The organism is Bacillus bingmayongensis (genome assembly GCF_000299035.1).
GTDB lineage: Bacteria > Bacillota > Bacilli > Bacillales > Bacillaceae_G > Bacillus_A > Bacillus_A bingmayongensis.
This window is the reverse complement of record NZ_JH921518.1, coordinates 399,782-455,999: the sequence shown is the minus strand read 5'-3', so window position 1 is coordinate 455,999 and position 56,218 is coordinate 399,782. Positions and strand designations below refer to the sequence as shown.

General features: G+C 33.8%; 63 protein-coding genes, 6 pseudogenes and 2 riboswitches. Of the genes and pseudogenes, 41 read left to right on the top strand and 28 right to left on the bottom strand.

Features of this window, described 5'->3' with window-relative positions; all coding sequences use genetic code 11:
• Positions 1–74 precede the first annotated feature (74 nt).
• Positions 75–238: riboswitch (M-box (ykoK) riboswitch) on the top strand.
• 382 nt (positions 239–620) lie between these two features.
• The 3 genes from Y7E_RS0116855 to Y7E_RS30980 all read left to right on the top strand — a co-directional run bounded on the left by Y7E_RS0116855 (position 621) and on the right by Y7E_RS30980 (position 2,739).
• Complete coding sequence (locus tag Y7E_RS0116855) at positions 621–1,352, top strand: P-type ATPase actuator domain-containing protein (RefSeq protein WP_017152445.1); 732 nt, start codon at positions 621–623, stop codon at positions 1,350–1,352.
• Positions 1,353–1,486: 134 nt separating this feature from the next.
• Positions 1,487–2,353, top strand: coding sequence for a 5'-3' exonuclease (locus Y7E_RS0116850; protein ID WP_017152444.1), 867 nt, complete (start codon positions 1,487–1,489; stop codon positions 2,351–2,353).
• A 245-nt stretch (positions 2,354–2,598) separates the two neighbouring features.
• Positions 2,599–2,739 carry an FbpB family small basic protein gene (locus Y7E_RS30980; protein WP_017152443.1) on the top strand — a complete coding sequence of 47 codons (141 nt, stop codon included), beginning with the start codon at positions 2,599–2,601 and terminating at the stop codon, positions 2,737–2,739.
• A 451-nt stretch (positions 2,740–3,190) separates the two neighbouring features.
• Here the strand turns inward: Y7E_RS30980 and Y7E_RS0116835 are convergent, their stop codons facing one another.
• Positions 3,191–3,559: a winged helix-turn-helix transcriptional regulator gene (locus Y7E_RS0116835; RefSeq protein WP_017152441.1), complete on the bottom strand. Its 369-nt coding sequence runs from the start codon at positions 3,557–3,559 to the stop codon at positions 3,191–3,193.
• Positions 3,560–3,729: 170 nt separating this feature from the next.
• On the opposite strand from Y7E_RS0116835, the gene Y7E_RS0116830 reads away from it, so the two are divergent.
• From Y7E_RS0116830 to Y7E_RS0116820, 3 genes are all read left to right on the top strand, one after another.
• Positions 3,730–4,359, top strand: coding sequence for a hypothetical protein (locus tag Y7E_RS0116830; RefSeq protein ID WP_017152440.1), 630 nt, complete (start codon positions 3,730–3,732; stop codon positions 4,357–4,359).
• 337 nt (positions 4,360–4,696) lie between these two features.
• Positions 4,697–6,676, top strand: a complete 1,980-nt coding sequence (locus Y7E_RS0116825; RefSeq protein WP_017152439.1) for an acetoacetate--CoA ligase — start codon at positions 4,697–4,699, stop codon at positions 6,674–6,676.
• Positions 6,677–6,908: 232 nt separating this feature from the next.
• Positions 6,909–7,763 carry a GNAT family N-acetyltransferase gene (locus Y7E_RS0116820; RefSeq protein WP_026049247.1) on the top strand — a complete coding sequence of 285 codons (855 nt, stop codon included), beginning with the start codon at positions 6,909–6,911 and terminating at the stop codon, positions 7,761–7,763.
• A gap of 56 nt (positions 7,764–7,819) precedes the next feature.
• Here the strand turns inward: Y7E_RS0116820 and Y7E_RS0116815 are convergent, their stop codons facing one another.
• Entirely contained in the window at positions 7,820–8,380 is a 561-nt protein-coding gene (locus Y7E_RS0116815; RefSeq protein ID WP_017152437.1) for a cysteine hydrolase family protein, read from the bottom strand.
• Between the two features lie 456 nt (positions 8,381–8,836).
• Here Y7E_RS0116815 and Y7E_RS33275 point away from each other — a divergent pair, with 456 nt between their 5' ends.
• Positions 8,837–8,998: a hypothetical protein gene (locus Y7E_RS33275; protein WP_017152436.1), complete on the top strand. Its 162-nt coding sequence runs from the start codon at positions 8,837–8,839 to the stop codon at positions 8,996–8,998.
• A 187-nt stretch (positions 8,999–9,185) separates the two neighbouring features.
• Entirely contained in the window at positions 9,186–9,446 is a 261-nt protein-coding gene (locus tag Y7E_RS0116805) for a DUF6123 family protein (RefSeq protein ID WP_017152435.1), read from the top strand.
• 2 nt (positions 9,447–9,448) lie between these two features.
• Here the strand turns inward: Y7E_RS0116805 and Y7E_RS0116800 are convergent, their stop codons facing one another.
• The 3 genes from Y7E_RS0116800 to Y7E_RS0116790 form a co-directional block, all read right to left on the bottom strand.
• Complete coding sequence (locus tag Y7E_RS0116800; RefSeq protein ID WP_017152434.1) at positions 9,449–10,354, bottom strand: DMT family transporter; 906 nt, start codon at positions 10,352–10,354, stop codon at positions 9,449–9,451.
• A 1-nt stretch (position 10,355) separates the two neighbouring features.
• Positions 10,356–10,754, bottom strand: a complete 399-nt coding sequence (locus Y7E_RS0116795) for a reverse transcriptase-like protein (RefSeq protein ID WP_017152433.1) — start codon at positions 10,752–10,754, stop codon at positions 10,356–10,358.
• Positions 10,755–10,848: 94 nt separating this feature from the next.
• Positions 10,849–11,721 carry an aldose 1-epimerase family protein gene (locus tag Y7E_RS0116790; RefSeq protein WP_017152432.1) on the bottom strand — a complete coding sequence of 291 codons (873 nt, stop codon included), beginning with the start codon at positions 11,719–11,721 and terminating at the stop codon, positions 10,849–10,851.
• A gap of 131 nt (positions 11,722–11,852) precedes the next feature.
• A riboswitch (PreQ1 riboswitch) is annotated at positions 11,853–11,897 on the top strand.
• Between the two features lie 6 nt (positions 11,898–11,903).
• Here Y7E_RS0116790 and Y7E_RS0116785 point away from each other — a divergent pair.
• The 3 genes from Y7E_RS0116785 to Y7E_RS30975 all read left to right on the top strand — a co-directional run bounded on the left by Y7E_RS0116785 (position 11,904) and on the right by Y7E_RS30975 (position 13,391).
• Complete coding sequence (locus Y7E_RS0116785) at positions 11,904–12,389, top strand: QueT transporter family protein (protein WP_017152431.1); 486 nt, start codon at positions 11,904–11,906, stop codon at positions 12,387–12,389.
• A gap of 153 nt (positions 12,390–12,542) precedes the next feature.
• Entirely contained in the window at positions 12,543–13,202 is a 660-nt protein-coding gene (locus Y7E_RS0116780; protein WP_017152430.1) for a ribonuclease H family protein, read from the top strand.
• A gap of 12 nt (positions 13,203–13,214) precedes the next feature.
• Complete coding sequence (locus Y7E_RS30975; RefSeq protein ID WP_017152429.1) at positions 13,215–13,391, top strand: zinc-finger domain-containing protein; 177 nt, start codon at positions 13,215–13,217, stop codon at positions 13,389–13,391.
• Between the two features lie 30 nt (positions 13,392–13,421).
• Here the strand turns inward: Y7E_RS30975 and Y7E_RS0116770 are convergent, their stop codons facing one another.
• Both Y7E_RS0116770 and cspB read right to left on the bottom strand, forming a co-directional pair.
• Positions 13,422–13,670 (bottom strand): DUF2564 family protein, encoded by a 249-nt coding sequence (locus Y7E_RS0116770; RefSeq protein ID WP_003206638.1) that lies wholly within the window; start codon positions 13,668–13,670, stop codon positions 13,422–13,424.
• Between the two features lie 120 nt (positions 13,671–13,790).
• Positions 13,791–13,988 (bottom strand): cold shock-like protein CspB, encoded by a 198-nt coding sequence (cspB, locus tag Y7E_RS0116765; protein WP_003196492.1) that lies wholly within the window; start codon positions 13,986–13,988, stop codon positions 13,791–13,793.
• A 269-nt stretch (positions 13,989–14,257) separates the two neighbouring features.
• Here cspB and Y7E_RS30030 point away from each other — a divergent pair.
• From Y7E_RS30030 to Y7E_RS0116725, 7 genes and pseudogenes are all read left to right on the top strand, one after another.
• Positions 14,258–14,985, top strand: a pseudogene (locus Y7E_RS30030) (YqcI/YcgG family protein).
• Between the two features lie 72 nt (positions 14,986–15,057).
• Positions 15,058–15,759 (top strand): annotated as a pseudogene (locus Y7E_RS30025) (LysE family transporter).
• A 19-nt stretch (positions 15,760–15,778) separates the two neighbouring features.
• Positions 15,779–16,072 (top strand): hypothetical protein, encoded by a 294-nt coding sequence (locus Y7E_RS0116750; RefSeq protein ID WP_017152428.1) that lies wholly within the window; start codon positions 15,779–15,781, stop codon positions 16,070–16,072.
• A gap of 83 nt (positions 16,073–16,155) precedes the next feature.
• Entirely contained in the window at positions 16,156–16,785 is a 630-nt protein-coding gene (locus tag Y7E_RS0116745) for a sterol desaturase family protein (protein WP_017152427.1), read from the top strand.
• A 195-nt stretch (positions 16,786–16,980) separates the two neighbouring features.
• A complete protein-coding gene (locus tag Y7E_RS0116735; RefSeq protein WP_017152425.1) occupies positions 16,981–17,322 on the top strand; it encodes a DUF485 domain-containing protein in 342 nt (113 codons plus the stop codon).
• A gap of 2 nt (positions 17,323–17,324) precedes the next feature.
• On the top strand, positions 17,325–18,875 hold the full coding sequence (locus tag Y7E_RS0116730; protein WP_017152424.1) for a solute symporter family protein: 1,551 nt from the start codon (positions 17,325–17,327) through the stop codon (positions 18,873–18,875).
• Positions 18,876–19,062: 187 nt separating this feature from the next.
• On the top strand, positions 19,063–20,418 hold the full coding sequence (locus Y7E_RS0116725; protein WP_081584650.1) for an aspartate aminotransferase family protein: 1,356 nt from the start codon (positions 19,063–19,065) through the stop codon (positions 20,416–20,418).
• A 57-nt stretch (positions 20,419–20,475) separates the two neighbouring features.
• Here Y7E_RS0116725 and Y7E_RS0116720 read toward each other — a convergent pair whose 3' ends face one another.
• Both Y7E_RS0116720 and Y7E_RS0116715 read right to left on the bottom strand, forming a co-directional pair.
• On the bottom strand, positions 20,476–20,964 hold the full coding sequence (locus Y7E_RS0116720; RefSeq protein ID WP_017152422.1) for a DinB family protein: 489 nt from the start codon (positions 20,962–20,964) through the stop codon (positions 20,476–20,478).
• A gap of 156 nt (positions 20,965–21,120) precedes the next feature.
• Positions 21,121–22,278: a cation:proton antiporter gene (locus Y7E_RS0116715; protein WP_017152421.1), complete on the bottom strand. Its 1,158-nt coding sequence runs from the start codon at positions 22,276–22,278 to the stop codon at positions 21,121–21,123.
• A gap of 379 nt (positions 22,279–22,657) precedes the next feature.
• Between Y7E_RS0116715 and Y7E_RS0116710 the strand changes: the two genes are divergently transcribed.
• The 3 genes from Y7E_RS0116710 to Y7E_RS0116700 all read left to right on the top strand — a co-directional run bounded on the left by Y7E_RS0116710 (position 22,658) and on the right by Y7E_RS0116700 (position 26,795).
• Positions 22,658–24,331: a ribonuclease J gene (locus Y7E_RS0116710; protein WP_017152420.1), complete on the top strand. Its 1,674-nt coding sequence runs from the start codon at positions 22,658–22,660 to the stop codon at positions 24,329–24,331.
• 177 nt (positions 24,332–24,508) lie between these two features.
• Entirely contained in the window at positions 24,509–25,342 is an 834-nt protein-coding gene (locus tag Y7E_RS0116705; protein WP_017152419.1) for a MerR family transcriptional regulator, read from the top strand.
• Positions 25,343–25,439: 97 nt separating this feature from the next.
• Positions 25,440–26,795, top strand: a complete 1,356-nt coding sequence (locus Y7E_RS0116700; RefSeq protein WP_017152418.1) for an MATE family efflux transporter — start codon at positions 25,440–25,442, stop codon at positions 26,793–26,795.
• Between the two features lie 19 nt (positions 26,796–26,814).
• Here the strand turns inward: Y7E_RS0116700 and Y7E_RS0116695 are convergent, their stop codons facing one another.
• On the bottom strand, positions 26,815–27,492 hold the full coding sequence (locus tag Y7E_RS0116695) for a DUF421 domain-containing protein (protein WP_017152417.1): 678 nt from the start codon (positions 27,490–27,492) through the stop codon (positions 26,815–26,817).
• A 180-nt stretch (positions 27,493–27,672) separates the two neighbouring features.
• On the opposite strand from Y7E_RS0116695, the gene Y7E_RS0116690 reads away from it, so the two are divergent.
• From Y7E_RS0116690 to nfsA, 3 genes are all read left to right on the top strand, one after another.
• Positions 27,673–28,254, top strand: a complete 582-nt coding sequence (locus Y7E_RS0116690) for a YdcF family protein (RefSeq protein WP_017152416.1) — start codon at positions 27,673–27,675, stop codon at positions 28,252–28,254.
• 112 nt (positions 28,255–28,366) lie between these two features.
• The gene (locus Y7E_RS0116685; RefSeq protein WP_017152415.1) at positions 28,367–28,684 is read left to right on the top strand and encodes a magnetosome magnetite crystal formation protein family; all 318 of its coding nucleotides are present in this window, start codon (positions 28,367–28,369) and stop codon (positions 28,682–28,684) included.
• A gap of 197 nt (positions 28,685–28,881) precedes the next feature.
• Entirely contained in the window at positions 28,882–29,616 is a 735-nt protein-coding gene (nfsA, locus tag Y7E_RS0116675) for an oxygen-insensitive NADPH nitroreductase (RefSeq protein ID WP_017152414.1), read from the top strand.
• Between the two features lie 87 nt (positions 29,617–29,703).
• Here nfsA and Y7E_RS0116670 read toward each other — a convergent pair whose 3' ends face one another.
• On the bottom strand, positions 29,704–30,156 hold the full coding sequence (locus tag Y7E_RS0116670; protein WP_017152413.1) for a VOC family protein: 453 nt from the start codon (positions 30,154–30,156) through the stop codon (positions 29,704–29,706).
• 136 nt (positions 30,157–30,292) lie between these two features.
• Complete coding sequence (locus Y7E_RS0116665; protein ID WP_017152412.1) at positions 30,293–30,901, bottom strand: HD domain-containing protein; 609 nt, start codon at positions 30,899–30,901, stop codon at positions 30,293–30,295.
• 181 nt (positions 30,902–31,082) lie between these two features.
• On the opposite strand from Y7E_RS0116665, the gene Y7E_RS0116660 reads away from it, so the two are divergent.
• The 8 genes and pseudogenes from Y7E_RS0116660 to Y7E_RS0116625 all read left to right on the top strand — a co-directional run bounded on the left by Y7E_RS0116660 (position 31,083) and on the right by Y7E_RS0116625 (position 36,174).
• Complete coding sequence (locus Y7E_RS0116660; RefSeq protein ID WP_017152411.1) at positions 31,083–31,988, top strand: DNA-binding domain-containing protein; 906 nt, start codon at positions 31,083–31,085, stop codon at positions 31,986–31,988.
• Between the two features lie 270 nt (positions 31,989–32,258).
• A complete protein-coding gene (locus Y7E_RS0116655; RefSeq protein WP_017152410.1) occupies positions 32,259–32,969 on the top strand; it encodes an alanyl-tRNA editing protein in 711 nt (236 codons plus the stop codon).
• A 41-nt stretch (positions 32,970–33,010) separates the two neighbouring features.
• On the top strand, positions 33,011–33,841 hold the full coding sequence (locus Y7E_RS0116650; protein WP_017152409.1) for a TrmB family transcriptional regulator: 831 nt from the start codon (positions 33,011–33,013) through the stop codon (positions 33,839–33,841).
• Positions 33,841–34,566: an AzlC family ABC transporter permease gene (locus Y7E_RS0116645; protein ID WP_017152408.1), complete on the top strand. Its 726-nt coding sequence runs from the start codon at positions 33,841–33,843 to the stop codon at positions 34,564–34,566. Before Y7E_RS0116650 ends, Y7E_RS0116645 begins: the two co-directional genes overlap by 1 nt.
• Complete coding sequence (locus tag Y7E_RS0116640) at positions 34,557–34,868, top strand: AzlD domain-containing protein (protein ID WP_017152407.1); 312 nt, start codon at positions 34,557–34,559, stop codon at positions 34,866–34,868. Before Y7E_RS0116645 ends, Y7E_RS0116640 begins: the two co-directional genes overlap by 10 nt.
• A 62-nt stretch (positions 34,869–34,930) precedes the next feature.
• Positions 34,931–35,104, top strand: a complete 174-nt coding sequence (locus Y7E_RS30970) for a DUF3951 domain-containing protein (protein ID WP_017152406.1) — start codon at positions 34,931–34,933, stop codon at positions 35,102–35,104.
• 88 nt (positions 35,105–35,192) lie between these two features.
• Positions 35,193–35,780, top strand: a pseudogene (locus Y7E_RS30020) (TetR/AcrR family transcriptional regulator).
• Positions 35,770–36,174, top strand: a complete 405-nt coding sequence (locus tag Y7E_RS0116625; RefSeq protein WP_017152404.1) for a DUF5367 family protein — start codon at positions 35,770–35,772, stop codon at positions 36,172–36,174. Before Y7E_RS30020 ends, Y7E_RS0116625 begins: the two are co-directional and overlap by 11 nt.
• An 80-nt stretch (positions 36,175–36,254) precedes the next feature.
• On the opposite strand, the gene Y7E_RS0116620 is transcribed toward Y7E_RS0116625, so the two are convergent.
• The 7 genes and pseudogenes from Y7E_RS0116620 to Y7E_RS30015 all read right to left on the bottom strand — a co-directional run bounded on the left by Y7E_RS0116620 (position 36,255) and on the right by Y7E_RS30015 (position 41,203).
• The gene (locus tag Y7E_RS0116620) at positions 36,255–36,614 is read right to left on the bottom strand and encodes a hypothetical protein (RefSeq protein ID WP_017152403.1); all 360 of its coding nucleotides are present in this window, start codon (positions 36,612–36,614) and stop codon (positions 36,255–36,257) included.
• Positions 36,615–36,626: 12 nt separating this feature from the next.
• A complete protein-coding gene (locus Y7E_RS0116615; RefSeq protein ID WP_017152402.1) occupies positions 36,627–37,232 on the bottom strand; it encodes a dienelactone hydrolase family protein in 606 nt (201 codons plus the stop codon).
• A 3-nt stretch (positions 37,233–37,235) separates the two neighbouring features.
• On the bottom strand, positions 37,236–37,571 hold the full coding sequence (locus Y7E_RS0116610; protein ID WP_017152401.1) for an antibiotic biosynthesis monooxygenase family protein: 336 nt from the start codon (positions 37,569–37,571) through the stop codon (positions 37,236–37,238).
• A 242-nt stretch (positions 37,572–37,813) separates the two neighbouring features.
• The gene (locus tag Y7E_RS0116605; protein WP_017152400.1) at positions 37,814–37,993 is read right to left on the bottom strand and encodes an H-type small acid-soluble spore protein; all 180 of its coding nucleotides are present in this window, start codon (positions 37,991–37,993) and stop codon (positions 37,814–37,816) included.
• A 68-nt stretch (positions 37,994–38,061) separates the two neighbouring features.
• The gene (locus tag Y7E_RS0116600) at positions 38,062–39,276 is read right to left on the bottom strand and encodes a helix-turn-helix domain-containing protein (protein ID WP_017152399.1); all 1,215 of its coding nucleotides are present in this window, start codon (positions 39,274–39,276) and stop codon (positions 38,062–38,064) included.
• Positions 39,277–39,431: 155 nt separating this feature from the next.
• Positions 39,432–40,595: an RNA-guided endonuclease InsQ/TnpB family protein gene (locus Y7E_RS0116595; RefSeq protein ID WP_026049246.1), complete on the bottom strand. Its 1,164-nt coding sequence runs from the start codon at positions 40,593–40,595 to the stop codon at positions 39,432–39,434.
• Positions 40,558–41,203: pseudogene (locus Y7E_RS30015) on the bottom strand (IS607 family transposase). Before Y7E_RS30015 ends, Y7E_RS0116595 begins: the two are co-directional and overlap by 38 nt.
• A 186-nt stretch (positions 41,204–41,389) precedes the next feature.
• Here Y7E_RS30015 and Y7E_RS0116580 point away from each other — a divergent pair.
• The 8 genes and pseudogenes from Y7E_RS0116580 to Y7E_RS0116550 all read left to right on the top strand — a co-directional run bounded on the left by Y7E_RS0116580 (position 41,390) and on the right by Y7E_RS0116550 (position 46,497).
• Positions 41,390–42,658 (top strand): MFS transporter, encoded by a 1,269-nt coding sequence (locus tag Y7E_RS0116580; protein WP_017152395.1) that lies wholly within the window; start codon positions 41,390–41,392, stop codon positions 42,656–42,658.
• 215 nt (positions 42,659–42,873) lie between these two features.
• Positions 42,874–43,401 carry a DUF4398 domain-containing protein gene (locus Y7E_RS0116575; protein WP_017152394.1) on the top strand — a complete coding sequence of 176 codons (528 nt, stop codon included), beginning with the start codon at positions 42,874–42,876 and terminating at the stop codon, positions 43,399–43,401.
• A 62-nt stretch (positions 43,402–43,463) separates the two neighbouring features.
• Positions 43,464–43,901: pseudogene (locus tag Y7E_RS30005) on the top strand (SDR family oxidoreductase); the annotation flags it as partial.
• Between the two features lie 178 nt (positions 43,902–44,079).
• Positions 44,080–44,241 (top strand): hypothetical protein, encoded by a 162-nt coding sequence (locus Y7E_RS0116565; RefSeq protein WP_017152392.1) that lies wholly within the window; start codon positions 44,080–44,082, stop codon positions 44,239–44,241.
• 171 nt (positions 44,242–44,412) lie between these two features.
• Positions 44,413–45,048: a cupin domain-containing protein gene (locus tag Y7E_RS0116560; protein WP_017152391.1), complete on the top strand. Its 636-nt coding sequence runs from the start codon at positions 44,413–44,415 to the stop codon at positions 45,046–45,048.
• A 127-nt stretch (positions 45,049–45,175) separates the two neighbouring features.
• A pseudogene (locus tag Y7E_RS34485) lies at positions 45,176–45,304 on the top strand (serine hydrolase); the annotation flags it as partial.
• Positions 45,305–45,447: 143 nt separating this feature from the next.
• A complete protein-coding gene (locus tag Y7E_RS0116555) occupies positions 45,448–46,020 on the top strand; it encodes a histidine phosphatase family protein (protein WP_017152390.1) in 573 nt (190 codons plus the stop codon).
• Positions 46,021–46,107: 87 nt separating this feature from the next.
• Positions 46,108–46,497, top strand: coding sequence for a hypothetical protein (locus Y7E_RS0116550; protein WP_017152389.1), 390 nt, complete (start codon positions 46,108–46,110; stop codon positions 46,495–46,497).
• 44 nt (positions 46,498–46,541) lie between these two features.
• On the opposite strand, the gene Y7E_RS0116545 is transcribed toward Y7E_RS0116550, so the two are convergent.
• The 3 genes from Y7E_RS0116545 to Y7E_RS0116535 are packed head-to-tail and all read right to left on the bottom strand — an operon-like array spanning position 46,542 to position 48,213.
• On the bottom strand, positions 46,542–47,477 hold the full coding sequence (locus Y7E_RS0116545) for an alpha/beta hydrolase (RefSeq protein ID WP_017152388.1): 936 nt from the start codon (positions 47,475–47,477) through the stop codon (positions 46,542–46,544).
• A 12-nt stretch (positions 47,478–47,489) separates the two neighbouring features.
• The gene (locus Y7E_RS0116540; RefSeq protein ID WP_017152387.1) at positions 47,490–47,819 is read right to left on the bottom strand and encodes a DUF3147 family protein; all 330 of its coding nucleotides are present in this window, start codon (positions 47,817–47,819) and stop codon (positions 47,490–47,492) included.
• Positions 47,803–48,213, bottom strand: a complete 411-nt coding sequence (locus Y7E_RS0116535; protein ID WP_017152386.1) for a MarR family winged helix-turn-helix transcriptional regulator — start codon at positions 48,211–48,213, stop codon at positions 47,803–47,805. The genes Y7E_RS0116540 and Y7E_RS0116535 overlap by 17 nt, the downstream gene beginning before the upstream one ends.
• 159 nt (positions 48,214–48,372) lie before the next feature.
• Here Y7E_RS0116535 and Y7E_RS0116530 point away from each other — a divergent pair, with 159 nt between their 5' ends.
• Positions 48,373–49,167 (top strand): PP2C family serine/threonine-protein phosphatase, encoded by a 795-nt coding sequence (locus tag Y7E_RS0116530; protein WP_017152385.1) that lies wholly within the window; start codon positions 48,373–48,375, stop codon positions 49,165–49,167.
• A gap of 512 nt (positions 49,168–49,679) precedes the next feature.
• Here Y7E_RS0116530 and Y7E_RS0116525 read toward each other — a convergent pair.
• The 6 genes from Y7E_RS0116525 to Y7E_RS0116500 all read right to left on the bottom strand — a co-directional run bounded on the left by Y7E_RS0116525 (position 49,680) and on the right by Y7E_RS0116500 (position 55,980).
• Positions 49,680–50,645: an NAD-dependent epimerase/dehydratase family protein gene (locus Y7E_RS0116525; RefSeq protein ID WP_017152384.1), complete on the bottom strand. Its 966-nt coding sequence runs from the start codon at positions 50,643–50,645 to the stop codon at positions 49,680–49,682.
• Positions 50,646–50,745: 100 nt separating this feature from the next.
• Entirely contained in the window at positions 50,746–51,252 is a 507-nt protein-coding gene (locus tag Y7E_RS0116520) for a TetR/AcrR family transcriptional regulator (protein WP_017152383.1), read from the bottom strand.
• 297 nt (positions 51,253–51,549) lie between these two features.
• Positions 51,550–52,209 (bottom strand): HAD family hydrolase, encoded by a 660-nt coding sequence (locus Y7E_RS0116515; RefSeq protein WP_026049244.1) that lies wholly within the window; start codon positions 52,207–52,209, stop codon positions 51,550–51,552.
• A gap of 151 nt (positions 52,210–52,360) precedes the next feature.
• On the bottom strand, positions 52,361–52,741 hold the full coding sequence (locus tag Y7E_RS0116510; RefSeq protein ID WP_017152381.1) for a DUF6262 family protein: 381 nt from the start codon (positions 52,739–52,741) through the stop codon (positions 52,361–52,363).
• The gene (locus Y7E_RS0116505; protein ID WP_017152380.1) at positions 52,734–54,845 is read right to left on the bottom strand and encodes a tyrosine-type recombinase/integrase; all 2,112 of its coding nucleotides are present in this window, start codon (positions 54,843–54,845) and stop codon (positions 52,734–52,736) included. Before Y7E_RS0116505 ends, Y7E_RS0116510 begins: the two co-directional genes overlap by 8 nt.
• A 13-nt stretch (positions 54,846–54,858) precedes the next feature.
• Entirely contained in the window at positions 54,859–55,980 is a 1,122-nt protein-coding gene (locus Y7E_RS0116500) for a tyrosine-type recombinase/integrase (protein ID WP_017152379.1), read from the bottom strand.
• Between the last annotated feature and the right edge of the window lie 238 nt (positions 55,981–56,218).

Below are 56,218 nucleotides of genomic sequence, written 5' to 3'. Positions count from 1 at the left end.
ATAAGGAAACAGTTTGAATTCAAACTGTTGACATCTATTTTAAATAGGAGTAACATTTTCTATATAATAAAAAAATAAGTCTCTGTTAGGTGAGGCTCCTGTATAGAGAAATGCTACTGCCCAAAAATGTCGAGAGACGCCAATGGGTCAACAGGAATGATCGAATTAAGGTTTTTCTTAACGTAGCTGGTAACGTACCTATGCTATACAGTGCTAAAACTCGGTGAGGGAGAGGTTCGCAGATTTCTATGTTTATTAGGAATCGCTTATTTATGTATGTAAAGACCTTTACTCGCTTACGAGTAGAGGTCTTTTTAGTAACAAGCTATGAGAATTATCATAGTTATAAGTATTAACTAAAAAAACGAAAGAGGAGGTGAGGAGCATGTCAAATTCTGACTCGGTTCCGTTACCCATATACTTCAAAACAAAAATATATGATGTAGGCAGGAAACGACTTGTTCCTCCCCCTATATTTATCATAAGGTAACGTTCAGCTTTATCGTTGTAAGTTGAATGTGGAACACTTTAACAGGCTGTAGAAATGCATGAATTGTTAAAGTGAGATAAATTGAGAAACAAAGCGTTTCTTCCTATGTTGTAGAGGAGGAGACGATAATATGTTATATGTAAATAAACTTGTGGGTAACACTTCTTATAAACAAAGTAAAAAAGTAATGAAAGAACAATCTCTATTAAAACAAAATAGAGACTTGTTAATTGAAATTGCAACAAGAGATGTTAAGTCTGTATTTGCTTATTTTAAAACAACAAGAGATGGTCTATCTATGAAAGAAGCACAGAAACGCATTCATGTGTACGGGAAAAATGAATTATCTTCTAAACGAGCAATTTTTTCTGATGTAATGATGAAATTGGGTGAAATGATTCCTGGATTTGCAAAGCAACGTGTCCATAATGAAAATCAGTGTGAGATTGTAACAGTTACTGTTTCTAGAGTAGAAGGATGTACAACTGTAGGGATGAGTAGTGATTCGAAAATAATGAAATTACCAGTCGAAGAGCTAGTTCCAGGAGATATGGTTTTTCTTTCAGCAGGTGATACAGTTCCGGCTGATTTACGTATTATTTATGCAGAAGATTTGTTAGTAAATGAATCGATGCTAACAGGGAAAGAAGCGAACGTAGAAAAATTTGAAAGCTGTTATCATCTTGAACGCAAACGTTTTATTCCATTAAAACGCATGAAAGACTACAATCCACTTCAACTTGAAAATGTATGTTTTAAAGGCACACATATTGTAAATGGAACTGCGAAGGCTGTGGTCGTTTCAACAGGTAAAAATACGTATTCTGGATTGCTCCATACATGCTGTAGCCAAACATCTTAAATCGTTAATGATGCTAAATATATAAAAACATTGTATAATAGATAGAGTTGAACAGAAACGTAGAATGGTAATCTATTCATATAACCTTACGTGATGACGTGAGGTTATTATTTTTTGTTAGTAGGAGAGGAATTATGAAAAAAGTATTGTTAGTTGATGGTATGGCACTATTATTTCGTGCTTTTTACGCAACAAGTGTTTACGGCCAATTTATGAAACGACAAGATGGTACCCCAACAAACGGGATTCATGGTTATATGAAACATTTATTAACAGCAGCGCAAGCGATTGAACCGACGCATATTGTAACGTGCTGGGATATGGGAAGTACAACTTTCAGAACGGAATCGTTCTCGAACTATAAAGCAAACCGTGCAGCACCACCAGAAGAGTTGATTCCACAATTTGATCTTGTGCAAGAGATGACTTCACAGTTATCTATTCCTGTAATTGGACTGAAAGGCTATGAGGCTGATGACTGCATTGGTACGTTAGCGAAAGAATATTGTAATGAAGCGGAAGTATATATCTTAACAGGTGATACAGATTTACTACAACTTGTTGATACAAACGTTACTGTGATGCTTCTTCGTAAGGGAATTGGAAACTATGAGTATTATACGCCAGAGAAGATTATGGAAGAAAAAGGCGTAGAGCCTTGGCAAATCGTTCATGCAAAAGCATTTATGGGTGATACGAGTGATAACTATCCAGGTGTAAAAGGAATTGGGGAAAAGACGGCATATAAACTAATTCAAGAACACGGAACAGTAGCGGCAGTGCTAGAAAATATAGCGGCATTAACAAAAGCGCAGCGCACAAAAATTGAAAGTGATTTAGAGAACTTAAATATATCATTACAATTAGCACAAATTCATTGTGAAGTTCCGATTTCATGTTCGCTAGAAGAAGGTCTGCATACAATTGATGAAGAGAAAGTACGATTTGTTTGCGGTCAAATGAACTGGGGAAGACCTGAAATATTTATAAATATGCTATAAAAACAAAAAGAGATTACTTCATATTACAGATAACGTCTGATCAAATATATTTTGATTTGACGTTATTTTTTTTATGTAATTTCTTTTGAGTGATAAAGTTATCAGAAAAAATACTTAGTTTTCATTTAGAATTCAAATAGATTTCACACGAATCTTTTATTATAAGACTACACAGATAATTACTTATCTTTCATATAAATAATCCTTTGATAAGTTATTTGTAATAATGAAGGAGGAAAAGAAACATGCGAAAAAAAATAAGAAAATCCTTTAAACAATTATTGATAGAGAATAAACAATTGTTATTGAACGATAAAGAGAACATAAGGGAAATAGAAGAAAAAATTGAAAAAAGACATGTCTCGTATCGTGTATCCGGTAATTGAATAAGATAACATTTCAAATAAAACCCCTTCATTTATAATCTGAAGGGGTTTTATTTGAGAATGGTTTTAAAACAGGCTTGTAATTATAGAAAGAAGGAGAAAATTTGGGTGAATTAATAGGAGAGATGGCAGTACAGTTCATTCTTTGCGTGCCAACAAAAAAAGAAAAGAATAATGAACAAAAAGTTCAAGTTACTAAGACAACAGAAATGATTTCAAGAGAGCTACGGTTCCGTTGTTATGTTTCAATCAGGGGTAAGAGAGTTTGTTTTAGGTTATGATATCGAAAAAATGTTGAAAAATGATTTAGACATTATGATATTTCAGAGAGAGCTGAATAAAATATTAATGCAATAATATGTTATGGTAGGAAAACTGAAATAAATAATAGGAATGAGCAGGAGATGACGTGGTTGATACGCATCTCCTTATGTTTTGTAAAGGTATTTAATTATGATTCTTGTTGTAATTGCTGAATCCTCTTTTCTCCCCAGTCGTACATCATTTGTAAGATAGGCTGTAAGCTTTCACCGAGCTCCGTTAAAGAATACTCTACTTTAGGTGGGATTTCCGGATAAATTTTTCTTGTGATTACACCATCATCTTCTAATTCACGTAATTGTTTGGTTAATACTTTATGTGTGATTTTCGGGAATAAATGTTGAATGGCACTAAAGCGCATTGGACCATTTATACCTAATCGATATAAAATCACAATTTTCCATTTTCCGCTAATGATAGATAAAGTTAATTCTTTCGCACAATTAAATTCTTTACTTTGTATTTTATGTAATACTTCATGACGTAAATCTTGCTCCATACTCTTCACCTTCCCTTTAGTATCTTAGAGGATACTTTCTATCAAAAAAGTGCATTCTTCTCGCGGAATCATACTACATTTATAATAAAAACTGTAGGACGGAAGTAATCGCTTGATTCTATATTAACACAATTGGATTAAGGGATAGTTATATAGAGGAGGGGTTATATATGCAAGAAATAGGGAAGATGACAAAAGGTTTTATTAGTAACTACCTTGCAGAGGGACCAATAATAATAAATAGTCGTTATACATTTAGTTTACCACTGTATACGATAGGAATATTATTCATGGAATTACTTGAAAAGGGCTATTTACAGTTAAATCAAAATGATGAAATAGAAATAAGAGATAATCAAGATACAAATCATGTACACGTGAATCAACTTATGTTATGTATACAAAATTATAAAAGACGTACATGTAAAGAATGGATATGCTATTTTGGTGAAAAGAGTAAAGTAACAGATGAAATATTTATGAGTGTAGTAAAAGAGATGGAACAAGAAGGTACCGTTCGATACCGACCTAAAAAGATCTTCTCATTTATTGTTACACAAGTAAAAGTCGAATATGTAGAGGGTGCTAACACGTTTGTAGATTATATCCAAAAAGACCTGCTACTGAAAAAGAAAAATAAATTTGAGATGATTGTATTATTGTGGAAATATTACTACGGGGCTTATATGAATGAACAGGAAATATCATCTTTGCAAAAAAAACAAAACATTTATCGGTTTGTACAACAAATTCAGGAGGGCGTTCTTGAAGGAGCGCAAAGAAATATTGTGTTTGTATAGATGAAATCTTTTTGTTTTTGAGGAAATCAGGTACGTTGGTTGTAAAGTGAGAGATGTAGAAAAAGTCCATTTATATGTAATATATAAGTATAGTGAAGAGCTTGGAAGGATGAAAGTAAACGGTATATTTCAATTTCAGATTTCTTTAGACATAAGCTTATTAATCTGGGAGTAAAAAGGTTCTTTTTTATAGGAGAACCTTTTTCTATTTCTGTGTTAGCGGGAATTTTTATGAAATAATTAGCTTCAGCTTTTTGAAAAAAGGTTTTTCAAGAGCGCATGCTGTATATAGTTATTATTTACTTCATAAAAAATTGAAAGTTTAGGAGGAATAATAATGAAAACGATTACTGATAGTGTGCTGCTATGGGAACCATCACAGCAACAGATAGAAAAATCAGGTGTCAGTCTCTTTATGAAGTGGCTTAAACAAGAAAAGGATTTATCTTTTGAAAATCAAAAGGAATTATGGAAATGGTCTGTTGAAGAACTTGAATCATTCTGGGAAAGTATTTGGAATTATTGCCAAATCAGCTCTACTACACCTTATAATCAAGTTTTGGAATCAAGAAAGATGCCTGGGGCAAAATGGTTTACAGGTTCTACTTTAAATTATGCCGAACATATTTTTCGAGGTAGTAGGGGAAATAAACCAGCATTAATCTTTCAATCAGAAACCACTCCGAGAACAGAAATAAGCTGGAAAGAACTTCAGGAAAAGACAGCAATGGTTGCGAATTCCTTAAAAGAATTTGGAGTTAAATCGGGGGATCGTGTTGTGGCTTATATGCCTAATATTCCTGAAACTGTAATTGCTTTTTTAGCGTGCGCTAGTATTGGAGCCATTTGGTCCAGCTGTTCTCCCGATTTCGGAACAGATACTGTTATTGATCGATTTAAGCAAATCGAACCGACAATTTTATTTGCGGTTGACGGATATGCCTATAATGGTAAAATTCAGAATAGAATAACAAATGTTTCGGAGCTTCAATCAAGCCTGCCTACTTTAAAAAAGACAATTTTAATCCCGTATGTCAACAGTAGTGATTCTAAGTTGAATAATCATACAATGTATTGGAATGACATCTTAAAGGGGGATTGTGAGCTTGTCTTCGAGAAGGTACCATTTGATCATCCTCTTTGGATTTTATTTTCTTCCGGAACAACAGGATTACCAAAACCAATCGTACAAAGTCAAGGTGGAATACTATTAGAACAGCTTAAGACATTATTAGTTGAACAGGGTGTGAATCAAGATGACGTGTTTTTTTGGTTTACAACGACAGGCTGGATGATGTGGAACCTTTTAGTGGGCGGTCTTTTGACTGGAGGCACGATTGTTTTATATGACGGTAGCCCATCTTATCCAAGTATACATATATTATGGGACCTTGCAGAAGAAGTCGGTGTTACGTTCTTTGGTACAAGTGCCGGTTTCTTAAGTGCATGTATGAAATTTGGGGCTAAGCTAAAAGAAAGACACAGTTTTTCGAAGTTAAGATCTATTTGTTCAACTGGTTCACCTCTACCTGTAGAAGGATTCTTATGGGTATATGAGAATGTGAAAAAAGATGTATGGCTTGTTTCAACTAGTGGAGGGACTGATGTATGTACTGCATTTGTTGGTGGCTCTCCTATATTACCTGTTTACGCAGGAGAAATACAAGCTCGTTCTTTAGGAGCACACGTACAATCATTTGATGATGAGGGGAATTCAGTTATTAATGAAGTTGGAGAATTGGTTATAACGGCACCGATGCCATCTATGCCCGTTTATTTCTGGGGGGATCACAATAATAAACGTTATCTTGAAAGTTATTTTGAGATGTATCCAGGAATTTGGCGACATGGTGATTGGATTGAATTTGATGATAAAGGCAGCTGTATCATTTTCGGGCGGTCAGACTCCACCATCAATCGGCTGGGGGTACGTCTAGGGACGAGTGAAATCTATCGTGTGGTTGATTCTCTAAACGACATTATAGAGAGTTTAGTAGTGGATTTAGAGCTCCTTGGAAGTAAATCATTTATGCCGCTTTTTGTTGTGTTAAAACCTGGGGTAAATATGAGTGGTGGTCTAAAAGAAACGATAAAATCTGAAATAAAACAAAAGGTTTCACCTCGGTTTGTTCCTGATGAAGTTTATGTAGTAGAGCAAATTCCGAAAACATTGAGCGGAAAGAAATTAGAAGTTCCAATTCGCAAAATTCTATTAGGATTTCCAGTAGATAAGGTAGTCAATCAAGGTTCCATGGCCAACCCCGAATCATTAAGCTTTTTCATGGATTTAGCACAAATTATCAACAAGCAAGAATAATAGAGTTCTTCCCTATTTATTGAGTGAGCGATACTACTTTGGTGTTCCATGTAGATGAGCCATGGTAGGCAACAGAAGGTAACTAGGACCGAAGAAATAACGTTATCAGAGTATTGTAGGAGATGCAGAATTGATTAATTCCTATCTTCGTGAAAAATAAGCAATTTTCTAACTCGAATTTTAAAGGGAATTGTATTGAGACATTCATTTATGAAATATAGAAGGAGGATAGATAGTGATTGCAATAGAGAGAGTTGAGGAAAAAGATATACCGCATCTTATAAGTCTATCTGAATCAGTTGGATGGGATTATAGTTTAGAAGAAATCAAAACAATTTTTCAATCAGGAATTGTATGTGGTGGAAAGAATATGCAAGGTAAATTTATTGCCAGTGCAGCTATCATCCTATATGGAGAGAAATTAGCATCTATTGGCATGGTTATTGTACATCCTCAGTATAAAGGGAAAGGGATTGGAAGAAAAATTACAGAGGCTTGTATAAGAAGTGTTTCAGAAAAGACATCGATTATGCTTATTGCTACAGAAGAAGGAAGACCTTTATATGAGAGATTAGGTTTTCAAGTGGTTAGTCATGTTTCAAAGTATATATGTAATCAATATGTAACTCCTAGAGGTTACGATAGAAATGACCAACACATTTTTATGGATTATGATGAGGAAGATAGTAATAGAATTGTGAAGTTAGATGAAGCAGCTTTCGGTGTAAATAGACGTAATTTTATACAGAGAAGAATCGAACAGTGTGAACAATGTGTAGTTGTAAAAGACAAAGAAAATTATATTGTGGGTTATGGAATGAGCGTGCAAACTCCAGAAAATAGAATTATAGGACCAATCGTTGCACTAACCGATAATATTGCAAGTGGCATTGTTTATCATTTGATAAAAGATTATAATGGAAAACTTAGAATTGATGTACCAGAAGGAAAAGAAATTTTTATGGAAGTACTCGAAAAAGTTGGCTTTCAAAAGGTGAATCAACCACCAATTATGATGAAAAACAGCAATCAACTTTTGAAACGAAATGGTGAATTGTATGGAATAGCAGCACAGACTTTCGGATAAAGTAAAAAGATTCCTTTTTGAGAAAGGAATCTTTTTACTTTATAAATGACATTGTATCATTCACGATATTGGTCGTGAATAGGGTGAAACAGATCTTCCTCGACATCTCTAACAATAGAAAAATGATCGACATTATAATGACCATGTAATGTTTTATTATGATGCTCAATAATTTGCTGCGCTGATAGAATGGTAGAATCGGTCGTTGAATGTCCATTTTGTATTAAAGTAACATCAAATCCCTCTATGGTTGCTGTTCTAACGGCAGTATCAACACAGTGCTCCGTTTTACAACCTCCTATAACAAGATGGTTAATTTCTTTTTCTTTTAAAATAGCATGTAAAGAAGTGTTATAAAATGAATTGGTTGCCTCTTTATCTATGATTAGAGCCACATGAGGTACTTTAATTTCTTCGTGTATTTGAAATCCTTTCCCTTCGCCAGAAGCAACATCAGTATCCCTTACAAAAATAATGAGAGCATTTGATTGAATTGCTTTTTGAATTGCTATATTTATTGTTGTTAACAATTGATCTTTATGAAATACTGCAGCTTCTTGTTCGTTTCCGTCAATAAGTTCTTGTTGAGCATCAATAATTAATAGTGCTTGTTTCATTAAATATCCCCTTTTTAATTAAAATGTATGACTCTCTTTTAATTCCGTTATTTGTGGGTAAACATCTCCTCAGTACAATATTTCCAACAGAGTAAGGAAGATAGATGAGGTATGAAGAAAGGCGCTGGTGATTCAAGTTACACTGTATCTATTTCTGGATGTTGTAAGTAAATCCTTTTTATATAAGGAATTTTATTGACGGATACAGTGGTGATAAATTTGGTAACATAAAGACGATTCAAATTAGTTTCATATGCTTTGTTCTATCTATGCTATTTTTATCCCGCTATTCGTGGGCAGTAAGACCCCCACCTCAAGATTCAGAGAGAAACGAGGATGATAGGTGAGGGACAACTGCCCGTAAAAGCCCGATTCGTTCAACTAACCATCAGTGGGGGATGAAGAAAACCCCCACTGATGGAAGTTTCACTTTATCTATTGTGACGATTTTTTCTAATGGGAATGATATGGAGAATTGCTGCATGGACGTTTAATGCACGAATCAATAGTTATTTTATTTCCTTATCAACCAAAGCGCCTGTTGTTATTTTATCTTTAAGCGCTTCAGTGTTATATATAGGTATTGCTACAGGGGCTATTGTTGGTGGATTTATTTAAAAAAACAGTTCAATTATCTATTTAGGGTATACAGGAGCTATATTTAAATTTTTTGCGATAGTAATGTTGTTTTTATCTTTTAGGAAATCAAGAGATTTAAGGGAGATTGTCAAACAAAATTCATTCTCATAAAGACTAAAAACATGTATGATAGGAAGTGGAGAATTTTTTTGTAGGTGAAAACAGCATGCAAACAGTACAAGATTATCTTTCATTCTTACACACAAAAGGATTTAAATTATCAGAGGATGCACAAGGGTTTATTATGTTTGGTCAAGGATATACAGGTGCATCTGATGGGCTTGTGAATGCAGCGATTGAAGCAACAATTAAACATCAATTACAGTTTGATGGTAGTTATTTTATCGCATTATTAGAGCGATTGAAGGAAGAGAAAATTACAGATAAAAAAAGCGCAAAGGCTTTTATGCGGACGTTACAAGCGTAACATCACGCAGCCTGCGCTTCTTTTTTTGTTTTTGAAGGAAGCTCAACGAAGATCATGCCTAAGAAAATACAAAGGCAACCAAGCACTGCGAAAATGGAAAGCTTTTCATTTGCGATAAGAACACCTGTTAATGCAGCAAAGACAGGTTCCATTGCAAAAATAATAGCAACTCTTGTTGGAGATGTATGCTTTTGCGCAGCTGTTTGAATAAAAAAAGCGATTGATGTCGCGAAAACAGATGTTGCGAGTAGAGCAAATAAAAAAGCAGAATTCGTCCATAAAGAGATTGAAAATAATTTCCCCCAATCCTCAAATAAAAAAGCACAAATGGAAGAGAAGATTCCAACAGACAATACTTGAGATGTGCTTAATAGTAAAGGTGATATCTTTTTGGAAAAGACCCCGTTAATGAGAATATGTGCTGCAAAAGCAATTGCACAGCCGAGAACAAGTATATCTCCAATATTTAATTGAAAAGAATCACCAGCGGTTAGTAAATATAAGCCTGCTGTTGCAGCGGTAATGCCCAGTATGATAAAAGGTGTAGCTCTTTGTTTTAAGAAGATAAATGAAAGAATTGGAACCATAACAATGCTGAGTCCAGTTAAAAATCCAGCTTTAGAAGAAGTGGTATAGAGTAATCCAAATGTTTGCAATAAATAACCGATAAATAAGAAAAATCCGACAATTACCCCGGCGATGCTACTATGCTGAACTTCTTGTTTTGAAGTTTTTTTCGAGAACATAAATTGGACAAATAATAAAATGATTCCAGCAAATAAAAAGCGAACCCCATTAAAAGTAAATGGTCCAACAAATGACATTGCATTTTGAACGACAACAAACGTTGATCCCCAAATAAAGGAGACAAATAATAAAGCAAGAGGAGCAATCCATCCTTTTTTCACGCTAAGACCTCCATTCATTTTGTAAAATGGCTTTTCTTGCTAATTCATCGGCAACTTTGTTTTGACTACTTGGAATCCACTTTATAAAGAAAAGATCAAATCTTTTGATGTACGCTAGTGCTTCTTGTAAAAGTGGTGCATATGTTTTGTTTTTTGCATATTCTTTTTCTACAGCACGTTCAACAAGCTGTGAATCTGTACGAAAAGATACAATGTTATAATTATGTTCTATGCAATATTTTAATGCGGCGAGTAATGCATGATATTCAGCTTCATGGTTGGACATGATTCCAAGTGGTAGTGATAATTGCACAGGTGGCTGCACACCTTTAATAAAAACCCCAGCACCAGAAGGACCTGGATTTCCTTTTGATGCACCATCAATATATACTTCAATCAAAATTGAATACCTCCATTATTATATAGCGTTAGCTGATAGGAATCACCCGCCGAAAAACTTCTAGAGGCGGGTGATTGAATATGAAAAATCCACTTTATCCAATTGTAATGCTGTAGCGACATGTAAATGTTTCATTTGCTTGTAATGATTGTACGCCTTTTTTCTCTTTGAAATCTTTAGCTGGTTCTACTTCATCAGCAATTCCATACCAAGGTTCGATACATAAGAAAGGAGCGTCATTTCCTGGTGTCCATACACCAACGAATGGGAAACCTTCAAATGCTACTTTTACAAACTTATTATGCTTATGAGAGCGAATAGAAATTTCATTTGTATTCATATTTTCAAAAATAAGGGCATCATTTTTGAATAAATCGTATGTAAGTGGTAATTCTGCCTTATTTTTAACAATTAGTTGTTTTTCTTTTGAAAGAAATGGTCCTACTAGAACGCTTGTTTTTAGATGTTCAGGCCCATTAAATGATAAATGGTAGTCTGTAAATGATTCACCTTCTACTAAAGGGCAATTGAAGCCTGGATGTGCTCCGATAGAAAAGAACATTTCTTTAGAAGTAGGGTTGTTAACTTCATAAGTAACATGTATATTTTGCTCGTCTAGTTCATAAGAAACATACAACTCAAATTCATACGGATATTTTTGTAAAGTTTCTTGATTACTAGTGACTGCATAAGTAATTTTTGTCTCACTTTGCTCTTTTACCGAAAATATAAGGTCGCGAGCAAAGCCGTGTTGTGTTAATGAATACGGTTTACCATCTACATAATATGTATTGTCCACTAATCTACCGACAATTGGGAATAAAATGGGTGCACGGCGTCCCCAATATTTAGGGTCTCCTTGCCACATATATTCTGTGTTGTCTTCTTTTAAACGAACGCTTTGTAACTCTGCACCTTTTTCAGAGATGGAAACGATCACTTTTTCATTTTGAATTGTTGCTGTCATGAAGCGAAACCTCCTAAATCTTTCATATTTTTTATTATACGTTGTCTATGAGAAAAAGGGTAGTGAATGGTAGGGATCTATTGACGAATGATTAGCTATTGCGTACAATATAAAATTGTTGTTTAAAAACGAATCACGTGGTTCGAAACCATCCCACGTAAAAAAACTAAGGAGATTTTGTCATGAATATAAAAACATTAGTTGGTAATGGTATTTTAGCAGCATTATATATTGCTGTTTCAGCACTTATTCAGCCGTTTGGCTTTACGAATGTACAGTTTCGTATTTCGGAGATGTTTAATCATCTCGTTGTATTTAATAAGAAATCCATTTATGGAATTGTATTAGGAGTATTTTTAACAAATCTCTTTTTCTCACCTATGATTGCGTATGATTTAGTATTTGGAGTGGGGCAATCCATTCTTGCGCTTCTCGCTACGATTATTTCCATGCGTTTTATTAAGAGTGTTTGGGCTCGTATGATTTTTAATACAGTTATCTTTACAGTTACAATGTTTATGATAGCGATTGAACTTCACCTTGCATTTGATCTGCCATTTTTATTTACATGGCTTACATGTGCAGTTGGGGAATTTGTCGTGATGGCAATTGGTATGCCGGTTATGTATGGGATTAATAAACGAGTGCAATTTAAGAAGTTTATGTAAAGTGTATAGAGAGAGTTGCTTACAATCTGTAGCAGCTCTTTTTTGTTTTCATAATTTGTGGCTAGTTCATTTCAATTCGAATATAATACTGTGACTCTTGGTAAAATATAAGTAAAATAAAAAGTATGAAGTCTCATATAAGGGGAAAAGAGTATGAAATACAAAATAAACTGGGTATATAAAACAAAACATGGTCTTCAAACAGAACTAACAACAGGTTATATGAACATAGAAGAATCACTTCGATTTGCAGAAGATTTTGAGAAAACTGGAAGAGTAAAGGAACTATTATTTTATGATGAAATGGGAGCGGAATGGACGCTAAAAGAAATGAAAAAGCTCAGTAAGCAAGTAGAAGAAGAACCGCAAGACATTCGTATTTACTTTGATGGAGGCTATGATCTGGAAACGAAAGAAGCGGGTGTTGGTATATGTGTTTACTATAAAAAAGGAAACGCTGATTATCGAGTACGTCGAAATGCTTATATAGATGGCATTTATGATAATAATGAAGCGGAATATGCAGCGTTATTATATGGAATGAATGTCTTAGAGGAATTAGGAATCAAATATGAACCGGTTACACTACATGGTGATTCTCAAGTTGTACTTCAGCAACTGGCTGGAGAATGGCCGTGCTACGATGAACATTTAAATCATTACTTAGATCAGATTGAACAAAAAGCAAAGCAAATGAAATTGAAGCTTGTTTGTGAGCCGGTAGCAAGGAAACAAAATAAAGAAGCACATCAATTGGCCACACAAGCATTGGAAGGGACAGTAATCGACAGCCATAAAGAAATAACGGAATAGAGAGGTGCAGTGGTGAATAAAAAGCAGCTCATTACAGAGGTAAATGATCTATTAGAAACATACTGTGAAGGATGTTTTTTGCAGGAACACTATAGAAAAACACATAGTAAATACCATGCTCACTCTTTTTGTATTCGGCAATGTACTGTGGGAGAGAAATTAAAAGAATATGGAGATCAATTATCGTAAAAAAACATCCAGAGGTAACTCTGGATGTTTTTAATGTTTAGCTTCTTTCAATTGGTGTTCGCATAGACTTAATTTTTTTTCTTCATTCATTAAAAAAGGCTCATCTAAATCTGTTGCAACAGATTTCATTGTTTCAAGCTGAGAACGTGCAGATTCAACTGCAGTTGTCGCATGCTGTAATGATTCTGGATCCATTGTAATTGTTGCAGAACCTACCATCTTTTGAGCTGTTTCTACGCGGAATTTTACTTCTTCAAAGTCATTTACATGTGAACCCATTGTCGATTCCTCCTTTGTATTCTGTCACATTTCACATAGTTTTTACTCTGCAAAAAGGAAATATACAAAGGAATAACAAAGGAGGTCACCAAGTAAGGTAACCTCCTGTTATATGTTGGATTAAAGTTTTACTACGTTAGCAGCTTGAGGCCCACGGTTTCCTTCAACGATATCGAAAGATACTTCTTGACCTTCTTCTAAAGCTTTGTAGCCTTCGCCTTGAATAGCTGTGAAATGTACGAATACATCGTCAGCGCCTTCAATTTCGATAAATCCAAACCCTTTTTCGTTGTTAAACCATTTTACTTTTCCTTGCATGTTACAATTCCTCCTAAAAAACGATTACTTTTTCATTTAGTGAAGTTCATTTGAAACAATTGCAAATTCATAAAACTGAAAATGCTATATTCTCGAATATTCTGCTAAATGATATTTTAAATATACACGAAATGGTAGATTTTAGTCAAGTAAGCGGTTTTATCTTTTTGTATTTTTAAATAATTTTTTACGCAAGTTTTTTTAATAGTATAGGACAAGCTCGCTTTTTAATATGTTTAAGTGAATGCTGTACATAATGAGGTGAGAGAATGAATCAGTCTTATTTATTAGATAATGAAGGAATGAAAATGAGAAAAGATATACCAATATGGGTTTCGCAAGAATTTGAAAATTTTTCTAATGTTGTATTGGATCCAACTTTTCCTTGCTATTTTGGTTTAACGGCTTTAAAGAAGAATGAACTTTGCTACTCATTCTTATCTCATGATGATTGGAGTCATCTACCACAGACAATGCTTTCTTTTTTACAGTTGATGAACGAGCGACCTGTTGTAAGAAGAGGTTTTTTCTTTTTGTTGAGCCAGAACGTGCAGAATGCTTACTTGAACATTACCGAGCGTATTTTTGGAGAATTCTACAATACTTACATGAAGAAGATGATCAATTATGGCCAAAACAGATTCCAGAAAATCCAGATCATCATTTATGGGAATTTTCATTTGGTGGGGAGCTGATGTTTGCATTCGGGAATGCTCCTGCCTATAAACAAAGAAAAACGAGACATTTAGGGAACTCGCTCATTATAGGATTTCAGCCACGAATCCTATTTGACGGACTAGAAGGAGAGCGGCCGAAAGGATCATACTCAAGACAGATGGTTAGAGATCGAGTGGAAAAGTGGGATCAGTTGCCGAAACATCCAAACATTAGTCACTATGGAGATCCAAATCACCGTGAATGGAAACAATATTTTATTGGAGATGACATTGAACCAATTGAAGGAAAGTGTCCATTTCATCATAAAGTAAAGAAATGAAGGCCGTCATAAAGGAGCAGCTTTTTTGTATATTTTGGATAAAAAAGGACATTTTATATATGTATATTTTTTATAAAAGCTAGTCTGTTTTTAAAAATATTCTCATTAGCTAATAGTAAAACGATATAGAAAGGAAAGAGCGATGTTTGGAGCAATTATACAGCAATTTATACTAGGAATTTCATTAGCGGCACCAGTAGGACCAATTAATATTGAAATGTTAAAAAGAGGGATTGAACGTGGGTTTTGGCATGCTTGGCTTGTTGGAATAGGGGGGATGAGTGCAGACATTTTATTTATGCTTCTTATTTACTTTGGATTGTCTTCTGTATTTATGTATATATATGCACAAGCATTTATGTATTGCATAGGTTTTTTCTTATTGTTTTATTTAGGGTTTCAAAGTGTAAAACAAGGAATTTTACATTCAAATATGGAATATAAACAAGAAGAGATAGGTGGACTTCGTCAATCCTTTATGGCAGGATTTTTAATTGCGGTATCTAATCCATTAAACCTTGTCTTTTGGTTTGGTGTATATGGGAGTACGCTTAGTTCACTGCTTACGAAAGTAACAAAACAAGAGGCTTTTTTATATAGTCTTTGCATCATTGGTGGTATTATTTTGTGGAATTTAAATATTGCCTTTTCTGTTCATTTTGGACGACATTGCTTAAGCCAAAGGCACTCGGTTATATTACAGCGGGAGCTGGTTTCATTTTAGTTGGGTATTCAATTCATTTTGCGTATAAAGCTTTACAGTTGTTCATATAAGATTGAAGGGGAGATTTTTATGTATCGAACCACAGTTAATGAAAAAGAAATTATTGTTACATTAGCACCAAAAATTCGAAAAGAAGTAACGGATAGGAATCCTTTATATGAGGCCGTTCTTCAAACTGCTGAAAGGTTACTTCAGACAAAGCAACCGACATTTGCTGTAAATCATGAAATACTGGGTCTTATTATTGGAGAGGTACAAAGAGGCGAAGTAACTGTCTTTGCAGTGGAACACATTATACCGAAACAAAATATATTTGGTTCGCAGAATTTTTTCTCTACGCTGGAACAGCGAGCAAATTTGTGATTAAAAGAGAATAACATAGATAGAACAGAAACGGTCGTAACGCTATGTTACGACTGTTTTTTCTAAGAAAGGGGATAGGATGAATGAAACGGGTGATGAAGGAGTTCTTTTTTCAACATGATATTGTGATTATGTTTGGCGTATTTATACTGTTTATCATTATTTTGAAAATGAAATTATTTACAGGGGTAGCAATTTTATCATGTCTTGCGGGCATCGTTTTTTATACGATCAATGAGTATGTAACACATCGATTTTTATTTCATATGAAGCCTCCTAAAAATCCATTGTTACTGAAAATGTTAAAGAGATTACATTATGATCATCATGTATATCCAGATGATTTAAAACTATTGTTTTTACCAGTTTGGTATAGCATGCCAGGTTTTGCGATTTATTTGTTCATTCTGTATGGAGTGACAAATCATGTAACGATTACACTTTCATTTGGAATGGGAATGATTGTTATGCTACTTGTTTATGAGTGGAAACATTATATCGCACATAGACCGATACGGCCATTGACTCGTTTTGGTAGATGGTTAAAAAAACAACATATTTTGCATCATTATAAAAATGAAAATTATTGGTTTGGTGTGTCGAATCCAGTGTATGATTTTTTATTTGGCACATACAAAAACGGAAAAGATGTTGAATTAAGTAGGTCGGCGCGTAATTTAGAAAAAGAGAAAGAAAAGGAGGCAATGCGATGAGTGCTGCCTTTTATTTTAAAAAAATATATTAAAAAAACGAGGAAATATGACGAAAAATGTCTATCGAAAAATCTTTGCAGAGGAACAAAGATTGTCTAAAATAAACTTAAGTTTCTGAATATTTATAAAATTAAGTTTTTTGAAGATGCGAGGGGGGAATTTGATTTAAAGAATGAGGGAGAGGGGACTGGGGAAATGAAACGAGATGATAGTTCAGCACGTAAGTTGCGAAGTGAGATAAATTATACAGAAGTCGTTCAATCAGAAGAATTTCAATTATTGCTAGAGAAGAAGCGGAAGTTTATTGTTCCGATGAGTATTTTCTTTTTTAGTTTTTTTATTGCTTTGCCACTTTTGACATCTTATTCAAAGGTATTAAATACGCCGGCATTTGGTGATGTAACATGGGCATGGATTTTTGCTTTTGCACAATTTGTTATGACGTGGGCATTATGTATGATGTATAGCAAAAAAGCGGAATCGTTCGACAAGGCTTCACAAAAAATTCTTCAAGATATACAAAAAGGGAGGGGATAAACTTGAACACAACAGCGTTTGCACTGTTTTTAATTATCGTTCTTGGTACGCTCGTTATTACATATTTTGCATCGAAAAAAACGAAAAATGCGAGTGAGTTTTATACGGCAGGAGGAGGTTTAACTGGGTGGCAAAATGGTCTGGCCATTGCAGGAGATTATATGTCAGCTGCTTCTTTTTTGGGGATTGCAGGAGCAATTGCATTAACTGGATTTGATGGTTTCTTTTATAGCATAGGCTTTCTTGTTGCTTATTTAGTTGTATTGTATCTCGTTGCCGAACCGCTTAGAAACTTAGGGAAATACACATTAGCTGATATGATTGCAGCTCGTTTTGATGCGAAAAAGGTGCGCGGAGTTGCAGCATTAAATACGATGACAATTTCAATTTTCTATATGATCGCACAACTTGTAGGAGCAGGAGCACTTATTAAATTATTATTAGGAATTGAATATACGACATCTGTTTTAATTGTTGGAACGTTAATGACGGTGTATGTGATTTTTGGAGGTATGACAGCCACAAGTTGGGTACAAATTGTAAAGGCTGTCTTGTTAATGGCAGGGACATTTATTATTTCGGTAATTGTATTTGCAAAATTTAATTTTAGCGTGACTGAAATGTTTGCACAGATGAAAACTGCAACACCTCTAAAAGAAGCGTTTTTAAATCCAGGTGTAAAATATAAGGATGGATTAGATACAATTTCTTTAAACTTAGGTCTTGTTCTAGGGACAGCCGGTTTACCTCATATTCTTGTTCGCTTTTTCACTGTTCGTGATGCGAAAACAGCACGTCAGTCTGTAGTCTATGCAACGTGGCTAATTGGAGCCTTTTATATTATGACGATTTTCCTAGGTTTTGGTGCAGCTGCCTTTGTAGGGAATGCTGCAATTATTCAGGCAAACCCAGCTGGCAATATGGCAGCACCTTTATTAGCAAAAGAACTCGGTGGAGATTTCTTATTTGCATTCGTTTCTGCAATTGCATTTGCTACGATTTTAGCTGTTGTAGCAGGTCTTGTTTTAACCGCCGCTTCAGCATTTGCACATGACTTTTATAATGAAATCATTCGCCGAGGGAAATCAACAGAAAAAGAGCAAGTATCGATGGCTCGTTATGCTTCAATTGGTGTAGCAGTATTATCGATTATTTTAGCGCTATTTGCTCAAACATTAAATGTTGCATTTCTAGTATCGTTAGCATTTGCAGTCGCTGCAAGTGCGAACTTACCAGTTATTTTATTTACAATTTATTGGAAACGCTTTAATACAACAGGAGCAATTTGCGGAATGGTTGTTGGTTTAGTTTCAGCTATCGTATTAGTGGCACTTAGCCCGAATGTTTGGAGTCCTGAAGCAGGGAAAGCAATTTTTGTTGGAGAAGCGTTATTCCCTTACACAACACCTGGGATTATTTCTATTCCACTTGGATTTTTAGCAGCATATTTAGGAACAATTTTCTCAAGTAAGAAAGAGGATGCAGCGAAATTTGATGAAATTCTTGTTAAATCTAACACAGGTCATGGGGTTAGTGACGTGTCTGCACATTAAGAAGAAAAAGAGCTTTCCAGTTGATTGGAGAGCTCTTTTATTTTGTAATTTTGCTTAAAAATATTACTCTACAGTTGGTAGGATTTGTTTCGTTCATGTGGAATGAAAATAAATAGGGAAAAGTTTAACCTCATCATGGCACCAGTACAGCTTGGAGAAATATAAGTTGTTTTGGAAGGTGGAGTGTATGATGAAAACGAAACAAACAGATGCATTATTAGCAAAGGATGAAAAGTATGTGTGGCATGGAATGCGTCCCTTTAGTCCAAATAGTACGATGGTTGGGGCAAAAGCAGAAGGGTGCTGGGTGGAAGATATAGAAGGTAAACGGTACTTAGATGGGATGAGTGGGCTTTGGTGTGTGAATAGTGGATACGGAAGAAAAGAGCTTGCTGAAGCAGCGTATGAGCAATTGCAAAAATTATCATATTTTCCAATGTCGCAATCACATGAACCTGCAATTCAGCTTGCTGAAAAGTTAAATGAATGGCTTGAAGGAGAATATGTCATTTTCTTCTCTAATAGTGGGTCAGAAGCAAATGAAACAGCATTTAAAATTGCCCGTCAATATTATGCATATAGGGGTGAACCATACCGTTATAAGTTTATATCACGTTATCGTGGTTATCATGGAAATACAATGGCAGCGATAGCAGCGACAGGACAGGCGCAGCGGAGGCATCAATATGAGCCATTTGCTTCAGGCTTCTTACATGTGACGCCGCCAGATTGTTACCGAATGCCAGAGATTGCGTCACAAAATATTTATGATGTAGAGTGTGTGAAAGAAATTGATCGTGTTATGAAGTGGGAATTAAGTGAAACGATAGCTGGATTTATTATGGAGCCAATTATTACAGGCGGAGGTATTTTGATGCCACCGCAAGATTATATGAAAGCCGTTCATAAGACGTGTCAAAAACATGGCGCATTACTAATTAGTGATGAAGTAATTTGTGGTTTTGGGCGCACGGGAAAAGCGTTTGGTTTTATGAATTACGATGTGAAACCTGATATTATTACAATGGCGAAAGGGATTACAAGTGCATACTTACCATTATCGGCAACAGCAGTGAAAAAAGAAATTTATGAAGCGTTCAAGGGGACAGGAGAATATGAATTTTTCCGTCATATTAACACGTTTGGTGGCAATCCAGCAGCTTGTGCGTTAGCGCTAAAAAACTTAGAAATTATGGAAAATGAAAATTTAATTGAGCGTTCTGCACAAATGGGATCTCTTTTATTAGAACAGTTAAAAGAAGAGATTGGAGATCATCCACTTGTTGGAGATATTAGAGGGAAAGGATTGCTTGTAGGCATTGAAATGGTAAGGGATAAAGTAACAAAGGACCCAATTGATAATACTAAAATTACAAATGTAGTGAACGCTTGTAAAGAAAAGGGACTAATCATTGGACGTAATGGAATGACAACAGCGGGCTATAACAATGTTTTAACGTTAGCACCGCCTCTTATTATTTCAAGTGAAGAAATTGCTTTTGTTGTCGGGACATTGAAGACAGCGATGGAACGTATTTCATAAAAGAATAAAAAAGCGAGCCGAAGAGGATAGAGGCTCGCTTTTTTGTGTATGGCTTTGTTAATGAACACCGTGTTCGCTACTCCAATTTCCTTGTTGTTTACGAATAGAGATAATTTGTCCAATATGATAAGCGTTATGAATTGTAAAGTTTAGTAGAACAGAGGTCCATGTTTCTTCAGCTTCAGCTGATTGCGAAAGATCGAGTTTTGTTTCATCACAAGTATGTAAAGCAGTTTCCCACTTATCCATAATCGTATCGATTTGGGAGACTGTAGAATTCCAATCTAAATTTCTTGAATTTTGAAATGTATCATCATTCGTTTCGATATGCTCTTGAACAGAGGAGCCGTAAAATCGCTTTAGAATACGATCGTTCCAGAAAATCAAATGATTAACGATTTCCCAAATAGAATTTGCCTTATCTGTATCTTTCCAAGCAGCTTGTTCTTCTGTAAGACCATCAAGTGCACTCTGTAGTGAGACAAACCAATTGTTTTCCTTATGACTCGCAAGAAGTTGCTCTAAAAAAATATCTTTACGATTCATGAAACACCTCCAAAAGAATTTATAATGATACATATATGTTTCATTCGCTTTTTTAGAGGCATATTCCTATTTTCTTTATAAATAAAAAACGAGATGATTGTCTTTTGAAGAGAATCATCTCGTTTTTTATTATGAAACTAGTACTCTACATAGTTACTATGCACTTTGTTTTAATTGCTTATCTTTTACACCGAAAGAATATTTTAACATTGGCGGTGTAATCATTGTTGTTAAAATCACGACGATTACGATTGCTGTAAAGTAATCTTGTGCTAGTAGTCCAGAAATAAGCCCCTGTCCTGCAATGATAAGAGCAACTTCACCACGTGAAACCATTCCAGACCCAATGATTGTAGATGATTGGAAATCAAATCCTGTTATACGTGCTCCGAATCCGCAACCAATTAGCTTTGTTAACACAGCAATGATTGTTAATGCTAAGATAAACCATACTTTATCTCCGATACCTGCAAACGTAATGTTCATACCGATACTTACAAAGAAGATTGGAACGAACATTGCATAAGCAATTGGTTCTACTTTCTTTTCTACTTCATGTTTATAATCTGTTTGAGAAATCGCAATACCTGCTGCGAATGCACCGATAATTCCAGCGATTCCTAGTATTTCACCAAAGTATGCGAAAGCGAAACAAATGATAAGAGCTGCACTAATGATAGATTCTGATACACGTAGTGGTGATAACCAGCGCATAATCATTGGAACGCCTTTCCAACCAATTAAGATAATAGCTGCGAAGAAGACAACTTTTTTCAAGATGATTATAGTTAAGCTTACATCAGCTGATCCTAGGAAACTCATAGCAAAGGCTAGTAAAATAACAACTAGAATATCATCAAATACAGCAGCGCCTAGCATCGTTGTACTCTCACGCGTCTTCATTTTTCCTAAATCACGCAGTGTTTGTACAGAAATACTAACACTTGTTGCACATAGAAGTAATCCTAAAAAGACCGCATTTGCTTGTTCCATTCCCATTACAAGACCTGCAACGTAACCACCTACAAATGGAAGAACGATACCACCAACAGCAACTGCTAACGAAGAATTACGATTTTCATTTAGTTCTTTTAAGTCTGTTTCTAAGCCGGCCATAAACATAAGGAGAATAACCCCAACTTCACTTAACCGTGTAAGTAAATCTGAATTGTTCACCAAACCTAAGACGGCAGGACCAATTACAATACCGACGATTAATTTTCCGAGTACAGAAGGTTGACCTAGTCTAACGCTAATGTCACCAGCAATTTTTGTACTTAATAAAATTAACGCAATTTGAAAGAAAAATTCCATCTCATCTCTCCTTTTCATGTTTGTGTTTATCATACGATTTCTCGGAATTTGCTTAATGCAATACTATGTAAAACACATTAAACAAGAGGTCTTTATACAGGTTCTTTTGAACTTGTAATTTGAACCTGTAATAAATATATAATAAATTTTTAAAAAAATCAATGTTAAATTGGCAGACTTTCATGGAGTAAAGCAGTGAAATCTTGATGGTAGAAGTTTTGCTTTATTTAATATTCAATTTTTTAAGCCCCTTTGTTTTACATGTCCTTTAGCTTAATGAGTATGGATGTTCTTTTCATGACAGATAATAATATGTAGGTGACACCTAGATAGGTGGATTTATCATACTAGAATGGTTTAAAAAAGGAGGATATTGGTTTTGGGCACAAAAGAAAATACACTATCCATTTTTGCTTTAGGCGGAGTAAATGAAATAGGAAAAAATATGTATGCAATACAATACGCAAACAATATTGTGATAGTTGATTGTGGTTCTAAGTTTCCGGATGAAAGTTTGTTAGGAATCGATTTAATTATTCCTGACATTACATACTTGCAAGAAAATAAGGATAAAATTCGAGGACTAGTTGTTACCCATGGACACGAAGATCATATTGGAGGTATACCGTATTTATTAAAACAATTAAACATGCCAATTTATGCAACCAAATTAACGCTCGGTTTAATTGGAATTAAATTAAAAGAACACAATCTTCAAGATCAAACGCAATTGTTTGTGATTGACTCTGAATCGGTTATTGAATTTGAATCAATGCGTCTTACTTTTTTTAAAACAAATCATAGCATTCCTGATTGTCTTGGTATTGCTTTTCATACATCGGAAGGAATTGTAGTGCATACGGGTGATTTCAAATTTGATTTGACACCTGTAAATAATCAATATCCGGATATTCATAAAATGGCCAAAATTGGGGGTGAAGGTGTTTTAGCGCTACTTTCTGAAAGTACGAATGCAGAACGTGCCGGATTTAGTCCATCAGAACGATCTGTAGGTGAGCGTATTGAAGAGGCATTTATCAAAGCTCGTAGAAAAGTTGTTATATCTACCTTTGCTTCTAACGTTAATCGTGTACAACAAGTCGTAGATGCATGTTTAAAAACGAATAGGAAGCTTGCTTTACTTGGAAGAAGCATGGTAAATGTAGTGTCTGTTGCCCTGGAACAAGGTTATTTAGATATTCCTGAAGGAACGTTAATTGAAGCTGATGAAATTAATCGAATGGATCCAGAAAGTGTAGCTATTCTCTGTACTGGAAGTCAAGGTGAGCCTATGGCTGCTTTAGCTCGTTTAGCCAGTGGAAACTACAGACAGGTAGATATCCTGCCTGACGATACTGTCATTATAGCGGCAACTCCTATACCTGGAAATGAACGAAATGTTTCACGAATTATAGATAATTTATTTCTATTAGGAGCAAAAGTTATTTATGGAACGGGAAGTTCAACAGGAATGCATGTTTCTGGTCATGCTTATCAAGAAGAATTAAAATTAATGCTTACTTTAATGAAACCTAAATATTTCATTCCTATTCATGGCGAATTTAGAATGTTACATCATCATAGTCTATTAGCAGAGTCCGTTGGTGTTAAGAAAGAGAACATTTATATTATTAGTAATGGAGATGTTGTCGATATTAGCAATCAAATTGCTCTTCAATCTAGACGAATACCTGCAGGGAATATATATGTAGATGGACTAGGTATTGGCGATGTTGGAAACGCTCTTTTACGTGATCGTAAGCAACTTTCTGAGGATGGTATGCTTGTTATAGTTATCACTCTTAGTAAACGAGAAGGGAAAATTATTTCTGGTCCAGACACGATTTCTCGTGGATTTGTATATGTTCGCGATTCGGAAGATTTCTTGAAGAGAATTAATCAATTAGTTGTAACAACCATTACCAATTTACAAAAAGAGAACATTAGCCAATGGAACGTTCTTAAAAGAGATATAAGAGAAACACTTGGTCAATTTATATACTCACATACAAAAAGAAAACCAATGATTCTTCCTATCATAATTGAAGTGTAAAATAAATGCTCTTACGTATATGTTAAGTAGCGAGAGTATCTAGAAGAATACTATGCTTACTTTGTCCAAATGAAAAATGGATTCTCAAGAAAAAAACTTGGGAATCCATTTTTATTTGGGATACTGAATATAGGATTATATAATGAAGAATAAAAGAAATTGAAAGGAATAGAAAATATGTTATTTAATCAACGTTTTACCATTGGAGAAATGGCAAAAATGCATAATATTGCGGAGTCAACTTTACGTTATTACGATGAAAAAGGTATTTTTCATCCATCCATTGTTGATCCGCAAACAAATTATCGATACTACACAATCGACCAATTTTCACTTTTAGATACAATTAAATTTTTACGGCAGTTAAATATTTCGTTAAAAGAAATCAAGACATATATTGATGAAAGAAATCCACCTTATGCTTTAAAGCTTCTGGAAAAACAACAAGAAATGATGTTGAAGAAACAAAGGGAAATTGAATATGCATTGGCGAAAATGAATCATAAAATTGAAATGATGAAAGAAGCTACTGCTTCAAAAGCGAATCATGTGACATTTGAAAAAATATCAAAGAGAAACATTACAGCGTTAGCTATTGCACCTAATATAACGGATGATATGTTTGAATATTATATCCATTCACTTCAAAAAAATATGAAGCAAATAGATGATAGTTTATTTTCAGGGGACCTAGGTGTGACAGTATCAAAAGAAGGGTTACTTCAAAAAAGATTTCAATCATATAACAGTGTTTTTATTCTTCTTGATTATATGCCGTTTCAAATTACTACTTCAGATGAAATCAAAGAAGGGATGTTCGCTTGCGCTTATCATCATGGACCATATGAAGAAACAGATGGAACTTATAAGAAGTTGTTAAGAGATATCAAGGAGAAAGGATATGAAGTGTCTGGAGATGCAATTGAGCTTGCTTTAATTGACTGGTCAGTGACGGAAAATCCAAAAGAGCAAGTAACGGAGATCCAAATTCCAGTAGTCAAAAGAAAATAAGCGGTTGTATAACAAATGTATTTTTAATTCTCACTTGACCTTCAAGTTACTTGAAGGTTTAAAATGTGAACAGAGAATTGTAAAGGAGTATTTTGTTATGGAAACAACTGAGAAATTAAGAGAGAAACCAATAAAAAATTTATTTATATCGTATTTAATACCAGCAGTTCTTGGAATGGTATTAATGTCGGTAAATATCGTAATCGACGCGGTAATGATTAGTCGTGGTGTAGGGGCGAATGGATTAGCGGGAGTGAACGTTGCTGTCCCGGCTTTTTCCATTTTCTTCTCTATATCATTGTGGATTGGAATGGGCGGGGCTACCCTATACTCCATTGCATTAGGTGAAAATAAAATAGAGCGAGCAAGATCAATTTTTACACAGTCTATGATAGTAGCTGTTGTAATTGTTGGTGCTTTAATGGTCGTCTGTTTATGGAGAATAGAAGATTTGGCCTATTTATTTGGAGCCAATGAAGTAATTCTACCGTATGCATTAGACTATCTAACTGTATTATTAACATTTGGAATGGTATACGTATTAGAAAATATTTTAAGTACATTTATACGAAATGATGGAAATCCAAATTTAGCGATGGCGGGACTTGTTGTAACAGCATTGCTAAATATTGTGTTTGATTATGTCTTTATTTTTATATTTGATTGGGGCGTAACAGGAGCAGCGGCAGCGACTATCCTGTCAGCAGCAATTGGTTTTCTTGTTTTGTTAAGTCATTTCTTTAGAAAAAGTAGTATTTTAAGATGGACGAAATTTCATTTTGAATGGGATACAGTTAAACAAATCATGGTGATTGGTTTTCCGAGTTTTACAACAGAGATAACAGTAGCAATTGTAACAATTGGCTTTAACATAGCTTTTATTCAATATGCTGGAGAGCTAGGGGTCGCTTCTTATGCAATGGTCAATAGCATTCACTCCATGACACTATTATTATTCTTTGGTGTTGGAGCAGCATTACAACCAATTGCAAGCTTTCATTATGGAGCAAATTTACCTGAACGGTTGAAAGAAGGACTACAATTTGCCGTAAAAATAGCTGTTGCACTTGGATGTGTAGCAATTGTGATAGGGTTATTCTTTGGGAAATATATTATCGGTTTGTTTGATGTTCAGTCGACAGAATTACTCACGCTAACTGTAACAGGAATTAGTCTTTTCTTTATTCAATATGTATTTTTAGGCTATAACATCGTGTATGGAGAATATTTTCAGTCAGTAAGACAAACGAGGAAGTCAGTTTTTATTATTTTGAGCCGTGGTTTATTATTTATCATTCCATTACTATGGATTATGCCAAAGTTATTTGGTGTAAACGGAATTTGGCTTGTAATGCCAGTCGCAGAGTTATTAACAGCGATTATCGTATTTGGGGTGAATCGCATTTCTCACCCTGTATCAGTACGAAATATAGAAAGAGAACATGTAATATGATAGAAATCCCCTTAATAAACTAAGGAGATTTCTTATTTTTTAAGCTAATTGTAAAAGAGCCATCTGTTTCTTGAACAGAAGCAAATGCAATGTTTTTGATGTCTTCAAGTCCTTTTTTTAGTAACTCATTACGGAGCCATTTCTCATTTTTATGGATTAATTTTAAATTATCATATTGGATATGTGCATCAACAATAAGGGCGATTGGTAAACCCGTATATTTCACATTCATATGTATATCTTTAGGAGTAAGAGGAACAAGCTCTCTTTTAGGTAAAATGCTAATTGCGCCATTTGCTTCTAAAATCGCATATTCGATTTCATTTACGCTAGGATAACCCGCTACTCTAAGGTTAGAAAGTAACTCTGCTATTGGATATCTGCTTTGCTTTAAGTTCTCGAATAGGATATTTCCATGTTTAATTAGAATCGTCGGCTGACCAAGGATAAAACGATTGAGTTTATTTAGTAAACTAAGTTTCGTAATGAAAAGGTGAAGACATGTAATAACAATCATACCGACAATACCTTGCCATATGCCATCGACTGGTATAGCTTGAAAAGCTAGGTAGGATAAAAAAATAATGGCACCAAAATCATGTGGTGTAAGCTGTGCTAATGCTGATTTTCCTAATAGCTTAATCGCTATAATAAATAATAAAAAAAAGAATGTTACATTACATAAAAAAGCAATCAATGTCTGCACCTCTTATATAAAATTCATCCTGTAAATTGTGTATACGTTATCCAATATTCCCATATTCATTATAAATATTACCTTTGGAGGATAAAAAAGGGTGAATTGGAAAGTTGAGATGTACAAATGAACAAGTGAATATTATGATGAGAACATAGAGAAAAATAGGAGTATGTGTAGATGTTAAAGAAGAAAAAAATTATCAAGTATATCTTAATTTTAATTATGATCGTAGTAGGTTATATGAGTGTTTTACAATATAACATTTATAAGCATGGTCATATGAAAGCGCCAGATGATGCAGATTATATGATTCTTTTAGGTGCAAAGGTGAAAGGAACGGAGCCTTCTTATTCTTTGCAATATCGCATTGATAAAGCGGCGGAATATTTAAAAGCACATGAACAAACGATTGTCATTGTATCCGGTGGTAAAGGAAAAGGTGAAGATATTTCGGAAGCGCTGGCTATGAAAAAGGGATTAATGAAGCAAAGTATTGCAGAACAAAGAATTATAATGGAAGATCGTTCTACAAATACAGATGAAAATATTGAATTCTCAAAGTCTCTTATTCCAGCAAATAAGAAAAAAGGGATCATTGTTACGAATGATTTTCATATGTTCAGGTCCAAAAAAATTGCTGAAAAACAAGGATTAAAGGTAGAGGGTCTTTCGGCAAAAACGCCAAAGCCAATTATGATTCAGTCTAATGTTCGAGAATATTTTGCGATTACTCAATATTGGTTAATGAATCGCATATAGCGATGAATCTTACAAAAATGTAAGCTGGTTGAAAGGTAAAGCGATAGTTTCTAAAGTAGTTGCATGACATAATAAAGGTAACAAAAACAACGAAACTTTAGAGGTGAATCGTATGAAAGGCAATAATATTTTATCTTCTCTTTGTTACTTTAGTATTTTCTTCGCACCATTTTTATTTCCAATTATCGTCTACTTTATTGCAGAAGATGATGTGAAATATCATGCGAAAAAGGCAGTGTGGACACACATATTCCCATATGCAATTTTATTTGGTGGTTTGGCACTTTCGGGTGTATTCGGTTTAAGTTTTGGAGAATCAGCAAGTGTTGGAATTGGAATGGTTGTGACATATATAACTTTTGCAATTGTAGGGATTTATTACTTTGTTTGGAATATTGTTAAAGGTGTTAGAGTGTTGAGAGTAGCTTAAAAGGCTGATTGTTTTAAGAATGAAAGAGGACGAATAGTTAACAATTCGTCCTCTTTTTGTATAGGTTTGAAGGGTTATGCTTTAATTAAGGTGAAAAAAGAGCATATTATATAAAAACTTTTAGATGGGCATAAATGTTGTGATAAATGAAAAGGATATGTTAATTTTTCAGTATGAAGAAAAAAGGAGTGATTTTGATGAATGAAATAATACATAAGATGGAGCAACATACATCCGTTCGGAAATATAAACAAGAACCAATTCCAAAGAATATAGTAGAAAGAATGGTACAAGCAGCGCAGCATGCAGCATCATCACATTTTGTTCAGGCATATTCAGTTATGTACGTTACAGATGAAAAATTAAAGGCGCAATTAGCAGAGCTATCTGGAAATCGCCATGTAAAAGATTGTGCGGCATTCTTTGTTTGTTGTGCAGATTTAAAACGCTTAGAAAAGGCATGTGAGAAACACGGAACAGAGATTAAACATGAGGGTGCAGAGGACTTTATTGTAGCCACAGTAGATGCATCACTGTTTGCTCAAAACTTAGCGCTTGCTGCAGAGTCACTAGGATACGGCATTTGTTATATTGGAGGAATTCGTAACAATCCAAAAGAAGTGAGTGAACTACTTCATTTACCAGATAAAGTATATCCAGTGTTTGGAATGACAGTCGGAGTGCCGGATGAGAGTCATGCAGTGAAACCGCGTTTACCAGTTGAAGCAATCTTACATGAAAATGTATATGACGAAAATAAATATGAGGAATTACTAGAGAAATATGACCGCACGACTAATGAATATTATAAGGGAAGATCTACAAATCAAAAGGATGTAACATGGACAGGATCAATGAGTGCTTTCATGTCAAAAGAGAAAAGAATGCATATGAAGGAGTTTTTGAGTAAAAAAGGTTTTAATAAAAGATAAAGTTTGAAAAGCAAATCTGAAGGTTGAGGATTTGCTTTTTATTTAAGAAGGGGAAGAAGCGTTTCTGTGTTTTAGAAATAAAAATAATTATGTGAAAAGACTTTGGCTTAAGCTGAGGTCTTTTTTTGTAATATGTTTTAATTCATCAGGCACTTTAACGAAACTAATAAATTCAATACTATTATGGTCTAGATCTTTAAAATAGACAGAAGCATTTCCCTGGTTAGGACGAATGAAAGGTTCAACCGTATTTCGATCATCAAATGGTACCGGTTGAATATTCCTCTCTTGAAGCCACTGTACAGATGTACGAAGAAGATGAAAATCCACTTGGAAGGCAATATGTCGCAGGGACGGATGATATTTTGTTTTATATTCTTCTCCTTCCCAAAGGCCTAACCAACTTTGTTCTTCTACAATCCAAAGGAAAGCGGTAGTTTCATCTTTTTTATATAGTTTTAAACCTAATAATTCATAGAATGGTATGGATATGTCAAGATTGCGAACGGGAAGATGTGCTTCATATAAACCTTTAATCATAAAATAATCCTCCTTTTGACTAAAATGTAGTTCTTATCTGTAATTGTAATCTATATATTTTTAGATTTAATCGACAAAAAGAGTGGAGGTATCTCATACAAAAGTATGAAAAAAACAGCTCATCAATGATGAGCTGTTACTGTTTGCATGCCTCGACATCAATGCCGGCAGCAATTAATTTCTTTTCGCCTTCTTGTTCAATAATCTTTTGTAGTTTTGATAAGAAAGAATCAAAATCTGTGTGTTTTGCAACTTGGAATGTCATTTTATGTTCGATTGGAAGCCACGTATCGATGTCGGCTTCATTATGCTGAATTTTAACCTCTAGTTTATCAAGAGCATTGGCCACTTTCGCTTCGTACGTTTCTTTTGCTTCAAATTCCATCCATAAATCATACAGTTCATCCCCAAGAGGACCTTCTAAAGTATGTTTAATATTTAAAATGGCTTTCTGTTCATTTTTTTGTTTTTGTTTTTGTAATTGTAATTGTTCGCTGTTCATTGTGTCAAAAGCAGGAATATCGCCAGCTTCCGCTTCCACAAGGTCATGGATAATAACCATTTTTAATAGTTTTTCCATGTTTACTTTCTCATCTAAATAAGGCTGAACCAAAACAGTCATAAGCGACATACGCCAAGTATGTTCGGCGACGCTTTCCTGACGGCCATTTGAAAGCCAGCTATGCCTCATTTCATATTTTAATTTTTCTGCTAGTGCAATGACTTTTAAAATGTTATGTTCCATATGGATCCCCCTCATATTGCTATAAACTAATCTTAATATAAAAATAGAATGTGTCAATTTTACGATTATTTGACTAATAATTCAGAAATATTATAAAATATTTTTATAATATTTTTTTATTTTTACAAAAGACAAAGAAGAAGTTGAAATTGCAAAAATGCTGAGTGGGAGTGAATATAAAATGTACCAACAGACAGCAATTCATGTACTAAATCTTTTGAAAAATATTGTAAATGGAATGAAAAATATTCAGAAAGTGGAAGAGGAATGTAGAAAAATAGAAAGAGAATTCCATGTGACGTATGCAGAATTAATGGATTTATATAATAAAATGGTAACTTTTCAAAGGGATATTGAAAAAGTGGGTGGTTTATTTGCATACGAACAATCCCAAATGATGTGGTTGAAATCTGAATTAGAACTTTTATATGCTACGTACCAATTTTGTCAGCATTACAATTTAAATATTTCAGATACTTCTAAGGCAATTAGTAAAGAGAATCTGCAATTATTTCCGAAAACTGAAAGTCAACTGCAGAATACGTACTATAAATTAAAAAAACAAGAGCTGCCATTTGAAAATATAAAAAAGGGTAAGCCAGGGCGTAAGAAAAAACACCAGCCAGAACAGTATGTTGATGAGAAGGAGAATGAGGTAAAAAGTATAGTGGTCCAAAGTGAAAAGACAGAGAAGAATTTGGTTACTATATTATCAGGGATTGTCGATAATTTTGAAACAATTGGTGTAGAGGGAAAGAAACAAGAACTATATCAATTTATGGAAGGAATCTATAAACTTTCGAGCATGGCAGCTGGGCATATAAAAGAAGATAATACACAAGATATACAGAAAGAGCTTCAAAACCTTCGTGCTGAAAATGAGAGATTGAGATATGAAAAAGAAGAGCTTATTTCTAGTATGGACGAAATGACAAATCAAATGAATCGTTTTATTGAGAGCTCTGATATTAATCAAATTCGAACATTACCAGCTTTTGTGAATATGTGTAAAAAGTATTTGGAGAAAAATAAACTTCATCATGACAAAATGGATACAAAAGAACAAATAATATCTATGAAACAATGAGAGTTACTTTCTATTGGTTTTTATGAAGCTGATAGAAAGTAGCTCTATTATCTTTATCCTGCTATTCGTGGGCAGTAAGACCCACACTGATTAAAGTTTCACTTTATGTTGAAAAATCAAAAAGGATTTATATAGTAGTGAAATAGGTTATCTTGTTTAAAGTTAGCTTATTTTTAAATTAATTAAAACAAAATTCAGAATTTTATTGACTATCCATTTTTTTCTTTTTATATTAGTAGGTATAACAATAACTACTAAAGGGGTGGGAACATGACAGAGGCATTATTTTTACAGGATGCATATAAAAAAAGCTGTCAAACAGAAGTAACAAGAGTTGATGGAGACAGGGTATTTGTAAAAGAAACGATATTTTATCCAACTGGCGGAGGCCAAGAATGTGATACAGGTGTACTTACACAAGGTGAGCATACTTTTGAAGTTGTAAAAGTAAAGAAAGAGCAAGGTGAAATTGTTCACTATGTGAAAGATGGAGAGCATCTTCAGCTTGGAACAGTTCAGTTAGAAATTGATTGGGAACGCCGTCATAACTTAATGCGTCATCATTCTTTACTACATCTTATTGGTGTAGTTGTATATGAAAAATACGGAGCATTATGTACAGGAAATCAAATTTATCCTGATAAAGCGCGTATTGACTTTAATGAATTGCAAGAGTTAACGAGGGAACAAATTGCTGAAATTGAGACAGAGACGAATCGATTGATCCAGCAAAATAAAGAAATTTCTACTCGATTTATTAGCCGTGAAGAAGCAGAGAACTCCACAGGAATGATTAAAACAGCAATCAATCTTCTACCACCTACTATCCAAGAAATTCGTATTGTAACCATTCAAGATATTGATGAGCAAGCTTGCGGGGGAACACATGTCCAACATACAAATGAAATTGGTTCCCTTGTTATTGATAAAGTGAAAAGTAAAGGAAAACAAAACCGTCGTTTTGAAGTAAGAGCTGTTTAAGAAGCGTAAATAATAGAGTCATAGTGAAGTGAGGAATTGCAATGGACGAAGTCATGAAAGAACTACAGAAACTAGGATTTTCTCAATATGAATGTAAAGCATATATCGGTTTATTAAAGCATTATCCAGCAACGGGGTATGAAATTAGTAAACAAACGGGTGTACCACGTTCTATGATTTATGAGGTACTTGGGAAATTGATGGATAAAGGAGCAGTGCATTTAGTACCATCCGAACCCGTTAAGTATGTTCCCGTATCGGCAACAGAGTTAATGGACCGAATGAGAAAGGATTTTGAAAAGTCATTTGATTTTCTTGATCAAAAGTTAAATGGTTTAGAGCAAGAACGCCAAGTAGATGTTATCTCCCATATTCGTACGGATGAACGCATTATAAAGGAAATTAGTAATATTATTGAGCGAGCCGAAGAGGAATTGTGGATTTCTGTATGGGAACAGCAAGTGACTGAACTAGAGTCATTGATTCAGAGAAAAGAGCAGGAAGGGGTACATATATTTTCTATTCTTTTTGGCGCACCAGAGACAAAAATAGGAACGACGTTTCACCATAATTATATGACGCCAGATGTTGTAAAGGAGCGAATGGGAGGCCACTTAACGGTAATTGCCCGTGATGGAAAAGAAGTACTGATTGCTAACTTCTCAGACCAGGGTACCTCATGGGCTGTTACAACATATGATCCAGCACTAGTGCTTGTTGCAACAGAATATGTTCGTCATGACATTATGGTTGAAGAAATTACACAGGAATTTGGTTCTGATAAATTAGATGCATTATGGCGGGGGAATGCAGATTTAGTTCATGTTGTAACGGGTAAACGATTCATGCAAGAAACGAAGGGGGAAGAGTGATGGCAAGGGCTGAAGTACAGATGACAATGAACGAGAATGAAACATTTCAGCAAGGAGTGAAAGATTGTTTACCAACTGTACTAGGGTATTTAAGTATTGGTATCGCAGCTGGTGTAATTGAAAAAACAGCAGGGTTTTCGTTAGCAGAAATAGCGTTAATGTCTACTTTGATTTATGCTGGTTCTTCACAATTTATACTGGCTGGTATGTTTGCGGCTGGAGCACCTACTTCTGCAATTATTTTCACCGTATTTTTTGTCAATTTACGTCATCTGTTAATGAGTGCTGCACTCGCCCCATATTTAATGAAAGTACCTTTCTTGAAAAATATGATAATCGGTTCGCAAATTACAGATGAAACATTTGGTCTTGCTGTTCAGCAAGCTTCAAAAAAGAAATATTTAAGCGAGAGATGGATGCTTGGTTTAAATGTAACAGCATATTTAAACTGGATCATTGCAAATGTCATCGGTGGTATTTTTGGCGAGTGGATACCAAATCCTCATACGTATGGTATGGATTATGCATTACCAGCTATGTTTATTGGATTATTTGTGCTGCAGTTAATGAGTAGTCATCCAAAATTAGCAATTCATCTCAGTGTTGCGATTGTAGCAATGGTAATCGCATATAGCATACATTTTTTCGTTCCGGCAAGCGTAGCAGTCATAATTGCAACACTTACAGCAGCAACAATCGGGGTGGTGATTGAAAAATGGAAGTAAGAATAGATGTGTTATTACTCTTAATTGGAGCAGGTGTAGTTACTTTAATTCCGCGCCTATTACCGCTCATTGTATTTAGTAAAATACAGATTCCAGATTGGGGTTTAAAATGGTTAAGTTATATACCAATTGCAATACTCGCAGCGCTCCTTGCTGAAGTGCTCTTTATGAATAAAACGATGCAATGGGATTATATAATTGCAGCAATTCCGACATTCTTTGTTGCTATCTATACACGTAGCTTATTAGGAACAGTGTTAACTGGGGTGATTGTGATTATTTTGTTACGTTTGTTTTTATAACAAGGATTCCTCACATATTATATCGAAAAGTGTAATATCATGAATATAATAGGGGTGGTGTTATGATTCTTTTAACAATAGGTTTCATTCTGTTTACATTGTTTATTTTCTTTATCATCGGTTTGATTACTTTTACAATGCTTGTTAACAAAGCAACCCCACAAATATATTACACACCTTGCGACTCCGTAACAATGCAGTCCCATAAAGATAAAAATAAAAGGAAGAAAAGTTAATTTTAGGCTTTTCTTCCTTTTTTTGTTTCTGATTTTTCTGTATAATCTAAGTTAGTTGCCTAACTAACTTAGAAAAGAAGGATATAAAGTGGCAAAACCTAATGTTGTAAATAAACAAAGGTTGTTACATGCTGCAAAAGAATTGATTGCCGAACAAGGTATGACAAAACTGACGCTAAAAGCAGTTGCTGAAAGAGCTCATGTTACACAAGGGACTGTTTATTATCATTTTAAAACGAAAGAGCAGCTATTACTTGAAGTAACAGAATCATTTTGTAAGTCATCATGGGAACAGATAGGAGAGGAGTTTCATGTAGAAAACGCGTTACATTTCGCTAAAAGTAGATGCACACAAGATTCTATGTACCATCATTTGTTCTTTCAATTAGTAGCAAGTGGATTGCAAAATGAAGAGATGAAAGAGAAGATTGGTGAACTGTTAAACTATGAAAATCAAGAATTACAAAGGGGACTACAACAAATATGGGGAGAATCACAAATTGAAGGAATCTCAAATAAAACTTGGAGTGTTATGTGTAATGCATGAAATGATGGATTAGCATTGCAAGCACTATTTAATCCATCATTTCATGCGGAAGAAACGTATGATAGATTGTATTTGCTTATACAAAAGTTCGTACCCTTGCAGGAAGGGAAGGAAAGTAGTGAAGGATAAATTGTGGATTACTATTTTATTTTCTGTAGGTATTTGGTTTACGGCGTCAACATTTTTTTACGTATTTGGAGCAGCTGTTTTAGTAGAAATATCCGCACCTTCATTTATGAATAGGCTCATTCTTTTGGAATTGGGCATAGCGCTATCCCTATATGTCGTAATGTGGTTGTATCGAAAAGTAGATTCATCACGATATGCCCTCATAAAATTAGGGATTTTCGGCACCGGGATAGGATTGTTTTTAGATACTTTCATTCTCTATTACTCCTCTAGTATTTTTCCAACACTTTCATCACAGCAAATCCTATCTTTCGCAATCTGGATGGTTATAGCGTATGCACTATATCTATTCATGCCTGTTTGGATGGAGCGTAGTGATTTTTTAGTTAAATAGATCGACCGTTCCACAAAATCCAACACATTTCATGTAGAAAAAGGAGCTGATTTTCAAAGTTCAGCTCCTGTAAAATAAACTTACATTTTAGAAATTCCTTGTAATAGTATACCAAAGAGTAGACTAATAAAAGAGAAAGCGCCGACGGATACAGAAATGATTCGGTTATTTTTCCATTCTTTTATGAAAACCATAAATCCTAAAATACAAAGAAAATACCAGATTGGTAGAAAAATAAAATCGCTAATATAGTTAGGGAGTAATGTATAAAAACTAGTCAAAACTAAAATCCAATGTCCAAGAAATAAGGTCATAACGATAAAGGAATGTCGATAAGGACGGTTTAAATATTTTCGATTTTTAAGAGTTATGAAAATGAAAGCTAATGTTATGAGAATGATTAGAAAAACGAAAGCAAGTAAAAGTAATGTAAATGACATATCAAAACTCCTTTAATGCATTTGTTTCATTATAGTTTTTTGAAGAAATGAATCTATCATTTCATATGCTTGTTTTGTAGATTCTTCGTTATATTTTACAGTATAAGGATCTAGAAATCCATGATCTCCTGGAAGCTGTTTTATATGTAGAAATGGGTTGTTTTGTTCTTGCAATGTTGTAATAAGAGAAGAAATGGAACAGTTCATTTCTATTTCTGGAAAAATTAAAAGAGTAGGACATGTAGGAGTAATATAAGAATAGTCTCGTATGCGAGAGCCGTAGCAGCCAATAATAAAATGAACTTTTGGATTTTCACTGCATAGCCAAGAGATGGTTGCTCCAATACTAAAACCTATGAGTCCTATGTATGGATAGTCTTTTGAAAGTGTTTGAATCATTTCTTCAATTTTCTCCTTTCCATGTTGGAATCCAATGTTTTGCATAAAATGGGAATAAGCGTTTTGTTCATCATTATAATGAAAAGGAGCATCTAGCTGTAAAAGATCTGGGCAGAAGATATCTATCTGTGGTGAAGAAAACCTGGATATGACATCCTGCATATGCTGATTTACACCGTATATTTCGTGAATAACAATTAGAGCCACTTTGTTCTTCATTGATTATAAACCTTTCCTTTGAAAATTATATTCTCTTTCTACAACACATATTTTCATATGAAAGCTTTCATACCATTGTTCACGGCCTCTTTGTCTTGCTATAGTATGTGCTGCATTTTCTCTCCACTGTTGAATTGCTTCAAGTGACTCCCAATATGAAATTGTAATACCAAGGCCAGATGTATCACGTGCGCTTTCAACGTCTATAAATCCAGGTTGCTCTTTAGCGAGCTTTTCCATTTCCTCAGCAACATCACTATAATCAGTCGTGTCTTGTGAAAGTTGGGAAGTGAATATAACTGCGTAATAAGGAGTGTTATGTTGTTTTTTCGTACCCATATTATCCCTCCAAATGTAAATATGAATTGTATTGTATCATAAAGATTGAATAATATGTCTTTTTAGTATGAAAAAATTTTAGGAAATATCACGTACCGTATTAGGATAGATGTTAAAAAATAGAAATTTACGTTATTTGTGAAGTAATGATCTAAATGGCTGGAAAGGGAAAATTGGTTGCCTTTCATTTCATATAGCACAAAAGAAAAATCCCACTTCAAATAAAACTGAAGTGGGATTTCTTAGATTTCCTCTAGGCTATTGACTGGAACTGTTAATTCACGATCTGGATTCGTTGCATCGTATATGCGTGCGGTCCCATTATTTTCATCAACATGTTGGATCATAACAGGCATACCTTGAAAACTGACATGTGCTTGTTCTGATGACTCGGAAATTTCTTTTGCGCGTTGTACATTCATTCTTACATTCCTCCCATCTTTATTATTTTTGCTAAAAAAGAGGAATAATATACCATTTTGAGATGGATTTAAATTTTTTGTATTATTTGTAATGTTTCTTTAATAAACACAGTAAATGTCGAATCGGGAAATTCTTGTATAGCATGAAAGGCTTCTGTTGCTTCATGAAGCGCTTTTTGTTTATTTTGAAGTTCCATATAACAAAGAGCACGATAAGCTCCTCCAGTTATAATCCATGCTTGATCTAGTGGGTGGAACATATAATCTGGAATTGTTGCTTGTTCTAATGCTTCTAATGCATCTTCGTATCGTTTGAGGCCGTATAAAGCTTTTCCCTTTTCTACGTAATACGCCCCGTCTTCTTGCAAGAGTTGTTCATCTTGGAGTTTTTGCTTAAACAATTCTAGATGTTGTAAGGCTAACGTATATTCATTTGTGATTGTGTTATAATAATAAGCTTTTAATATGTCTACAATAGCAAGAGATAAAATATTTTCTGTGAAAACAGCAAATTGTTCGGATTTTTTTATATAGTGTAGATATTTATTTTCATCCGCTACTATTACCTTTTGGTAAGAGAGAATTCGATAAAATTCGTCTGTTTTATAATACACTTGATTTTCTTTTGAGAAGTCGAGAGCTTGTAAGATAATTTCTTCGCATCCCTCATAATCACCATATGCGAGTAAAACAACCGCTTCACATAAGAAAAGTTCTATTTGTATAATAAGGTCCATTTCTAATTGTTTTGCTTCATATTCTTTTCGAATAGATACAAGAAGTTCTAAGCATTCTTCATATTTTTTATCGATAAATAATACATAGCAAAGCTTTAAACTGGTTTGTGTACTTTCACGATATAAAGTATATTTTTGAAAAATCACTACGGCTTTTTCGATATAAGAATGTATGTTGTAATCTTTCATGTTAAATGCAACACTTATAAATTGTTTATATAAACGAGCTGTACTTAAAGTAGGTGGCAGTTCTTTTTGAACAATAGGTAATAGTGTACGATACACTTCTTCAAATTGATTATTTTTTATAGCTTGTTCCATCTTTGGAATAAGCTTTGTCACCTCTTCGTTGTCTTCCTCTAGTAAAAAGCTTGCTTCACATTCAAGCTTACTAGCAAGATATTGTAATGTTTTCATGGAAGGAGTTGCTTTCCCATTTTCAATTTGACTCAGCATACTTTTCGTTAGCTCTGAGCCAGCTAATTCTGTTTGCGTAAGACGCTTTTCTTTTCGCAATGCTTTAATTTTTTCACCAAGAGTAGCCATATAGTTGCTGCTACTAAAAACATAGACAAACATAATCATCTACGTTAGATCATTCTTGCTTCTATGTGCCTCGCTTCGCCACTTATTCGCTACCACAATTTGATATAGCACTCCACAAGCGTAAATTCGGATGTAGCCCACCCTACATATATACGTTATCGAGATGTGATGATCGTATATTCTGTTGCATATTTCAAATGTAGACTTGCGTTAAAACCTCTATCCATTTCAACATCGCAGTTGTCACATTTAAAAATTCTATCAGATAAACGTAGGTCAACTTTTTTATATCCACAACAAGAACATGTTTTCGAACTAGGATAAAAACGATGTACCATTCTTAATTCGATACCATATTCATTGCATTTATACGTCAACCATTCTCTAAAGCAATAGAATTTCTGCACAAATATTGCACGAGACAAATGACGATTTTTCATCATCCCTTTAACATGCAAATCTTCAATTGTTATATACTTCGGTTTGGCTTTCACTAAAGTATTTACAACATATCTAATATATTCCTCGCGGATGTTCGCAAGGTGATTATGAAGTTTTTGTATCACTAAGATTTGTCTATTGATATTCTTTTTAGTGGCAGATTTTTCACCTCTCTTTTTTAAATGTTTATATTTACGACTTAAAGAGTTTTGTTGTCGTTTTAAAGACTTTTCTAATCTTTTTATTTTCTGTGTTTTATTGATATTTTGAAAAGTAACGTCATGACTACAAATTGCAAAATCTTTAATTCCAATATCTACACCTATACCATCTTGTGTGTTTATTTGCGTATTCTTTGTATCCACTTCACAAAGTACAGATACAAAGAATTTACCTGCTTTTTGAGAAACAGTTCCACTACTTACTTTAGCATTCGTGGGGATGTAACCAAATTCTTTTAATCGTACCCATCCAATGGTAGGTATTTTAATGCGATGTCGTTCGACGATCCAATCTGTTTTGTTATTTTTCGGAAAATAGCATTTCACATCTTGGTCGCGCTTCTTTTTGAAACGGGGAAATTTTGTTTTTCCTTTGAAAAAATTTTGAAATGCTTTTTCTCCATTCATAATAGCTTTTTTCATTGCTTTAGAAGATACTTCTTTGAGCCACATTTTATCTCTATGATTCGGAATATATTCGTTATTCAACCACTTAGAAAAGTCCATTCCACTGATGAATTTCTTTTCTTTTTCGTATATTTCTTTATTATGGGTGATGTAGAAGTTGTAAATATATCGACTTACTCCAATCGTTTGAATAACTTTGGTTTTTTGAATATCAGTGAGTTTGATTTCTGTTTTGTATGCTTTTTTCAACATCCTCATCCTCTTTGATTTTCTTTTTATATTTTTTTAAACCGTAAATTCTACAACTAAAAATATGAAGAATAGAAATCATATCTTGAACAAGTTCTTCTTGTGGAGAAAGGCTTTCATTTTCATTATTTACAACAATTATATTTACGTTGAATGAATGTAAGAGTCTTTCAAACCAATCATAACCAAAACGAATAAATCTATCTTTATGCGCAATCACAATTGTATCTATCTCATTTGTCATACATGTATTGATGAAATCGTTCCATTTTTTACGGTTATAATGCAGATTGCTATCGTAATCTTCTATGACTTCATCCACTATCATTCCTTTTACATTTACAAAATTCCTAAGAAATTCAACTTGATTCTTTAAATCATCCTTTTGATCGGAAGTGGAAACTCGTGCATAAATAACAGTTTTTCTTTGTTCGTTTGTCTTGTGAACTCCTATATATTCATTCTAAATATTGTTCATGTGTATAATATCTTCTGTTACTAGGAGAACGAAAAGCTTTTCATTTCCCTTGATTATCCCAACGCTGTAAAGTCAACACGGAGGCATTTAATGATTCAGAGAATTTTTTCGGTTTATAATGTTTTCCCATATAATCAGCTCCTTGTGATTATGTTATATCACGTATGATTATGTTTGCATACATTTTAATTAACTAAAAGACATCTCTTTTATCACAAAAAAAGTTAAGTACAATTAAACTTTTGGTTGTAAAAAATTGAAAAGTAATTATATAATAAGTTTAACACAATTTAACTTTTGAGGGGAGAGTGACATAATGACGGACGCAAGTATAAGTCAAAATGATCCAAGGCTTAAAATTGCAACAAGAAATATCATTTTGATGATGATTGGAAAAGTGAGTTCTTTATTAGGAGCAGGCATTTATACGTTTGCAATGGGGTTATATGTTTTAAAAACAACAGGATCAGGAGTAGGTTTTGCGATTACACTTATTTGCGGCTCTATTCCAAGGGTAGTATGTGGTCCAATCGCTGGGGCGGTAGCGGATCGTGTGAATCGACGATGGCTTATTATTGGTATGGACTTATTAAGTAGTTTGACAATGATTACAATGTTTATTCTTTCTACTGTATTTGGAGCATCACTTCTATTTATTTATATTTCGGCAGCATTATTATCAATTTATGCGAGTTTCTATTCTGTTTCATTTACTTCTTCTGTTCCAAGTTTAGTAGACGTAGAACGTATTCAAAAAGCGAGTGCTTTAAACCAGACGGCCGATTCATTATCGAGAATTTTAGCGCCGATAATTGGTGGGATAATATTTGGGTTATTTTCCATTACATCCTTTTTTCTTTTAAATGGTATTACATTTTTCTTAGCGGCCATTGTACAATTATTTATCGTATTTGATCTGTATAAAAAAGAAGTGGAAGAAGATAAAGGGCATTTTTTAACGAGTATAAAAGAGGGATTTTTATATGTGAAACGACAACATGAAATATATGGACTTATGAAAGTTGCTCTTTGGATAAACTTTTTTTCTAGCGCACTTTTTGTTGCACTTCCCTATATTATTGTGCAAAACTTACATTTAACTTCTAGGCAACTTGGCACTGTAGAAGGTATGTTAGCGGTTGGGATGTTAATTGGTGCGGTTGTTTTATCTGTTCGTAAGGAAATAAATAATCCGTTTCGAGCTATTTATATTAGCTTGTTTTTATTTGCAAGTTTAAGTTTATGTACCGTCTTTCCGCTAATCGTTACGATTCCAAAGGTAGCGAGTTTTATTTATTATATTGTTTTCATGCTTCTTAGCGGTATATCAATGATAGCAGTAAATATTCCAATGCAAGTACATATTCAAAAAACAACAGATCCAGGATATTTAGGGCGTGTTTTTGGTCTTCTTGAAACTATTGCTACAGCAATTGCTCCGCTTGGAATGATTTTGTATGGATTTTTATTAGATATGCTTCCAACTAGTATCGTAATGTTAACATTGGGAGTTGGGCTACTTTTAGTCGTACTATTAGGAATGAAGCAGTCGGGAATGAAAAAACAAGCAGATGTGTCAGCTTAAATTATAGAATTAACGAATACTTTAAGAGATAATATAAAAAGAAATTTGTAATCTCATCATTTATATATGTGTACATATCATCCAGTTTTATTTACTGGATGATTTTTTCTTTTTGAAAGTATTTTTTAGCTGTGTTACATTTAATAAAGTATGCAGAGAATGAAATTCGATAATATGAGATAAGATGTGTAACAAAGAAAGAGGAGAAAAACATCATGAGAAAAATAAGTTTTGTTATGCTTTGTTTGTTTTTTCTAATGGCTGGATGTAGCAGTAATTACGATATCCAAGTTGAAACAGGTATGCAAGCATTAAAAGATGAAAAATATAGTGATGCAGTTATGTGGTTTGAAAAAGCTGAAGAGGAAAAATTTACGGAAGAAACAAAATCCTATAAGGAAGTTGCCAAGCTGATGGACCACGGTGCATCGGCGTTAAAAGATGGTAAATATTTAGAAGCAAAAGACGATGCAGATCAAGTATTACAAAAGAAAAAGGATGCTTCTCTTGAAAAAGCTGTAAAGTCAAATGCAGAAAATATGCTTCAGAAGGCGAAAGATATTGAGGAAAAAGAAAAGGAAAGAGTTGCGAAACAGAGAAAAGTGGACGAAGAAGGCATTGATAAAGTAATCAAAGCTGTAGATAGCATTGATGAAGCAAAGGAAAAACAGCAAAAAATCGGAGAAGTATTGGATAAAGCTGAAAGTGCAAAAGAAAAAATAGAAGCGAAGAAAAATCAATAAAATAATAATTGAAAAGTGATGTATGAGCTGTCGTTTGTTACGACGGCTTTTCTTTTTGAACGTTTTTTGACAAATTTCTTCCATACATGATTGAGAAAAATTACAGAAAAATCGTGAATATGTCTTCTGTAACAGGGACGCTAGTTGCAGATGAAGGAGAAACAGCTTATGCGACAACAAAGGCTGCTATTTGGAGATTTACAAAAGCGCTAGCACGTGAAGTAGCCAAGCATCATATTACTATGAATGCGATTTGCCCAGGTTATATTATGACGCCAATGGCAGAGCAAATTGCAAATGAGTCTGATCCAAATCAGCCAAATACTGTTATCTATGGCATCGCTTCAGGTGTTCCGCTAGGACGTTTAGGAAGAATTGAAGAGGTAGGACAGTTAGCTGGTTTTCTTGTATCTGACGAATCAAGTTACATAACAGGCACACACATTGTAATTGATAGAGGAAGTACGTTGCCGGAAACCGTTTCTGTTGGTATGGAATAATATTTAAATAGAGGAGAAACCTTGTTATCAGTAAGGTTTCTCCTACTATAGCTTGTGTAGAAAATACTTTTTAATATAATTAGAAAATTTAATTTTGTTACAAAAACTTGAATTTCCGACATTCCATAAGAAAAAGGATTATAATAAAATCATAACCTATTACAAGGAAGTGTAACTTATGAATACTGTAGCTGTTGTATATGGTATTATTCTTTCTACTATTGTCACTTTATTTGTTGTTGGAGTATCACGTTATATCCATAAATGGAAAGAAGGGATTGCGAAGTTAAATCATATTGAAGAAGAATTTAATGATTTAATGTTACATCACAGTAAGTAATAAGGTTTTCTTTTTACCTAAATAATGTGAAGTATATCACAAAACATGCTAGCGTCTTGGAGCATGTTTTTTTGTTATGTAAAAATGATAGTAGATAGGCACATCAGTTTCATTTCTTCCATACGATACAATGTTAATTATGAAATGTTGGGAATGGAAAAGAGGGATAGAATGGGTAATTCAGGTTATGTTCCAGACAATAAAAACTTAAAGAAAAGTTCCGGAACTCCAAATCTTTTCTTTGACTCAAGAGAAAATGTATTTTTTAAAAGAGATGATAAAAACGTTGCATATGAAGTGACTTCAACCCAGTTACCAGCCATGATTGGTGGGGCATTTGTTGATCTTTATATGACAAAAGGTCATATGAGGGAACCGCACTGGCATCCAAATGCTTGGGAATTAGATGTAGTCGTTTCAGGTGAAGCAGTTACATCTATTTTAAATCCAGAAACGAATCAACTGCAAAATTACAGAGCAAAAGCTGGGCAAACAGTCTTCATTCCAATGGGCTGGTGGCATTGGATTACCGCTGTAACGGAAGAAGTCCATTTACATCTATTTTTTAACAATGATCAATTTGAAACTGCTGAAGGATCAAATGTACTTAGAATGACGCCACCAGAAGTATTCCAAGGCGCTTACGGTGTTAATGCTGAACATTTAGCAAAGGACCTTGCTCCTATTAAGGAGTCTGTTGTGATTGGGCCGCCGAATTCACAGCGTCTTAAGGATGAACGTCATCATACAGATTCTGATATAGTAGTTTTATTAAATGGAGAGGTAACTTCGTGTGAAGTAGAGTAGCCTTTGTTCAATTTGAATAGGGCTACTCTACTTGTATAGAATTGGTTACTGGATTTTTTCTTTAAATAAAAACTTCTTCTATATTTTATAAAATAGATATAATGATAATTGGTATTTCATTAGGGGAGGAAATAAGATTGAAATTGTTTTTATGTCTAACGGCTTAAATTCGATAGAGTTTAAAAAACTTGAAAATAATATAGATTATTTCATTCGAGACGTAGTAACGAGCGAAGAATTCAGAAAAAAGTTATAACAAAATAATTTTATTATGTAAACAAAAAGGTGCTTTTTTCATGAAGTGCCTTTTGTTTATTATATATGGAAAAATCTTAAAAGGAATTATTTAATCTCTAATAGAACCAATTGAATAGTAGAGGGGATAGAAGGAGGGGTTTCATGACTCACATATATTTTGTCCGTCACGCTCATTCTACATATACACCAGAAGAAAGAGAACGTCCATTATCTGAAAAAGGCCGGAATGATGCGCAAACCGTGACAGATTTATTAAAGGGAGAAAAAATTGATGTTGTAATTTCTAGTCCAAATAAGCGGGCGACCCAAACGATTCAAGGAGTTGCAGATCAATTTGAATTACCAGTGCAAATTGAAGAAGATTTGCGTGAGAGACTACTAAGTAAAGAACCAGTAGAAGATTTTGAGGAAGTAATTATGAAAGTGTGGGGGAATCCAGTATTCTCTTTTGAGGGCGGGGAATCGAATGATGTAGCACAAAAGCGTGGTGTTACATGTATCCAAAGTATATTAAAACAGCATGAAGGAAAAAATATTGTAATAGGAACTCATGGGAATATTATGGTGCTCATTATGAATTATTTTGATTCCAAATATGATTTTCATTTTTGGAAAGCACTCGAAATGCCTGATATATATAAAGTAACTGTTAATGAAGAAAAGCTCATTTCTACTGTAAGGATAGAAACAAGTCATCCTGTGAATAATTTGTAAAATTTTATCGAGAAAGCAGGAAAGAACAGATTCGTTAGAGAAGTATGTTTTTGTACCATAAAAAATGTAATAAAGGAGGCTGTTTACATGTTTGAGAAAGAGAAGGGGTTAGTAGATCATCCAGAAGGGCTCATTGAAGTTCAAAACGTATATGAAATTGTACCACCTGATGGAACAATTATTGGTATGGCAACACCAGAAGAGATGGAAGTTGCTGCCGAACTAGAATTACAACACTATGCCTATTCTCGTTTACTAGAAGCAAATGTTCAGTTAGACGGTTCCTCCTACAAAGATATACTTCAGGAGTTCCAGGAGTATGAAAGAAAGTCAATGAGATTTTGGCGTGCGTTACATAAACGCTTAGCTGTACCTTGGGCATGGGTGCTTCGTGTTGATGTTGCCAACGGACCTATATATGTGAATAATGGAAACTCGTATTATGATGGTGATGAAGCCGAGGAAAATTATGAATAGATGAAAAGGGAAAGCAGTGAAGGCTGCTTTCTTTTTTTGTATGTTTATTTAGCTCTGGAATTTTCATTGTTTCTAACGTCATGTACGTCACCATCTTGTAAGGAATGAATTGCATCAGTTATGATATCAGGACGATCACTTTCGATTCCATGGCTAGCATTTTGAGCGAGGATATATCTGCTATTTTGGGAGAGCATAAGTTGCTCTTGAATAAGCTCTTGCCAAACTTCTTCAAGCTTTGTAGCCTCTTCATAAGGCATTTCACCTTGAATCATTTGCTTGATGGAGTAATTTGGATCCCTCCCGATAATAATAAATGGAGTTTTTAATGTTACTTCAAGTTGTTTCATTCTTTTTGCACAAGTTTTCCACTCTGAAAGTTCAGAAGCAGTAGCTTTATATAATAATGGTGAGGTAGAGAAATCCACATATTGTTTTTGTTTACGTGATGATAAGTGACCATATTGATTTATTAATATAGATTGTAGTTCTGCATGAAGTGAGTCTGAATCCATAGTGGAATAACTCCTATATTTTTGGAGCCACATATCATCTGAATCTGTTTTATCAGAGATAGGTAAATCAAGATTATCTAATCGATGTAAGTTCATAGAAGTAGAATCGACAAGAACAACAGCTTTTAACTGATTAGAATGCAACATAGCAAACTGCTGCGCACATAATCCTCCATAAGAATGACCAACTAAAATAATCGGTTGTCTAATATCTAACACATGTAATAATTCGTGTAGCTCTTTAGTCACTTGTAGTGTTGTACGTGCCTCATCGCCGAGCTCACTTTGTCCATAACCGGGACGATGAAATAGAACAACTTTATAATTCGAAGCAAGCTTTTCTGCAATTGGCATCCAATCATAAAAAGAACAGCCCATTCCTGTTTGAATGACTATTGTCTGAGAACCAGTGCCCTTTATGTAAACTTCCATTTTCCTGCCCAGTATTTCTATAAAATTGCTCATAGTAATCCTCTTCTAGAACTGAAATGTTTTTTGACAAGCGAATGCGATACACCAAATGCCTATACCGAATAGTACAGATGTACTTAGCGAAAAGGAATTTTTTAATCCAATATAGACGATAAATAATAGCAGTGCTGATGCAGGAAATCCATACAATACTCCTAAAGCAAATTGACTTAAGTCTTGTTTACTCCCACCTTCAACGGAAATCCAAAACAAGCTAAGCAAACTGATAAGTGGAAGAGCAGCGATAAATCCACCAACTGTACTATAATGTTTAGCAAACTCAGTTACACCGCCGATGATGAGGGCGGAGACGATAACCTTAACGAGGAAATGCATATTTTGCCTCCTTTGCTAATAAGGAAAATGCTTTTTGAATGAATTGTTGTTCTTCTTCTGAAAGCTGAGCTTCTAATATCTTTAATTTTTCTTCGTCTAATAATGTATGTTTTGCTAAAGCTTTCTTACCTTCTGTAGTTAATGTTAGATTAACGACTCGTTCATCTTGTTTATTTCGCTCCTTCATAACGAACCCTTTTTGAATAAGGCGTTTTATATGTTCGGATGCTGTATTATGAGATAGGGTTAATTCAGAAGCAAGCATTCCAATTGTAGTTTCCTCTTCTCGGGAAATGATTTGTAGAATCCGAACTGCTTGGTGGGAAAGATTGTCATCGTATTCATACCTTAAATGATAATAAATTGTTTCCCAATTTGTATTGATGTTCTTCATAGTTAAGTTCCTCCATTCATATTTATATCTTATAATACGATATATTCGTTTAGTTAGATTGAAATCCCTTCTATTTCGTATAAAAATATTGAAAAAGTTTATTTTTCTTAAAATATAAGGTACTCTTAGTGTAAAGGCATACAAATAGCAAGAGAGAGGATGATTGAAGTGCATACATTTAAATGGATTAGTCATGAAAAGATGTATTTAGACCAAATACATGTTGAAAAATGTGGTCCTCTTTCAGTTGGCGTATATGGTGGGAATCAAGAGAGTGATGCATATGAAAGAGGAGACGCAGTACTAGCTTGGTGGGACCCACAATTAGAATTCGAATTTGTTATGATCTTTGATGCTCATCATAAAACGAAAAATATACATTATATAATAGAAGCAATTTCTGAAAGAAAAGAGAAATTACAAGGATTATTCTCATATCCCATTCATCTAGCGTTTCATCATACACATATGTATTTATTAGCATTGTTTACAGATGAGTTGTTTATTGAGAAATGTGAACAAGAGAATGAAGAACTTGCATGTTTAATTTGTTTACGAAAAGGTGAGTTTTTATATTGGTTATCAGTTGGTGATTGTTTTGCTTATTTATTTCATCCTGAACGAGGAAAGAGTGGAAAAGGGAGACTAAATCAGCAGAAATACTATGAATGTATTGGGAGAAAAAATGTTTTTGCGGCGAATACCCCCTGCTTTACTTCAGGTGTTCGCGGGTTAGAACGTGGAATGAATCATATTGTTATGGCCACAGACGGAATTTTAGAGTGTGATAAGCGAATGTTTGAGGATGATCAGTCTTTATTTGAGGCATTACATGATGGAGATTTCCTGAAAATTGAGCCTGTATTAGCCAATGTGCTTGAATGGAAAGGAAGAGACTGCGCTACTATTATTGGGTGGTCTATTGATACAGAAGATAAAAAGCGTGCAAATTAATACAAAAAGAAAGGGAGCTCAGAACAGACATTTATCAAGACCTAAATTAAAAAAGATAAATAAATTAAAGGAGATTACATATTTTATATGACTAATATGTAATCTCCTTTCTTATTCCACAATCGCGCCCGTTAGTGTAGCTTTAAAATAAAGTTTAATTAAAAATGGCGTGTTAACCCATATTCTACGGTAAATAACAAGAATCCATTTTGAAAAAAGATTAATCAAAATGGATGGCCTCTTATTAGCTAATCATAAAATTTTTATAAAAAAGTTTGACTATCTTCTACTTTCTACGCTCAACAATTATGCCCTTTAATTGAGTATTTAAACCGTTATAATTGAGACGAAAATGTAACTAAACAAGCATCCATTAGCTGTCCTATTGAATATATAAATATTCCTTATAAGGGGTATATTTTTCCAATGTTTTTATTGTTATTAATTAATCAATAACTTATAATCAATCTTAAATAAATTATTATTTTCTACTCATAATTTTGTTCTAGATTTTAATCCTCTATTCTTTTAGTTTTCCCCATTAAGAAGTTTAACGTTTCTTTTAGCCCATCTTTATAAGGTGTAGCTATTATTTTACCTATTCTATTTTCATATTTTTCTCCGCTTAGAGTAAATCCTTCTTCTGTAAGATACATAATTTCTACTACTTCTTTCATAACTGGGTTAAACAATCCACTTATACGGATTGCATTTTTATTTAATGGAATAACCATTTTTTTATTCCCAGTAATTTCACGTGCAAATTTTATTATTTCTTTTCCTGAAATCAATCCAGAACCAGGAATGTTCCAATTTTCTCCATAAGAATCATCTTTGTTTGCTATTTCTACAATCATTTTTGCGGCATCTGGTAAATAGACATATTCTCTTGGTGTTTTTAGATTACCAATAAAAATAGAAATTTTATTTCCTGCAAGTCCAGTCAATGTAGGATGTAAGTAAGAATTCTGCGAAGTTATACCATAATAGTCCGGTAATCTAACAATTAATGCTTTTGCATTTTTCCATTTCTTATCAAATATTAATTTTTCAAATTCAACCCTAATTTTCCCTTTTTTTGTATGAGGTTGTTTAGGATGATTTTCATCTCCTTTAGCTACTTGGTGACCGTAAACATATATTCCATCAACAATAACTATTTTCTTATCTAAAATATCTGCTGCCTTCATTACATTTTCTCCAAGTAAAAGGAGCTTATCTGCCATTTCATGATATTGAACATTCGAACATTGAAATATAACATCTACATCTTTTGCAGCCTCTACGATAGTTCTATAATCAAAAATATCGCCTAACTTATACGTTAACAAAGGTGTAGAACCATGCTCTTTCATTAATTTTTTTAATTTGCTTTCTGAACGTCCAAATGCAATAACTTCTATTTCTCTAGATAATAGTTCTGATACAACCGCTTGACCAGATCCACCTGTTGCCCCTAAAACAATTGCCTTTTCCATATTATAAATCCCCCTTTAATTTTTAATTCAGTTAGTTATTTATCAATCAATAACTTATTTTGAAATAAAAAACCGAAAAGAATCGGTTAGCTTATTTTCTTTAATTATAAATGAGCTCTGGTAAATCTAAGTAATAAGAAATATTACAAAGTATTCCTCTAGCTAAGAAAGTTGTTACTTCCTTCTCTGCATTTGGAACATTCGCTGATTGGAATCTCTCCAAAATATAGCTTCTAATACGAGACAATCCAGTTTTTGTACAGTTTCTTATTGTATCTTCTGTAACTGAAAGTCCTATTACTTGTAAGGCAATTTCATTAGGATATGATATAGACAGTTTTTCATATGCTTCAACCATTTTAATAACAATATTCTCAGGATTTGATTCTACATTTTTAAATGTTTGAAGTATTCTTTCGAATGCTCTTTCCAGAGCTGCAACAAATAATTCTTCCTTAGTTCTAAAAAATCTAAATATATAAGGTTGAGAAATACCAACTTTTTCTGCAATTAATGCTGTAGTAGTATTATAATAACCTTTTTCTGCAAACACCTCTAATCCAGCTTCAAGGATTTCTTCCTTTCGATTTTCCTTTCTCTGATTCATTATATGTCAGCTCCTTAAAAATAGTTATTGATTGATTACTTACATAGATAATAACTCATTCTTATTTAAGGTGCAACATTTTTTCTTCCCTAATTCATTATATGTCAGCCTCTTCAAATTTGTTATTGATTAATTACTAATTTCTATTCGTTTTATATTTTAAAATATATTTTGATTGAACAGATAAGACATCGCATCTTTTTTATAAACAGTCAATCTTTTTTCAAAATGGTTAAACTTTATTATAAACGATTAAACTTTATTTCAAATCCACAGTTAGCGGAATAACGAAAATGCTTAATATGTAAAATAACTTAGTAATTTATCAAAAGAATTGATCTCGGCATATGGTTTTATTTCAGTATCATTCTTGATCATATAAGGATTGAACCATATGCCCTTTATATTTGCATTTTGACAACCACCAATATCCCTTTCTAGATCGTCTCCAACGAATAATACCGTTTCCGGTTGCACATTAAGCTTATTTAATGCTAATTCAAATATGCGTTTGTCAGGTTTACTAAATCCCACTTCTTCAGAAATAATTATTATATCAAAACAACTATTTAAATTAGTGTTCATTATTTTAGCTTTTTGTCTCTGAGTTGAACCGTTTGTAATAATTGCAACTTTAACATGCTTCTTTATAGTGTTTACGATATTAATAGTATTTTGGTCTATAGAAAAACAATGTGGAAAATTATTATTCCAAAAATCCTGAATGTCATTGCTTGGCAATCTATATTTTGGTGGAAATTCATCAAAAAATGATTCCAAAACTTTTACTTTGTCACTATCGCCATAGCTTCTTTTGTCATATTCCCTAAACTTCTGCAACATTTCGTTTTTGACTGAACGTTTAATATCCCCATAACACTTCCCTAAAATAATTAAAAACAATTTATCTACTGCGTTATCCCTATTAAGTAAGGTATCATCCAAATCAAATAGCATTGCATTAGAATCAGTCAAATAACTTCACAGCCTTTCTCACATTATATAAATAAACCATAGTTCCGCCTCCAAATTTTTAAGTTACCAATAAATGTCGTATTCCATTAAATGGCCCGATTGTTGAAGAAGGAGAACAACGTTCTCCTATCGACTATAACTTCTTATATACGTCTGCGTAAGCTACTTTCAGTTGCTCTTTTAATTGCTTGTTTTCATCTTCCAATTTCTTATTTTTCCTTTTTAGGGAAGCGATCAGGGTATCCTTGTTACTTTCATTCATTTCTCGCTTTACTTGTTTCGGTGTAGGCACTTGTGACTGTTGATTTCGTAATGTTTCAATTCTCGAACGAAAGCCCTTGTTGTTATAAAGCGTTGCTTTTGATACATCAGCTTCATTGGATACACTGTTAAAATTAATTTTTTCATTCGCTTTTAAAAGCCTTTTAATAGCTTCATCTACTCGCTGAAGGGTATTTGCTTTTCGTTTGGCATGAATCGCTTTCAAATGTGCAGAACGGTCATATTCAGCCATTTTTAACACCTAACTTTCTTTTCATCCGCTCTTGCCTACCAAAGATAATATTTCCTTCCTGTAGGGTATTGAAAATGTTTTGATAACGTTGTAAATTCTTTTCGTTTTTCTCGGCTATATCTTCTCGACCCCTTTGTTTTGCTATTTCAATAGCTTTTATGGTTGTTTTAATGTGAAGTTCATATTTTTCCTTATCTAATTCCGAAAAACCTACTGCTAGGTCTTTACATGGCGTTTGATTGTCACCACAAGTTAGGCAGGGTGGTGCTTCCATATGAGGGCAATTTCCGTTCAGACGAGCGTGACACGTTCCATAAGGGTTGTCCATCGCATTGAGCTTGTGGTCTTGCCATAAGGCATCCAATATGTCTGTTGGAATATCTTCTCCTGATTTAATTTCTTGTACTTCACCATTTAAGTCAAAGATAAAAACACCTTGCTTTATGACCGATTCAAAGGCTTTTCTTTTCGTATTATCTAATAGTTTGGCATACCTTAATGTCATTTCAGGGGATGAGTGTGCTAATAACTCTTGTACCGTAAGAATATCCGCACCACCGTTCAACATCTTTACTGCATAAGTATGTCGGAACTGGTGGGCTTTAAAACGGAAAAGATCCCCATTTTCATTAGTGATGTTTTTTTGATTTGCTAATATATTTAATTGTCTTCCTATAAAGTGTTGACCAAAAGGTTTTCCTTTCCGTCGGCCACGATAACGAACGAAAATATACCCTTTGGGGTTGTTGTCTTGATTGCTAAGTTTTTTTGATTTCTCGATAAGAACCGCAAGAATATCTGCTAATTCATTGTCAATCGGAATTCGATGTCCTTTTACATATGTTTTCTCAATATCGGTTTCAATAGAGTATTGACCATTTAGTTTTACTAAACAATCAGAGGTTAAACCTAATGCATCAGAAATTCTAAGCCCTGTTTTAAACGCAATCCAAACGAGAGGGACAACTTCTTTATGCAAGTCATCAATATGAGTAAAGAGTTGCTCTAATACATAGTCGGGAATATAGTCAATTTGTTCAATTGACTTTTTTCTTAACTTTGGTTTATCTTCAGGAAAAATTAATAATCGTACATTAGCTTCGGGAGCCATATCGTACTTATACCGTTGAATATCTGCAAGGAATTTTTGTATACAAGACAGCGATTGCATAACATAACTTGCAGGGTGGGCGTTACGTTTTTTCAAATTATTATTAGCGTATTCATGTAAATGTTCGATGTACTTTTCAATATGTGTTCTTTTTAGAGTTCTTAAATCCTTCCATGTTGGTTCCAATGAAAATATAAAGGTAAAAAACTTTGGTATGTATTTTAGATAGCTTTGTGCTGTCCCCACTGAAAACTTATTCTTACTGACCAATCGTTGTTTAATATATTTTTTTACTTGTCCACGAACCATTTTATCAATCTTTGAGAAATCAATATGAAAGGCATTCGTACTTTTATTGTATTCAATACTATATTTATCGTGTAAAATACGAACATCCCATTTGTCTTTTTCCCATTCATCTCTCTTATCAGTGAATTGGATTAATGTAGTATAAACGATTCTTAAAAAGCTTGCTATTGTGGTTTTCATATAACTATCTTTACAATCTTTATGTTTTTTAGTGTAATAAGTTTTGACTCCCTTTTTATTCAACCAAAAGACATATTCTCGTTCTGCTTTTTCAATATCCAAATTCAAAAAGGATGATATTTTGGGGTATTTTGCGTTTATGAACTCTGTCATTCTTTTTAATGGACTTTGAGCGCTAAATATATACTTGATTGTCCATAAATCATTAAACAATTGCTGATAATAAACATATTTCACTTCTAAATTGAGAGAAGGATTATTAAGTCGAAAGTAAATATTTTTACTGGAATAATTATAGTGTGCTACCACTTCTTCGAACTGCTTGATTTCACCTACAACGTTGATATTCCATTTGTCATTAACTAAGAAATAGGGATTGGTTACTTGTTCAATTGAAACAGAACCATCTTCATGTACTGTTTTTTCAGGATATGTTGAAAGTTCTCTTTGTAAGCCTTCATGAAAGCCTATTTCTTCTACCTGAACATTTTTGATTTGTTTCATGCAATAATTCCTCTCAATTATTTTTATTTATGCTAAATTCGGACTGTGCTTTATTCCAATCTTCTCTAATATCTTCATCCGAAGGATGTAGGTATAGGTTCATTGTTGTTTGAATTTGAGAATGTCCTAATCGTTCTTGTACTTGCTTAATATCCTTTGTTTTCTGGTAGAAAATTGTAGCGTGTGTATGACGAAATAGGTGAGGATGTAGGCTTATCTCTGTTTTCTTTTTTAAACGCTTAAATAGAGACTCAACGTTCCAATATTCCATTGGTTTTCCCACATCTTTTCCTCTCAGTTTTACAAAAACAAAGTTTGAATCCAATTCTAATTCATCAAGCACTTCATACAAGTAATCATCATATAAATCCATTAAGGATGGTGATACATAAATTTCACGTTCTCCTGTTTTTAACATCGCACCGTTTTCTAATTCCCCTCGTTCCACCAAACGAATCCGATGCCCTTTTTTATGGTCATAAACAAAATCCTCCATGAAAAGAGAGAGAGCTTCTCCAATACGCAATCCCGTTTCAAATAACAGCTGAATTAAGAATTTATCTCGTATATTAGTAGTTGCTTGTAATACTTGTTGTACTTGTTCTTTTGTGAGGGTTTCTACTCTTTTGCGTGGTTCTTTTAACTTCAATATGTTTCTGTTTGATGGCTTGTCCCTATTAACATGGTGTAAAAAACTTTTGTAACGTGAGTATCCTCCTGTAAATACTTGCTTCATTAACTTTTCCATCATGTCATTTTGTACTTCTTCATTTCGGTAGAGGTAGTCATAGAAGTTTGCTATAACGGTAATTGTATGGTTAATTGTTTTTTCCGTTCGCTTTGCTTTCTTTTTTTGAAGAGGAGTGACATTTGAACTCTGATAGGGGCTTCTTAACCACCCCACAAAGTCAACTAAATCTTCTAATCTAATAAACTTGTAATCTTTGTTTGTTTCTTCTAAGTAGGTATAAAAATGTTTTAAGGAATAACAATATGTTTTTTGAGTATTAGGTCTTTTTCCTGTCTTATCTAAATACTTTATATATTTCATAACTGGCATTACAGGGAATCCTTCTTGATCCAGTAATATGTATCTTTTGTTGTTATTCCCTATGAGAACCTCTTGTACCCTCATAGCACTTCACCCCTAAAAAATATTAACGCTCGGTCTAAAGACCTTACTACGCCTCCCGCTATGGGCTACGTCCTCCGCCTAAGTATGCGCTATTTTCTGAATATTATATACGTATTGAACTGTATTTTCAATATCTGTATAACTAATCTAATATGTATAAGAAAAGAGGATATATGCTCATATATTGAACATAATATCCTCTTCTTAGTTTAGTCTATTTAAATATATGTTCTGAACT

Excerpts from the sequence above, each read along its gene's own strand:
- Y7E_RS0116855 (WP_017152445.1), top strand. The coding sequence starts at position 621 with ATGTTATATGTAAATAAACTTGTGGGTAACACTTCTTATAAACAAAGT.
- Y7E_RS0116850 (WP_017152444.1), top strand. The coding sequence starts at position 1,487 with ATGAAAAAAGTATTGTTAGTTGATGGTATGGCACTATTATTTCGTGCT.
- Y7E_RS30980 (WP_017152443.1), top strand. The coding sequence starts at position 2,599 with ATGCGAAAAAAAATAAGAAAATCCTTTAAACAATTATTGATAGAGAAT.
- Y7E_RS0116835 (WP_017152441.1), bottom strand. The coding sequence starts at position 3,559 with ATGGAGCAAGATTTACGTCATGAAGTATTACATAAAATACAAAGTAAA.
- Y7E_RS0116830 (WP_017152440.1), top strand. The coding sequence starts at position 3,730 with ATGCAAGAAATAGGGAAGATGACAAAAGGTTTTATTAGTAACTACCTT.
- Y7E_RS0116825 (WP_017152439.1), top strand. The coding sequence starts at position 4,697 with ATGAAAACGATTACTGATAGTGTGCTGCTATGGGAACCATCACAGCAA.
- Y7E_RS0116815 (WP_017152437.1), bottom strand. The coding sequence starts at position 8,380 with ATGAAACAAGCACTATTAATTATTGATGCTCAACAAGAACTTATTGAC.
- Y7E_RS33275 (WP_017152436.1), top strand. The coding sequence starts at position 8,837 with ATGGGAATGATATGGAGAATTGCTGCATGGACGTTTAATGCACGAATC.
- Y7E_RS0116805 (WP_017152435.1), top strand. The coding sequence starts at position 9,186 with ATGCAAACAGTACAAGATTATCTTTCATTCTTACACACAAAAGGATTT.
- Y7E_RS0116790 (WP_017152432.1), bottom strand. The coding sequence starts at position 11,721 with ATGACAGCAACAATTCAAAATGAAAAAGTGATCGTTTCCATCTCTGAA.
- Y7E_RS0116785 (WP_017152431.1), top strand. The coding sequence starts at position 11,904 with ATGAATATAAAAACATTAGTTGGTAATGGTATTTTAGCAGCATTATAT.
- Y7E_RS0116780 (WP_017152430.1), top strand. The coding sequence starts at position 12,543 with ATGAAATACAAAATAAACTGGGTATATAAAACAAAACATGGTCTTCAA.
- Y7E_RS0116770 (WP_003206638.1), bottom strand. The coding sequence starts at position 13,670 with ATGGGTTCACATGTAAATGACTTTGAAGAAGTAAAATTCCGCGTAGAA.
- cspB (WP_003196492.1), bottom strand. The coding sequence starts at position 13,988 with ATGCAAGGAAAAGTAAAATGGTTTAACAACGAAAAAGGGTTTGGATTT.
- Y7E_RS0116750 (WP_017152428.1), top strand. The coding sequence starts at position 15,779 with ATGTATCGAACCACAGTTAATGAAAAAGAAATTATTGTTACATTAGCA.
- Y7E_RS0116745 (WP_017152427.1), top strand. The coding sequence starts at position 16,156 with ATGAAACGGGTGATGAAGGAGTTCTTTTTTCAACATGATATTGTGATT.
- Y7E_RS0116735 (WP_017152425.1), top strand. The coding sequence starts at position 16,981 with ATGAAACGAGATGATAGTTCAGCACGTAAGTTGCGAAGTGAGATAAAT.
- Y7E_RS0116725 (WP_081584650.1), top strand. The coding sequence starts at position 19,063 with ATGATGAAAACGAAACAAACAGATGCATTATTAGCAAAGGATGAAAAG.
- Y7E_RS0116720 (WP_017152422.1), bottom strand. The coding sequence starts at position 20,964 with ATGAATCGTAAAGATATTTTTTTAGAGCAACTTCTTGCGAGTCATAAG.
- Y7E_RS0116715 (WP_017152421.1), bottom strand. The coding sequence starts at position 22,278 with ATGGAATTTTTCTTTCAAATTGCGTTAATTTTATTAAGTACAAAAATT.
- Y7E_RS0116705 (WP_017152419.1), top strand. The coding sequence starts at position 24,509 with ATGTTATTTAATCAACGTTTTACCATTGGAGAAATGGCAAAAATGCAT.
- Y7E_RS0116700 (WP_017152418.1), top strand. The coding sequence starts at position 25,440 with ATGGAAACAACTGAGAAATTAAGAGAGAAACCAATAAAAAATTTATTT.
- Y7E_RS0116690 (WP_017152416.1), top strand. The coding sequence starts at position 27,673 with ATGTTAAAGAAGAAAAAAATTATCAAGTATATCTTAATTTTAATTATG.
- Y7E_RS0116685 (WP_017152415.1), top strand. The coding sequence starts at position 28,367 with ATGAAAGGCAATAATATTTTATCTTCTCTTTGTTACTTTAGTATTTTC.
- nfsA (WP_017152414.1), top strand. The coding sequence starts at position 28,882 with ATGAATGAAATAATACATAAGATGGAGCAACATACATCCGTTCGGAAA.
- Y7E_RS0116670 (WP_017152413.1), bottom strand. The coding sequence starts at position 30,156 with ATGATTAAAGGTTTATATGAAGCACATCTTCCCGTTCGCAATCTTGAC.
- Y7E_RS0116665 (WP_017152412.1), bottom strand. The coding sequence starts at position 30,901 with ATGGAACATAACATTTTAAAAGTCATTGCACTAGCAGAAAAATTAAAA.
- Y7E_RS0116660 (WP_017152411.1), top strand. The coding sequence starts at position 31,083 with ATGTACCAACAGACAGCAATTCATGTACTAAATCTTTTGAAAAATATT.
- Y7E_RS0116655 (WP_017152410.1), top strand. The coding sequence starts at position 32,259 with ATGACAGAGGCATTATTTTTACAGGATGCATATAAAAAAAGCTGTCAA.
- Y7E_RS0116650 (WP_017152409.1), top strand. The coding sequence starts at position 33,011 with ATGGACGAAGTCATGAAAGAACTACAGAAACTAGGATTTTCTCAATAT.
- Y7E_RS0116645 (WP_017152408.1), top strand. The coding sequence starts at position 33,841 with ATGGCAAGGGCTGAAGTACAGATGACAATGAACGAGAATGAAACATTT.
- Y7E_RS0116640 (WP_017152407.1), top strand. The coding sequence starts at position 34,557 with ATGGAAGTAAGAATAGATGTGTTATTACTCTTAATTGGAGCAGGTGTA.
- Y7E_RS30970 (WP_017152406.1), top strand. The coding sequence starts at position 34,931 with ATGATTCTTTTAACAATAGGTTTCATTCTGTTTACATTGTTTATTTTC.
- Y7E_RS0116620 (WP_017152403.1), bottom strand. The coding sequence starts at position 36,614 with ATGTCATTTACATTACTTTTACTTGCTTTCGTTTTTCTAATCATTCTC.
- Y7E_RS0116615 (WP_017152402.1), bottom strand. The coding sequence starts at position 37,232 with ATGAAGAACAAAGTGGCTCTAATTGTTATTCACGAAATATACGGTGTA.
- Y7E_RS0116610 (WP_017152401.1), bottom strand. The coding sequence starts at position 37,571 with ATGGGTACGAAAAAACAACATAACACTCCTTATTACGCAGTTATATTC.
- Y7E_RS0116605 (WP_017152400.1), bottom strand. The coding sequence starts at position 37,993 with ATGAATGTACAACGCGCAAAAGAAATTTCCGAGTCATCAGAACAAGCA.
- Y7E_RS0116600 (WP_017152399.1), bottom strand. The coding sequence starts at position 39,276 with ATGGCTACTCTTGGTGAAAAAATTAAAGCATTGCGAAAAGAAAAGCGT.
- Y7E_RS0116580 (WP_017152395.1), top strand. The coding sequence starts at position 41,390 with ATGACGGACGCAAGTATAAGTCAAAATGATCCAAGGCTTAAAATTGCA.
- Y7E_RS0116575 (WP_017152394.1), top strand. The coding sequence starts at position 42,874 with ATGAGAAAAATAAGTTTTGTTATGCTTTGTTTGTTTTTTCTAATGGCT.
- Y7E_RS0116565 (WP_017152392.1), top strand. The coding sequence starts at position 44,080 with ATGAATACTGTAGCTGTTGTATATGGTATTATTCTTTCTACTATTGTC.
- Y7E_RS0116560 (WP_017152391.1), top strand. The coding sequence starts at position 44,413 with ATGGGTAATTCAGGTTATGTTCCAGACAATAAAAACTTAAAGAAAAGT.
- Y7E_RS0116555 (WP_017152390.1), top strand. The coding sequence starts at position 45,448 with ATGACTCACATATATTTTGTCCGTCACGCTCATTCTACATATACACCA.
- Y7E_RS0116550 (WP_017152389.1), top strand. The coding sequence starts at position 46,108 with ATGTTTGAGAAAGAGAAGGGGTTAGTAGATCATCCAGAAGGGCTCATT.
- Y7E_RS0116545 (WP_017152388.1), bottom strand. The coding sequence starts at position 47,477 with ATGAGCAATTTTATAGAAATACTGGGCAGGAAAATGGAAGTTTACATA.
- Y7E_RS0116540 (WP_017152387.1), bottom strand. The coding sequence starts at position 47,819 with ATGCATTTCCTCGTTAAGGTTATCGTCTCCGCCCTCATCATCGGCGGT.
- Y7E_RS0116535 (WP_017152386.1), bottom strand. The coding sequence starts at position 48,213 with ATGAAGAACATCAATACAAATTGGGAAACAATTTATTATCATTTAAGG.
- Y7E_RS0116530 (WP_017152385.1), top strand. The coding sequence starts at position 48,373 with ATGATTGAAGTGCATACATTTAAATGGATTAGTCATGAAAAGATGTAT.
- Y7E_RS0116525 (WP_017152384.1), bottom strand. The coding sequence starts at position 50,645 with ATGGAAAAGGCAATTGTTTTAGGGGCAACAGGTGGATCTGGTCAAGCG.
- Y7E_RS0116520 (WP_017152383.1), bottom strand. The coding sequence starts at position 51,252 with ATGAATCAGAGAAAGGAAAATCGAAAGGAAGAAATCCTTGAAGCTGGA.
- Y7E_RS0116515 (WP_026049244.1), bottom strand. The coding sequence starts at position 52,209 with ATGCTATTTGATTTGGATGATACCTTACTTAATAGGGATAACGCAGTA.
- Y7E_RS0116510 (WP_017152381.1), bottom strand. The coding sequence starts at position 52,741 with ATGGCTGAATATGACCGTTCTGCACATTTGAAAGCGATTCATGCCAAA.
- Y7E_RS0116505 (WP_017152380.1), bottom strand. The coding sequence starts at position 54,845 with ATGAAACAAATCAAAAATGTTCAGGTAGAAGAAATAGGCTTTCATGAA.
- Y7E_RS0116500 (WP_017152379.1), bottom strand. The coding sequence starts at position 55,980 with ATGAGGGTACAAGAGGTTCTCATAGGGAATAACAACAAAAGATACATA.